This window comes from Malaciobacter halophilus (assembly GCF_002837275.1).
GTDB lineage: Bacteria > Campylobacterota > Campylobacteria > Campylobacterales > Arcobacteraceae > Malaciobacter > Malaciobacter halophilus.
In genome coordinates, this window is sequence record NZ_NXIF01000027.1 from 57,672 (window position 1) to 115,342 (window position 57,671).

Annotated in this window: 55 protein-coding genes and 2 pseudogenes (1 of these 57 only partly in view); 41 read left to right on the forward strand and 16 right to left on the reverse strand. The window is 25.8% G+C overall.

Features of this window, described 5'->3' with window-relative positions; translation table 11 throughout:
- Window positions 1-755: 755 nt before the first annotated feature.
- Window positions 756-986, forward strand: a complete 231-nt coding sequence (locus CP960_RS07285; RefSeq protein WP_101184758.1) for a helix-turn-helix domain-containing protein — start codon at window positions 756-758, stop codon at window positions 984-986.
- A 43-nt stretch (window positions 987-1,029) separates the two neighbouring features.
- Window positions 1,030-2,463: a restriction endonuclease gene (locus tag CP960_RS07290; RefSeq protein ID WP_101184759.1), complete on the forward strand. Its 1,434-nt coding sequence runs from the start codon at window positions 1,030-1,032 to the stop codon at window positions 2,461-2,463.
- Here the strand turns inward: CP960_RS07290 and dcm are convergent.
- From dcm to CP960_RS07305, 3 genes are all read right to left on the reverse strand, one after another.
- Window positions 2,409-3,548, reverse strand: a complete 1,140-nt coding sequence (dcm, locus tag CP960_RS07295) for a DNA (cytosine-5-)-methyltransferase (RefSeq protein ID WP_101184760.1) — start codon at window positions 3,546-3,548, stop codon at window positions 2,409-2,411. The genes CP960_RS07290 and dcm overlap by 55 nt on opposite strands.
- A 3-nt stretch (window positions 3,549-3,551) precedes the next feature.
- Window positions 3,552-5,276 carry an Eco57I restriction-modification methylase domain-containing protein gene (locus tag CP960_RS07300; protein WP_101184761.1) on the reverse strand — a complete coding sequence of 575 codons (1,725 nt, stop codon included), beginning with the start codon at window positions 5,274-5,276 and terminating at the stop codon, window positions 3,552-3,554.
- A gap of 634 nt (window positions 5,277-5,910) precedes the next feature.
- A complete protein-coding gene (locus CP960_RS07305) occupies window positions 5,911-6,726 on the reverse strand; it encodes a shikimate dehydrogenase (protein WP_101184762.1) in 816 nt (271 codons plus the stop codon).
- 96 nt (window positions 6,727-6,822) lie between these two features.
- Here CP960_RS07305 and pgeF point away from each other — a divergent pair, with 96 nt between their 5' ends.
- The 4 genes from pgeF (at window position 6,823) to CP960_RS07325 (ending at window position 10,282) form a co-directional block, all read left to right on the forward strand.
- On the forward strand, window positions 6,823-7,494 hold the full coding sequence (gene pgeF / locus CP960_RS07310; protein WP_228152033.1) for a peptidoglycan editing factor PgeF: 672 nt from the start codon (window positions 6,823-6,825) through the stop codon (window positions 7,492-7,494).
- 162 nt (window positions 7,495-7,656) lie between these two features.
- Window positions 7,657-8,913 (forward strand): malic enzyme-like NAD(P)-binding protein, encoded by a 1,257-nt coding sequence (locus CP960_RS07315; RefSeq protein ID WP_101184764.1) that lies wholly within the window; start codon window positions 7,657-7,659, stop codon window positions 8,911-8,913.
- Window positions 8,914-8,983: 70 nt separating this feature from the next.
- Window positions 8,984-9,817 carry a formyltetrahydrofolate deformylase gene (gene purU / locus CP960_RS07320; RefSeq protein WP_101184765.1) on the forward strand — a complete coding sequence of 278 codons (834 nt, stop codon included), beginning with the start codon at window positions 8,984-8,986 and terminating at the stop codon, window positions 9,815-9,817.
- The gene (locus tag CP960_RS07325; protein WP_101184766.1) at window positions 9,818-10,282 is read left to right on the forward strand and encodes a tRNA (cytidine(34)-2'-O)-methyltransferase; all 465 of its coding nucleotides are present in this window, start codon (window positions 9,818-9,820) and stop codon (window positions 10,280-10,282) included. It abuts the gene before it with no gap.
- Here CP960_RS07325 and CP960_RS07330 read toward each other — a convergent pair.
- Window positions 10,275-10,499 (reverse strand): hypothetical protein, encoded by a 225-nt coding sequence (locus tag CP960_RS07330; RefSeq protein ID WP_101184767.1) that lies wholly within the window; start codon window positions 10,497-10,499, stop codon window positions 10,275-10,277. The two genes, CP960_RS07325 and CP960_RS07330, sit on opposite strands and share 8 nt — an antisense overlap.
- Window positions 10,489-12,255, reverse strand: a complete 1,767-nt coding sequence (locus CP960_RS07335; protein ID WP_101184768.1) for a Na/Pi cotransporter family protein — start codon at window positions 12,253-12,255, stop codon at window positions 10,489-10,491. Before CP960_RS07335 ends, CP960_RS07330 begins: the two co-directional genes overlap by 11 nt.
- Window positions 12,256-12,360: 105 nt before the next feature.
- On the opposite strand from CP960_RS07335, the gene CP960_RS07340 reads away from it, so the two are divergent.
- From CP960_RS07340 to CP960_RS07360, 5 genes are read left to right on the forward strand one after another with little or no spacing between them, the layout of a single operon-like run.
- The gene (locus CP960_RS07340; protein WP_101184769.1) at window positions 12,361-13,020 is read left to right on the forward strand and encodes a response regulator transcription factor; all 660 of its coding nucleotides are present in this window, start codon (window positions 12,361-12,363) and stop codon (window positions 13,018-13,020) included.
- Complete coding sequence (locus CP960_RS07345; protein ID WP_101184770.1) at window positions 13,010-13,876, forward strand: sensor histidine kinase; 867 nt, start codon at window positions 13,010-13,012, stop codon at window positions 13,874-13,876. Before CP960_RS07340 ends, CP960_RS07345 begins: the two co-directional genes overlap by 11 nt.
- A gap of 60 nt (window positions 13,877-13,936) precedes the next feature.
- Window positions 13,937-14,353, forward strand: coding sequence for a TonB-system energizer ExbB (gene exbB, locus CP960_RS07350; RefSeq protein WP_191321633.1), 417 nt, complete (start codon window positions 13,937-13,939; stop codon window positions 14,351-14,353).
- Window positions 14,343-14,723, forward strand: a complete 381-nt coding sequence (gene exbD / locus CP960_RS07355) for a TonB system transport protein ExbD (RefSeq protein ID WP_101184772.1) — start codon at window positions 14,343-14,345, stop codon at window positions 14,721-14,723. The genes exbB and exbD overlap by 11 nt, the downstream gene beginning before the upstream one ends.
- Window positions 14,716-15,399 (forward strand): TonB family protein, encoded by a 684-nt coding sequence (locus tag CP960_RS07360; protein ID WP_101184773.1) that lies wholly within the window; start codon window positions 14,716-14,718, stop codon window positions 15,397-15,399. The genes exbD and CP960_RS07360 overlap by 8 nt, the downstream gene beginning before the upstream one ends.
- On the opposite strand, the pseudogene CP960_RS14105 reads toward CP960_RS07360, so the two are convergent.
- From CP960_RS14105 to CP960_RS07375, 3 genes and pseudogenes are all read right to left on the reverse strand, one after another.
- Window positions 15,400-16,248, reverse strand: a pseudogene (locus CP960_RS14105) (methyl-accepting chemotaxis protein); the annotation flags it as partial.
- A 1,724-nt stretch (window positions 16,249-17,972) separates the two neighbouring features.
- Window positions 17,973-18,227 carry a hypothetical protein gene (locus CP960_RS07370; protein WP_101184774.1) on the reverse strand — a complete coding sequence of 85 codons (255 nt, stop codon included), beginning with the start codon at window positions 18,225-18,227 and terminating at the stop codon, window positions 17,973-17,975.
- A 126-nt stretch (window positions 18,228-18,353) separates the two neighbouring features.
- Complete coding sequence (locus CP960_RS07375; protein ID WP_101184775.1) at window positions 18,354-18,977, reverse strand: HAD family hydrolase; 624 nt, start codon at window positions 18,975-18,977, stop codon at window positions 18,354-18,356.
- A 465-nt stretch (window positions 18,978-19,442) separates the two neighbouring features.
- Here CP960_RS07375 and CP960_RS07385 point away from each other — a divergent pair, with 465 nt between their 5' ends.
- The 11 genes and pseudogenes from CP960_RS07385 (at window position 19,443) to CP960_RS07435 (ending at window position 29,211) form a co-directional block, all read left to right on the forward strand.
- Window positions 19,443-20,621 carry an ABC transporter permease gene (locus CP960_RS07385; protein ID WP_101184777.1) on the forward strand — a complete coding sequence of 393 codons (1,179 nt, stop codon included), beginning with the start codon at window positions 19,443-19,445 and terminating at the stop codon, window positions 20,619-20,621.
- Window positions 20,618-21,286, forward strand: a complete 669-nt coding sequence (locus tag CP960_RS07390) for an ABC transporter ATP-binding protein (RefSeq protein WP_101184778.1) — start codon at window positions 20,618-20,620, stop codon at window positions 21,284-21,286. Before CP960_RS07385 ends, CP960_RS07390 begins: the two co-directional genes overlap by 4 nt.
- The gene (locus CP960_RS07395; protein WP_101184779.1) at window positions 21,287-22,255 is read left to right on the forward strand and encodes a hypothetical protein; all 969 of its coding nucleotides are present in this window, start codon (window positions 21,287-21,289) and stop codon (window positions 22,253-22,255) included. It begins immediately after the preceding gene.
- On the forward strand, window positions 22,255-22,758 hold the full coding sequence (locus tag CP960_RS07400) for a hypothetical protein (protein WP_101184780.1): 504 nt from the start codon (window positions 22,255-22,257) through the stop codon (window positions 22,756-22,758). Before CP960_RS07395 ends, CP960_RS07400 begins: the two co-directional genes overlap by 1 nt.
- A 2-nt stretch (window positions 22,759-22,760) precedes the next feature.
- The gene (locus CP960_RS07405; RefSeq protein WP_101184781.1) at window positions 22,761-23,471 is read left to right on the forward strand and encodes a sulfite exporter TauE/SafE family protein; all 711 of its coding nucleotides are present in this window, start codon (window positions 22,761-22,763) and stop codon (window positions 23,469-23,471) included.
- Window positions 23,472-23,829: 358 nt separating this feature from the next.
- Window positions 23,830-24,654, forward strand: coding sequence for a phosphotransferase (locus tag CP960_RS07410; RefSeq protein WP_101184782.1), 825 nt, complete (start codon window positions 23,830-23,832; stop codon window positions 24,652-24,654).
- Window positions 24,655-24,691: 37 nt separating this feature from the next.
- Window positions 24,692-24,877: a hypothetical protein gene (locus CP960_RS07415; RefSeq protein WP_101184783.1), complete on the forward strand. Its 186-nt coding sequence runs from the start codon at window positions 24,692-24,694 to the stop codon at window positions 24,875-24,877.
- A 16-nt stretch (window positions 24,878-24,893) separates the two neighbouring features.
- Window positions 24,894-26,747, forward strand: a complete 1,854-nt coding sequence (locus CP960_RS07420; protein WP_101184784.1) for a TonB-dependent receptor plug domain-containing protein — start codon at window positions 24,894-24,896, stop codon at window positions 26,745-26,747.
- Window positions 26,747-27,571: an ABC transporter substrate-binding protein gene (locus tag CP960_RS07425; RefSeq protein WP_101184785.1), complete on the forward strand. Its 825-nt coding sequence runs from the start codon at window positions 26,747-26,749 to the stop codon at window positions 27,569-27,571. The genes CP960_RS07420 and CP960_RS07425 overlap by 1 nt, the downstream gene beginning before the upstream one ends.
- Window positions 27,555-28,253 carry an ATP-binding cassette domain-containing protein gene (locus CP960_RS07430; RefSeq protein ID WP_101184786.1) on the forward strand — a complete coding sequence of 233 codons (699 nt, stop codon included), beginning with the start codon at window positions 27,555-27,557 and terminating at the stop codon, window positions 28,251-28,253. The genes CP960_RS07425 and CP960_RS07430 overlap by 17 nt, the downstream gene beginning before the upstream one ends.
- Window positions 28,250-29,211: pseudogene (locus CP960_RS07435) on the forward strand (FecCD family ABC transporter permease). Before CP960_RS07430 ends, CP960_RS07435 begins: the two are co-directional and overlap by 4 nt.
- A 1-nt stretch (window position 29,212) precedes the next feature.
- Here the strand turns inward: CP960_RS07435 and CP960_RS07440 are convergent.
- Both CP960_RS07440 and CP960_RS07445 read right to left on the reverse strand, forming a co-directional pair.
- Complete coding sequence (locus CP960_RS07440; protein WP_101184787.1) at window positions 29,213-29,827, reverse strand: acyl carrier protein phosphodiesterase; 615 nt, start codon at window positions 29,825-29,827, stop codon at window positions 29,213-29,215.
- Window positions 29,828-29,946: 119 nt separating this feature from the next.
- Complete coding sequence (locus CP960_RS07445) at window positions 29,947-30,156, reverse strand: malate dehydrogenase (RefSeq protein WP_101184788.1); 210 nt, start codon at window positions 30,154-30,156, stop codon at window positions 29,947-29,949.
- A 52-nt stretch (window positions 30,157-30,208) separates the two neighbouring features.
- Here CP960_RS07445 and CP960_RS07450 point away from each other — a divergent pair, with 52 nt between their 5' ends.
- The 10 genes from CP960_RS07450 (at window position 30,209) to CP960_RS07495 (ending at window position 42,330) form a co-directional block, all read left to right on the forward strand.
- A complete protein-coding gene (locus tag CP960_RS07450) occupies window positions 30,209-31,180 on the forward strand; it encodes an SLAC1 anion channel family protein (RefSeq protein WP_101184789.1) in 972 nt (323 codons plus the stop codon).
- A 77-nt stretch (window positions 31,181-31,257) separates the two neighbouring features.
- Window positions 31,258-32,277: an aldo/keto reductase gene (locus CP960_RS07455; RefSeq protein WP_101184790.1), complete on the forward strand. Its 1,020-nt coding sequence runs from the start codon at window positions 31,258-31,260 to the stop codon at window positions 32,275-32,277.
- A gap of 16 nt (window positions 32,278-32,293) precedes the next feature.
- Window positions 32,294-33,292 carry a hypothetical protein gene (locus CP960_RS07460; protein ID WP_101184791.1) on the forward strand — a complete coding sequence of 333 codons (999 nt, stop codon included), beginning with the start codon at window positions 32,294-32,296 and terminating at the stop codon, window positions 33,290-33,292.
- A 166-nt stretch (window positions 33,293-33,458) separates the two neighbouring features.
- Window positions 33,459-35,363, forward strand: a complete 1,905-nt coding sequence (locus CP960_RS07465) for a sensor histidine kinase (protein WP_101184792.1) — start codon at window positions 33,459-33,461, stop codon at window positions 35,361-35,363.
- A gap of 62 nt (window positions 35,364-35,425) precedes the next feature.
- Window positions 35,426-35,797, forward strand: a complete 372-nt coding sequence (locus CP960_RS07470) for a YbgC/FadM family acyl-CoA thioesterase (RefSeq protein ID WP_101184793.1) — start codon at window positions 35,426-35,428, stop codon at window positions 35,795-35,797.
- Window positions 35,790-37,967: an ATP-binding protein gene (locus CP960_RS07475; protein ID WP_101184794.1), complete on the forward strand. Its 2,178-nt coding sequence runs from the start codon at window positions 35,790-35,792 to the stop codon at window positions 37,965-37,967. The genes CP960_RS07470 and CP960_RS07475 overlap by 8 nt, the downstream gene beginning before the upstream one ends.
- Window positions 37,967-38,452 carry a phospholipase D-like domain-containing protein gene (locus CP960_RS07480; protein ID WP_101184795.1) on the forward strand — a complete coding sequence of 162 codons (486 nt, stop codon included), beginning with the start codon at window positions 37,967-37,969 and terminating at the stop codon, window positions 38,450-38,452. Before CP960_RS07475 ends, CP960_RS07480 begins: the two co-directional genes overlap by 1 nt.
- 75 nt (window positions 38,453-38,527) lie before the next feature.
- Complete coding sequence (locus tag CP960_RS07485; RefSeq protein ID WP_101184796.1) at window positions 38,528-39,784, forward strand: M48 family metallopeptidase; 1,257 nt, start codon at window positions 38,528-38,530, stop codon at window positions 39,782-39,784.
- A complete protein-coding gene (locus CP960_RS07490; RefSeq protein WP_101184797.1) occupies window positions 39,777-41,030 on the forward strand; it encodes a DNA recombination protein RmuC in 1,254 nt (417 codons plus the stop codon). Before CP960_RS07485 ends, CP960_RS07490 begins: the two co-directional genes overlap by 8 nt.
- Window positions 41,031-41,094: 64 nt before the next feature.
- Window positions 41,095-42,330, forward strand: a complete 1,236-nt coding sequence (locus CP960_RS07495; RefSeq protein WP_228152034.1) for an MFS transporter — start codon at window positions 41,095-41,097, stop codon at window positions 42,328-42,330.
- Between the two features lie 6 nt (window positions 42,331-42,336).
- On the opposite strand, the gene CP960_RS07500 is transcribed toward CP960_RS07495, so the two are convergent.
- From CP960_RS07500 to CP960_RS07515, 4 genes are all read right to left on the reverse strand, one after another.
- On the reverse strand, window positions 42,337-43,245 hold the full coding sequence (locus CP960_RS07500; protein ID WP_101184799.1) for a DMT family transporter: 909 nt from the start codon (window positions 43,243-43,245) through the stop codon (window positions 42,337-42,339).
- Window positions 43,242-44,462 (reverse strand): molybdopterin molybdotransferase MoeA, encoded by a 1,221-nt coding sequence (locus CP960_RS07505; RefSeq protein WP_101184800.1) that lies wholly within the window; start codon window positions 44,460-44,462, stop codon window positions 43,242-43,244. The genes CP960_RS07500 and CP960_RS07505 overlap by 4 nt, the downstream gene beginning before the upstream one ends.
- A 172-nt stretch (window positions 44,463-44,634) precedes the next feature.
- A complete protein-coding gene (locus CP960_RS07510; RefSeq protein ID WP_133121145.1) occupies window positions 44,635-44,952 on the reverse strand; it encodes a hypothetical protein in 318 nt (105 codons plus the stop codon).
- A 182-nt stretch (window positions 44,953-45,134) separates the two neighbouring features.
- Window positions 45,135-45,881, reverse strand: coding sequence for a response regulator transcription factor (locus tag CP960_RS07515; protein WP_101184802.1), 747 nt, complete (start codon window positions 45,879-45,881; stop codon window positions 45,135-45,137).
- A gap of 97 nt (window positions 45,882-45,978) precedes the next feature.
- Between CP960_RS07515 and CP960_RS07520 the strand changes: the two genes are divergently transcribed.
- From CP960_RS07520 to CP960_RS07560, 9 genes are all read left to right on the forward strand, one after another.
- Window positions 45,979-46,902, forward strand: coding sequence for a DMT family transporter (locus tag CP960_RS07520; RefSeq protein WP_228152035.1), 924 nt, complete (start codon window positions 45,979-45,981; stop codon window positions 46,900-46,902).
- 159 nt (window positions 46,903-47,061) lie between these two features.
- Window positions 47,062-47,295, forward strand: a complete 234-nt coding sequence (locus CP960_RS07525; RefSeq protein WP_101184803.1) for a hypothetical protein — start codon at window positions 47,062-47,064, stop codon at window positions 47,293-47,295.
- Window positions 47,295-47,954: a hypothetical protein gene (locus tag CP960_RS07530; protein ID WP_101184804.1), complete on the forward strand. Its 660-nt coding sequence runs from the start codon at window positions 47,295-47,297 to the stop codon at window positions 47,952-47,954. Before CP960_RS07525 ends, CP960_RS07530 begins: the two co-directional genes overlap by 1 nt.
- An 18-nt stretch (window positions 47,955-47,972) precedes the next feature.
- Window positions 47,973-49,100 (forward strand): branched-chain amino acid ABC transporter substrate-binding protein, encoded by a 1,128-nt coding sequence (locus CP960_RS07535; protein WP_101184805.1) that lies wholly within the window; start codon window positions 47,973-47,975, stop codon window positions 49,098-49,100.
- Window positions 49,101-49,108: 8 nt separating this feature from the next.
- On the forward strand, window positions 49,109-50,011 hold the full coding sequence (locus tag CP960_RS07540; protein WP_101184806.1) for a branched-chain amino acid ABC transporter permease: 903 nt from the start codon (window positions 49,109-49,111) through the stop codon (window positions 50,009-50,011).
- Window positions 50,011-50,976, forward strand: coding sequence for a branched-chain amino acid ABC transporter permease (locus tag CP960_RS07545; RefSeq protein WP_101184807.1), 966 nt, complete (start codon window positions 50,011-50,013; stop codon window positions 50,974-50,976). The genes CP960_RS07540 and CP960_RS07545 overlap by 1 nt, the downstream gene beginning before the upstream one ends.
- Entirely contained in the window at window positions 50,976-51,755 is a 780-nt protein-coding gene (locus tag CP960_RS07550; protein ID WP_101184808.1) for an ABC transporter ATP-binding protein, read from the forward strand. Before CP960_RS07545 ends, CP960_RS07550 begins: the two co-directional genes overlap by 1 nt.
- Window positions 51,755-52,474 (forward strand): ABC transporter ATP-binding protein, encoded by a 720-nt coding sequence (locus tag CP960_RS07555; protein ID WP_101184809.1) that lies wholly within the window; start codon window positions 51,755-51,757, stop codon window positions 52,472-52,474. Before CP960_RS07550 ends, CP960_RS07555 begins: the two co-directional genes overlap by 1 nt.
- A gap of 115 nt (window positions 52,475-52,589) precedes the next feature.
- Window positions 52,590-56,171, forward strand: coding sequence for a proline dehydrogenase family protein (locus CP960_RS07560; RefSeq protein WP_101184810.1), 3,582 nt, complete (start codon window positions 52,590-52,592; stop codon window positions 56,169-56,171).
- A 17-nt stretch (window positions 56,172-56,188) separates the two neighbouring features.
- Here the strand turns inward: CP960_RS07560 and CP960_RS07565 are convergent, their stop codons facing one another.
- Together CP960_RS07565 and CP960_RS07570 are read right to left on the reverse strand one after the other, a co-directional pair.
- Complete coding sequence (locus CP960_RS07565; RefSeq protein WP_228152036.1) at window positions 56,189-57,163, reverse strand: alpha-L-glutamate ligase-like protein; 975 nt, start codon at window positions 57,161-57,163, stop codon at window positions 56,189-56,191.
- On the reverse strand, window positions 57,129-57,671 hold the final stretch of the coding sequence (locus CP960_RS07570) for a UUP1 family membrane protein (protein WP_101184812.1). The gene runs 990 nt beyond the window's last position; 543 of the gene's 1,533 nt are visible here — the last part of the coding sequence; the start codon falls outside the window, past its right edge; the stop codon is at window positions 57,129-57,131. Before CP960_RS07570 ends, CP960_RS07565 begins: the two co-directional genes overlap by 35 nt.

Below are 57,671 nucleotides of genomic sequence, written 5' to 3' on the forward strand. Positions count from 1 at the left end.
ATATAGTCTTACTTAAATTTTAAACAGGCTGAAGATGATGAAATAATAAAATCAGCTATAAAAAATTAGAACTAAAATAGTAAATAAGGAATAGGTAGAGTTAAAGCAGATATTTTTAAAATATGAAAACTAAGGACATTTAATTCTTTAGGAATAAAGAGTTGTTTCTTCTTTTGCAAGTTTTCTAACTTTATTTATAATATCTAAATATTTATTCATACAATCCAATTTAGTCCAACTAAGTAAAGTTGAATACCTTAGTTTTGAAATAACAATCCTATTCAAAGGGCAATGGGGAGGAGTATCAATTAATCCTAAATACCAAAAATATTTTAAGTATAAATTTATTAACTTTTGATAAACTCCAATTTTTAAATACTCTCCATTTTAAATGGAAGAATATTTCTTAGACCAAATAGAAAAATTTTTAATATTTTTCATATGATTCATATGATTTTCTTCTATCATATTAGAAGCATAAAAAATAGATATATTTTCTTGAACATAAATCTTTATTTCATTTCTAAACTGACTTTTTATTTTTTCAATTTTATTAATATTCATTTTAATAAAAGAGTTTTAAAAGTAAGAATCCATGTTTCTTCATTAATAAACTTTTCTCTTAGTGCTGTTTAACATTTTATCCAGTAATTTAAATTTGATTTATATTGTATTAAAGATTATATAAAATAACACTATCAAGATGTGACATATTGTCCGTTGATTATTTGTCTACAATAATGTATTATTTTCAAATGAAAAAAGAAGAAAAACAATTATTACTAAATAATCTTGCTATCTCTATAAAAAAAAGAAGACTCCAATTAAATATTTCTCAAGAAAAATTAGCTGAAAAATGCGGTTTTGATAGAACATATATAAGTATGTTAGAAAGAGCAAAAAGAAATCCTTCTTTTATCAATTTAGTGAAAATATCTAAAGGTTTAGAAATTGAGATTAATGATTTATTATCTTTGGAAAACTAAATATATTATATTTAAATATGATTAACAATTTAAGGACTTACCTATGTCAAATAAAAATATTGCATTTAATATCTATATGGAATATATTGTTAAACACCCCAACTATGCAACACAACCTCATGCTTTCAATAAAAAAGGAGAAATTACTTGGGTAAAAGCAAGTGGGCAAGATAGAATTGACCGGGCATTATGGTGGGATAAAAAGATCATTGAATTAGGTGTGACTAATAGAGCAGATGTGGCTAGAATACTTCATCCAAAGGAATTAAAGGGAAGAAAGCCATGTAGTGAATGTGGAAAAGTATTAAGTATTTTTTATATATACCCTTCCAAAAGTTTTTTGGAATACATAAATGATGAATTTAATCAGAATTATGTTATGTATGATAAAGATATTTATTCAATCATCCAAGATTTACTATCATTAAAAGTATCAGAACAAGATATTATTAATTTTTTTGTTTATAGATTAAAAATTAAAGAAAGATTTCCATCAATAAAATTATTAGAAAACTATTTATATCATAATCACACACATGAAACACAAAAAGGGAAAATGTTTAGTCCTGGAGTAATGTCAAATCCTCCTGATAGGTTTGATGGATTCCATACATACAATGCATGTTGTAGAAAAGAAAAAGATACAGGAAGACATGATGACAATATGAAAAGTTATACAAGAGATAGAAGGGCATTTGTAAACTGGTCAGATGGAAACTTTACATTAGCCAATGCTATAATGGGAGAATATAATAAATATAAAACACTTGTAACTTGCCCTGGATGTAATACTCAGAAATTAATGACTGCAGATCATATTGGTCCAATCTCTCTAGGATTTTGTCATAGAAAAGAGTTTAATCCATTATGTAGTTCATGTAATAGTAAAAAAAATAAAAATATGTCATTAAAAGATGTTCAACAGTTAATTAATGATGAAAAAAAAGGTATTCAAGTCATTTCATGGCATTCTACTTATCTATGGGACAAATTAAAAAATAAAATTAAAACTGATACTGATGCAAAAAATGCAAGTTCAATTATGCGTGAAAATATGCACTATATATTAACTTTATTTAATATCATAAATAAAGTTCCTCATGGTCGTAATTATCTTATGACAAAACTACATCCTGAATTTGTTAAGTTTAAATATAAAATCAATAATTTCACCCCCTTAAAAGAAATTGATGATAAAGACATAATTAAAACTATTTCTGAAGCAAAAACAAAAGTGAAAAGTGAAAAAAGATATATTGAGATTTGTTTTGAATCTCTTGGTGATTATGATAAAAAAGAAAATAGAATTTATAATAATATCATTATGAAAAAATATCAAAAAGAAATACATGCCTTACACCTTAGTTTAAATCAAGGTGTAGACTTTAATGATATTGAAAATGTAGTTTGTTTAATACTAAATTATATTGCTAGAGATTTAGATATCAAGTTTAATAGTTCAGGAACATCAATTTGATTTCTTAAATACTTTTGATAATTTGATTTAAACAAATTATCATTGTATTCAACAGGAGTATCTTTACAACTTGATGGCTGAATATCATATAAATCAGAAATTGCGTCATCTACAGAAAGATAATTTATCTCATCATCAAATATTTTACTAGGATTGAATTTACATTCCATATTATATGTACCAACAATAAATACTCTTTTTCTCTTTTGAGGGACACCATAATCAGATGCAAGCAGTTTCTGGGCGGATAAACAATAACCTAGTGCTGAAAATTCACTTTTTATACTTTCAAATGTTTTCCCAGCATTACTTGATAAAATCCCAGGAACATTTTCCATTACAAAGACTTTTGGTTTTAGATTATCCACAAGAGAAACGAACTCTTTATATAAAAAGTTTCTTGGGTCATCACTTAATCTTTTTCCTGCTAAAGAGAATCCTTGACATGGAGGACCACCAATTATTATATCAATTGATTTCTTTTGAGAGCTTTCAATTATCTTATCTTTTATACTAACTTCAGTTATTGAACCTTCTATAAATTCTACATTAGGATTATTTTTTTTATAAGTTATTGCAGCTTCCTTAAAAACATCATTAGCTATAACAACATTATATCCTGCTTGTTTAAAACCATATCCCATTCCACCCGCACCAGAAAATAAATCTAAAACATTATATGAAGATAAATAATGTTTAATTTCTTTTGCTACTGCATATGCAAGCAAGGGAGGAACTGCATTTCCAATTTGTGTAGCTATATGAGATTTTGCACCATAAAAAATATAATCATCAGGGAAAGACTGCAGTCTTGCTGCTTCTCTTGGTGTGATTAATCTATCATGAATAGGGTGAATAAAAGTACCATTGCCAGGTCTTGTTATATAAGTATTAATTGTATAAGATGGTTTGTTACGATCAATTCTACCATATAAGGTTGTTCTTCCACCTGTTTTTCTTATACCTTCTAATCTTTTTGATGGAATATCAAATGGAATATCTCTCCAATTTCCTCCCTCAGGAATTGAAAGAATCATTCTCATATCTAATTCACTTACCTTGCTTATTGTATGATTATATAACATATATTACACCATACTTTCTTTTAGTAAATTAGCATATTCATCAGTATATGAATCAAGTATTTCTAGTGCATGTTTTTTTTCAATATTATATATTTTGAAAACAATTTTATTTAATTCAATTATTTTATTTAAATTACCATTTTGTATTTCTTTTGAATATTCTATTATTTCATTTATATATTTATTATCCAAATTAATAGGTAATTCATTTAATTCATAATTATTAATATGATTATTACTGCTAAATAATTTGAACCTCCAGTCCATAAGATATGAATTTAAAATAGCTAAAATATAATCTAAGTCTATATTATTTTTAACTGCAATAAAATTACATGAGTTACCAAGTACATAATTTTTATTAATTTTGCTAAATTTTAATCTTTTATTACTTGACATATTAGAAATCTGTTGGCATATTATCCTTTCTGAATAAATAAAAGATTTTTTAGGAGTAATTTTACCTTCAAAAAAGCTATTATCTACATATTTAGTGTCACCTTTAATATTCCATTCTTTAACATGTTTACCTTGTAATAATGGATATCTTGTGACTTTTTCAGATATATATTTTTTATTTAATGTTAAATCAAGTTCACCTCTTAAATTATGAATATCATCTATATCTTTTATTTTAGGAAATTTATGAATACTATTTAAAATACTGGTAGCATTACTTGTAAGTTTTATTAAATTACTATAGCTATCTATATTTCTTAAATTTTTTAGATTTATTTTAAATTCAGAATCTGTTTCTACATCAATTATTTCTACATTATCTGAAATGTCATTCTTTTTTAAACCAAAATAACACATTGATTGAGTAATAGAATTAAATTCATTAGAAGATTCATTTAGTAAATATATTTTTTTAATCTTTGAATTATTAATCATATATTGTCTTAATGAACTAGATGTATGATCAGATAATAAAGAGGATGGAATAATAACTCCAATTACAGATTCATCTGCACTAAACCGAGTATATATAAGTTCAAGAAAAACTTTGTATAAATTTATTGTACCTTGTTGTAAATATAACTCTTTTTTAATTAATTTAGACACTTGCTTACAATAACTCTGATACTCTTTATAGTCTTCTTTATTAAATTCTTTTGAAGATGCCTTTAGATTTCTATAAGGAGGGTTTGTTAAAACAATATCGAATTTAAAATTTTCACCAAATAATGATTTTACAGTGTGTACTTTATTATCATTATAAATAACATTACCTACATAAGTATTATTATTCTTTATTTTGTATTTAATTTTAAATTTAACCTCTATAAATTTTGAAATCAATTTTTTAGCTAATTTTATAGCTAAATTATCAATATCTGATATATAAATATTTGATAAGACATCTTTTATTTCTATCTCATTTAAAGAACAATGCTTATCTATGTATTCTAAGTATGCAATTACAAAAACACCTAGTCCTACACAAGGTTCTAAAAGCTTTGAATTTATTATTTCTTTATTAAAACCATCCATTGCTTCTTTTGTTATTTGGTAAGCTAACTTAAAATTTGTATAGTAAATACCGTGTTGTTTTCTTATAGATATTTTAGAATACTTTTCATATTCTTTTAAAAGTTGATAATCTAGTAAAATTTCATCTATTAACTGTATGTAGTTATTTTTATCAATTAAATTAATTTTCTCTAAAATTTCGTTAACTTTCATATCATTATAAACAGATGAATTTGAAATGATTGATTTGGTCAAAATTACCCTTTTTATTTATATAATACAATAATTTTTGCTAAATATATGAAAATATTTCATTTTGAAATATTTATTTGGATTTTATCAAATGAGTTCCTAAAGACACATAAAGTATGCTTTTACAAATTAGATTTTTAATTTAATTCTTGTGTTTTCAACCTAAATTTATATTACATATATTAGTATTTAATTTAGGAAATTAGTATTTTTTATTGTTGTTAGTAATGAAGAAAATCTAAATAAATAGTTTTTATATATTTTGCTAAACTACCTCTAACTTGTATGGTTTTATAACCTTTTTTTAGAGATATAATTTGTTCCCAAAAGTGTTCAAGAAGTAGAATTTATAGATTCTCTCAAACCCTTAAGACTTTTTGAATAACAAAAATCATTTTAAATAAGTTACTAAAATTAAACTTCTAATCAACTCTCCTTATTATTAATAATAATTATTGAAACATATGAAGAACAATTTGAGAGTTTCAAATTTAAAAAATTTAGAAGTGGCAATACTGAATACAATCTATTATTAGAAGATTACATATACTTTTTTGAAGAATATTTTGAAAAAGAAAAAGATATTTATATAAAAAAATAGATATATAGCTAGAAATAAGCTAGAAAAAGAGGAGTTTTATTCTCCTCTTAATCCTTTTCTCATTGTCTCAACTACTGAATTATCGGCTTTTGTGTTAGTGAAAAGCTCAAATGCAAGTAAGCCTTGATATAAAAGCATATCTTCTCCATCTTTTGTTTTTAAACCCTCTTTCTTTGCGAGTTTTAAAAATGCAGTTTCTTTCCCATATACACAGTCAAAAGCGTATTTAGAGTTTAAAAATACATTTTCTAATTGCGCTTTATTCATAGGAAGATTTTCATCTTTTAATCCTGCACTTGTAGAGTTTACAACTAAGTCAAAATAGTCTAATCTAAAATCTTTCCATGAAAAACATTTAATATTTTTTTGTTTAAAAAATTCTAGTTTTGAATCACTTCTATTTACAACTGTAACATCAATCTTTTTTTCTTGTAGTGCAAGAGCAATTGCTTTTGCCGTTCCACCAGCACCTAAAACAAGAACTTTATTAACATCTTTAAAGCTTTCAATAGCTTTTAAGAATCCAGGAGCATCTGTATTGTATGCTATTACTTTTTTGTCTTTTTTTATATATGTATTTACAGCTTGAATCTCATTTGCAATACCTACAACTTCATCAGCTTGTTTAAAAGCTTGTTCTTTATGAGGTACTGTAATATTTGCACCACTATATAAATTGTTTAAAAACTCTTCTTTTAGTTTTTTACCATCTTTTAAGTGGTGTTTTTTATAAACTGCATCAATATTTAAAAATTCGAAAGCACTATTATGCATTTGAGGTGACTTAGAATGTTCTACTGGATCACCAAAAATTGCATATACTTGTGTATTATTTGTTATATTTTCCGACATTATTTACCTTTATGAAGTCGTGATTTTATCTAAAATATTATAATATAAAATTAAATGAAAAAAGTTACAATATTGTAATCCTTTTAAAAGTGAGATATGATGGAAGTTTTAAAAATATTTACAAATAAAAAAGATGGTAATCTTGCATATCATGTAAACGATAAAAAATGTAATGTTGATAGAAATAGAGAAGCTTTAAAAAAATATGGATTTACAATAAACAATTTAAGATATATGAATCAGGTTCATAAAAATAGAGTTATTTGTGTTTCTAAAAACTCTTTAAAATTAATAGATGAGTGTGATGCACTTATTACATCTGAAAAAAATCTTCCTTTGATGGTTATGGTTGCAGATTGTATACCAATATTGCTTTATGATGAAGTTTCAGAAGTTATCGCAGCTATTCATGCAGGTAGAAATTCAACTTTTTTGAATATAAGTAAGATAACTGCACAAAAAATGATAAAAGAGTTCAATTGTCAGCCAAAAAACATAAAAGCAATTTTAGGGCCATCTATTCAAAAGTGTTGTTATGAAGTAAGTCAAGAATTAGCAAATATTGTAAAAACTTCTTTTGGAGAAGAGTTTGTAAACAATAGAAATATTGACTTACAAGGAATAAATAAAAAACAACTAAAAGAGCTTGGAATAACAAATATTGAAGTTTCAAATCATTGTACAAAATGTACTGATGATAAATACTTTTCATATAGGCTTATTTCTGATACTGGAAGATTTGCAGGAGTTATAGAATTAAAAGAGTAGGTTATATTTAAGATAAATGTTTATAATATGTATTAATTATGTAAAAAATATATAAAAATCGGCTTAAGTATATAAAAAATAGAGATTTTTCATAAAATATTAATAAAATTAAGTTTCGATTTGTTACAATTGCGCTTCAAATTACACTGAGAAAGGTTAGAGATGAGCGTTAAAGTTACAAAACAAGAGGCTTTAGATTATCATAAAAGTCCAAATCCAGGGAAAGTTGCAATTGCAACAACTACTGAATTAGAAACACAAAGAGATTTATCACTTGCATATTCACCAGGTGTTGCTTTTCCTTGTGAAGAGATTAAAAAAGATCCAAAATTAGCATATGAATATACTGCAAAAAGTAATCTTGTAGCAGTAGTTTCAAATGGTACAGCTGTACTAGGTTTAGGTGACATTGGGGCACTGGCATCAAAACCTGTAATGGAAGGTAAAGCTGTATTATTTAAAAAATTCGCTGCTGTTGATTCTTTTGATATTGAAGTTGATGCAACTGATGTTGATAAATTTTGTGAAGCAGTAAAAGCTATTTCTCCTACATTTGGAGGTATTAACTTAGAAGATATTAAAGCACCTGAGTGTTTTGAAATAGAAAAAAGATTAATTGAAGAGTTAAATATACCAGTTATGCATGATGACCAGCATGGAACTGCAATTATTACAACTGCTGCATTAATAAACGCAAGTGAAATGATGAATAAAGCAGTAGAAGATATGAAAGTAGTTGTTGTAGGAGCTGGTGCTTCTGCTATTGCTTGTTCTACTATGTATAAAGAGCTTGGAGTAAAAACATTAATTATGTGTGACTCAAAAGGAGTTATTCATAAAGGAAGAAAAGATTTAAATAAATATAAAAAAGATTTTGTAGTAGAAGAAGCTCTTAGTTTAGAAGAAGCATTTACAGGAGCAGATATGGTACTTGGATTATCAAGACCAGGAACTTTTACTAAAGAGCATATTGCACTTATGAATGAAGAACCAATTGTATTTACATTAGCAAATCCAACTCCAGAGTTATTCCCTGATGAAGTTAAAGAAGCTAGACCAAAAGCTATTGTCGGAACAGGAAGAAGTGATTTTCCTAACCAAGTAAATAATGTTTTAGGATTTCCTTTTATTTTTAGAGGGGCACTTGATGTTAAAACTAGAAAAATCAATATGACAATGAAAATGGCTGCGGCAAAAGCAATTGCTAATTTAGCAAGACAACCATTAACTGATGAATTAAAAGAGTCTTTTGGTGATTTAACTTATGGAAGAGAGTATATTATTCCTATCCCATTTGATAAAAGACTTATGGTAGAAGTTTCTAGTGCTGTTGCAAATGCTGCTGTTCAAACAGGTGTAGCAAGAGTAAAAGAGTTTGATTTAGAGGCTTACAGAAAAAATTTAGCTGCAATGATATAAATCAATAATTAATCAATAAAATGGTATTATTCTCATTTTAAAATTTAATGAGAATAATACTAGGATAATGATGAAAGAGTACATACTTTTAATTGATACTACAGATGATAAAGGACTTGTTTATAATATCTCAAAAGTTCTTTACGCAAATAACTTAAATATAGAACAAAACTCCGAATACGTTGATCCAGATACACTAAAATTTTTTATGAGAACAGTTATTTCTGGAGATATTAAAAAAGATATTTTATTAAAAGAGTTAAAAGAGGTTCTTCCTTCAAACTCAACTATTAAGCTAACTGAAAAACAGAATAAAGATGTGGTTATATTAGCAACTAAAGAGAGTCATGTTTTAGGTGATTTATTAATTAGATATTTTGATGGCGAATTAAATGCAAATATAAAAGCAGTTATTGCAAATCATGAACATTTAAGAGATTTAGTTGAAAAATTTGATATACCATTTTATTGTATTAGTGCTGATGGTTTAAGTAGAGAAGAGCATGAAGATAAAATGATTGAAAAAATCAATGAGTTTGAACCTGAGCTTATTGTATTAGCAAAATATATGAGAATATTGACACCAAAGTTTGTTAAAACTTATCCAAAAAAGGTTTTAAATATTCATCACTCGTTTTTACCTGCTTTTATTGGTGCAAACCCTTATAAACAAGCACATGATAGAGGTGTAAAAATTATTGGTGCAACGGCTCATTATGTTACTGATGATTTAGATGAAGGTCCAATTATTTTTCAAGATGTTGTTAGAGTTGATCATACTTACTCTTGGCAAGAGATGAGAAATGCAGGAAGAAATGTAGAGAAGATTGTTTTATATAATGCTTTTCAACTTCTACTTGATGATAAAGTTTTTGTACACAAAAATAAAACGGTAATTTTATAAATGTTTAATATAGTTTTACACGAACCAAGAATTCCTGGAAATGTTGGAACAATAGGAAGACTTGCTTTTGCATTAAATTGTAAGTTACATCTTATTAAACCTTATGGTTTTGGTGAAATCAATGAAAAACAAGTAAGACGAGCTGGACTTGATTATTGGTATGATTTAGAAGTTTATGAGTATGAAAATATAGAAGAGTTTTGGCAAAAATATCCTATGAATGATAGACATTTTTTTGCAACTACAAAGACAAATAGAGTATATTTTCAAGCAGAGTTTAAAGAGGGTGATTTTTTCTATTTTGGTAGAGAAGATGCAGGACTTCCTCAAAGTTTTTTAGAAAAAAATGAACAAGGGTGTATTACTATTCCTATGACAAATAACGCAAGAAGTTTAAATATTGCAAACTCTGTATCTATTGTAGCTTATGAGGCACTAAGACAAAACTTTGCTAATTTTAAATAAGTTTTTTACTTTTTTTAATTAGTTTTTTAACAGCTTCAAGTTTTTTTCGAAGCTGTTTTTTATCACTTTTATTTATTGCTTTTTTCTTTGCTTTTTTTAATTTGTCTTTTTTTATATACAACTCTTCAAGTATTTTTAAAACTTTTTTTGTTTTTATCTCTTCTTTGTTATTTCCCATCATCTCTTTTACTTTATTTATTAGTTTACTAAGAGGCATCGTTTTCTTCTCCTATCTCTTTTAATAGTTCATCTTCTATAAATAGAATCATTGCTATTTCAAGAAGTTTTTTTTGAATAGAGTAAACAGTTGCGCTGTCATTTATAAAAGATGTTGCCATAGAAGCTTTGATTTTTTGTGTTCTAATTAGTTCATCTATTTTTTCACTGTTTGAAATATCATTTTGTATCAATGTATTTTTAATCACTTCTATTTGTGTTATTTTATCAAGTTCAGGTGTAGTTGCGTTATTTAATACATTAATATCAATAAAAATAGTTGCTAACTCTTCTCTTAATATATTGTACTCTTTTTTTATATACTCATTTTTACTTTTTAAATAAAAGTCCATATTTTTTTGTATATCTCTTGTATCTTTTAGAACTTCTACAATTAGCTTTGCACTTCTTTTAAAGTTTCCTGCAAGTTTTTGTTGAGAACTTGTCATATGTTCTTGTGCAAATGAAGAGTATTTTATTATTTCTCCATATAGATTTTTTATATTTGTTTGATATATTTCATCGATATTTGTATTTATTTTTTTAGGCTCTTTTTCTAATTGAAGTTTTAAATCCTCTTTTGTTTTTAATTGTGTTGTATGTAAACTTAAAGCATGAAGCATAGCTTTTTGACAAATTTCATAAAGATTTATGCACTCTTTTTTTAATGAAATTAAAGAACTGTTTGGAATATCAATATTTGATTTTAATAGATATTTTGGTTTTGAACTCTTTGAAACTTTTTTTCTAATAGTTCTTTTTGCTAAATTTACAATTACATTTATAAAAGGAGCAACTAAAATAACACCTAAAAGATTAAATATTGTGTGAAACAATGCAAGTTTCATACTATAATTTTGAGCATCAATACCAAAAAATGGAGCAAGAATATCAACTAAATCTCTTAATGAATATATAAATATTACAGCTATAAATGCTGTAATTATATTAAATATAAAGTGTGCAAAAGCTAATCTTTTACCATTCTCATTTGAGGCAAGAGAACCAATAATTGCTGTAACTGTTGTCCCTATATTTGCACCAATTGCTAAAGCTAAGGCATTTACATAAATTATATTTCCTGCACTTAATGCTGTAATAATTATTGCCATAGTCGCACTACTAGATTGAATAACTATTGTAGCAATAGCACCAATTAGAATATAAAGTATAATTCCTTTTATTCCTGTCAATGCAAATTGTGCTAAATCAATTGAGTCTTTTAATGTATCAAAACCATCTTTCATATAAGAAATACCTAAAAAGATAAAACCTAAACCTAAAAGTACATTTCCTAAACCTTTGTAACCATTACTTTTAAAAAACCTAAGAATAACACCAAATATAATCATAGGCATAGCATAAGCAGAAATTTTTATTTTTAATCCTAAACTAGATACAATCCATGCAGTTGTTGTACTTCCTAAGTTTGAACCAAATACAATTCCTATCCCTTGTGCTAGTGTTAATAACTCAACAGATAAAAAAGAGATTACAATTACTGAAATTAAAGAAGAACTTTGCACAATAGAAGTAGCTAAAAAACCAGTAGTTATTGACTTAAAAAGATTATTTGTAAATCTTTGTAGCACTTTTTCCAATACTCCTCCAGAAAAGAGTTTGAATCCATTTTCCATAAAGTACATACCAATTAAGAAGATTGCAATACCACTTAAGATTATCTTTACGTTTTCTAAAGAAGATATAAAGTATGCTGCAAGTAGAAATGCCAACGCAATTGTTAAGTTTTTAACCATAAAACATCCTGTAAAATATAGTTTAATTGTACATTATAACAAGAATTTTTATTAAATAAGGCTTGTTTAGATAAAATTTTAAAGATTTTTTTAAAGAAAGTAACAATGAATAAAATATTAATATTAGAAGATGATGAACTTTTTGCACAAACTTTAGAGGATTTTTTGGAAGAAGAAGGCTTTGATGTTGATTTAGCATATAATGGAGAAGAAGCTTTAGAACTTAATTATGAAAATAATTATGATTTATATTTACTTGATATAAATGTACCTAAAATAAATGGTTTAGACTTATTAAAAGAGTTAAGAACAAGTGGAGATATGACTGCAACTATTTTTCTTACTTCTTATAAAGATAAACAAACTTTAGAAAAGGGATTTAACAATGGTTGTGACGATTATCTAAAAAAGCCAGTTGATTTAGATGAGTTACTTCTTAGAGTAAAATCTGTACTAAAAAGATGTGGAAAAAGTATTAAAGAGATTAAACTTTGTGAAGATATTATATTTAATCCTATTACAAGAAGAGTCTATAAGAATTCACAAGATTTAAATGTTCCTATTAAAATAGTATCTTTACTTGAACTTTTTTTAGAGAATAGAAATTCAATTATTTCAAAAGAGATGATTATTTCAAAACTGTGGAGTGTTAGTGAAGAGTATAGTGAAGGCTCAATTAGAGTTTACATAAATAATTTAAAAAAGATAATAGGAAAAGATAAAATTATAAATATAAAAGGAATAGGGTATAAAATTGAACTCTAAAATAAAAGACTTTTTAATCTCAATATCTATTGTTTTTACTTTTACTACCATTTTAACACTTTTTTTAAACTATATTTTAATTAGTAATTTTGGTTTAAATAAAGATAATTTTATTTTGATAGTTTTACCATTAGTTTTATTCTCTTTAACACTTTTTTTAGCATTAAGTAAATCTATTTTAGAACCTCTTTTCAAAAGTGATGCAAATTTACAAAAAACTGTAAAGCAGACTCTTCATGAGTTAAATATTCCTGTATCAACAATAATTTTAAATACACAAATGCTTGAAAGAAAAATAGAAGATGAAAAGGCATTAAAAAGATTACAACGAATAAAAAAAGCATCAAATGACTTGTTGAAATTATATGAACAGATGGAATATAGTATAAAAAAAGAGATAGATAATATTGATAAAGATGAGTTCTTTTTATATGAGGTTGTAAATAGTTCTATTGATAAATTTGAAGACATAAAAAGAAATATACAGATTAAAAATAGTATTAGTAAAAATTTGATTATAAAAACTGATAAAAATGGTTTTTGTAAAGTTATAGATAATCTTTTATCTAATGCAATTAAATATAATGATATTGATGGCTATATAAAAATAGGATTGAAAGAAAATACTATTTTGTATATAGAAAATAGTGGACATACTATTGATACAAAGCATCTTTTTGATGTATTTGATAGATTTTTTCAAGAAGATAGTTCAAAAAATGGTTTTGGGCTAGGACTTAGTATCGTAAAAGAGTTTTGTGATAAAAATAAAATTGCAATAAATATAATTCCTTTAGAAAAAGGAACAAGATTTGAATTAAATCTAAAAAGACAGCTTCAAGGTAGTTTGAATTAACATATATTTAACACAATAAAATTAAAATCTATAAAAATTTTAATTTAGGTTAAATAAATCATGAATATTGAAGTTTTAAAAAATTTAGTTGATTATGGGGTTATATCTTTACTTGTAGGGATGAGTTTTATTGCAGTTATGTTTTTTATAGAAAGAATTCTTTTTTATAAAAAACTTGATGTAAAAAAGTATGAATCTAAAAAAAGACTAGAAGTAGCCCTAACAAAAAATTTAACTTTTATAGGAACAATAGCTTCAAACTCTCCATATATTGGTTTACTAGGAACAGTTCTTGCAATCATGCTTACTTTTATGACTATGAGTGAAGGGGACATTGAAGCAACTAAGATTATGGCCTCTTTAGCTTTAGCACTTAAAGCAACAGCAATAGGGCTTGTTGTTGCAATTATATCAATGATTTTTTATAATATTTTATCAAGGTATGCAGAGGTTTTAGAAAGTAGCTATGAAGATTAAAAAGTTTGATTCAATAAATGTAATTCCTTTTATTGATGTATTGTTAGTTCTTTTAGCAATAGTTTTAATGACTTCAACTTTTATTAGTAAAGGTATGATACCTGTGAATCTTCCTAAAGCAACTAGTGCTCAAAATTTAAAACTAAATAAAGAAGTAATTATAGTAATAAAAGATGATAAGCAACTTTATTGTAATAACAATATTACAAATTTGAAAGAGATAATTAAGCATATTTTGCAGTTTAAAAAAACTACACCAGTTTATATAAAAAGTGATAAGAATATAAAGTTTGATACTTTTGTTAAAGTTCTTGATATGTTAAAAACTAATGGTTTTAACAATATATCTATCGTGACAAAAAATGAATAGATACATTAACTCTTTTTTTATTACTGTTTTTTTATATATTTTAATATTTAGTTCTTTTTATTTTCTTTTTTTTAAAAATATAGAAAAGAAAGAGCATATAAAAAATAGTAAAACAATATCTTTGTCGCATATTAAACTAGAAACTAATAAAAAAGAGTTTGCAAATAAAGTACTTAAAAAAGAGAAAATTGTTAAAAAGAAGTCTGCAAATAAAGTAGTTAAAAAAAAGAAGATTATAAAAAAAGCAGAAGAGTTAAAAAAGCCTAAAAGAAAAATCAAAAATGAAAAAAAAGAGGTTAAAAATTTTGTAAAAAAAGAGTCTATTAAGAAAAGTAAAGAGTTAACATATAGTAAAAAGATTGATAAACAAGTTAGTATAAAATCTAAAAAAGATATAAAAAAAGAGTATCTTGATAAATATCTTCATCTAATCAAAGAAGAAATTCAAAAAAATGTAATTTATTCAAAAAGAGCAAAAAGATTTAATATACAAGGTATAGTTACTGTAAAATTTAAAATAACAGTAGATAAAGAAGTTAAAATAATAAATATAGTTAAAGGACATAGACTTTTGCAAAAATCAACAATTAGTGCTATAAAAAAAGCTTCTAAGAACTTTCCAAAAGTTCCTAAAAGCTTAATACTTACTCTACCAATAGAGTATAGATTGATTTAATTAAAAACTTTCCCACGAGTCATCATCTTTAAGTGAAGATTTAAACTCTAAATCTTCTTTTTTTTCTTTTACTTTGACTTCATTTTTTATATCAATGTGAAGCTGTTTTGCTTTAACTTCACTTTTACCTTCAAACTCTTTTTCATCAGCATTTTCAACTACTTTTTTAGCAATAGTAGATGTATTTAATGCAACTTCTTGAGTTTGTGTTGCTATAAGTGCATTTTGTTGTGTTTGTTGGTCTAAATTATTAATTGCATCATTGATTTGAACAATACCACTTTCTTGTTCTTTTGCTGCATTAGAAACATCAGAAACTAAAATACTTGTTTTATTGATATCCTCTTTTAAGTGGTTATAACCTTTTATCATCTCGTTTGCAATATTTTTACCTTCATTTGCTTTAAGTGTAGCATTTTCTACTAATTCTTTTATCTCTTTAGCAGCTTGTGCACTTCTACTAGCTAAGTTTCTTACCTCTTGTGCAACAACTGCAAAGCCTTTTCCTGCCTCTCCTGCTGTTGCTGCTTCTACTGCTGCATTTAAACTTAAGATATTTGTTTGAAAAGCAATTTGGTCTATTACAGTTATTGCTTCATTTATTGAGCTTACTTGTTCATTTATATCTTCCATAGAAGAAGTTGTTTTAATAGCTAAATCTTCTCCTTTTTGCGCAGATGAAGAGACATCTTTTGTTAAAATATCAATTTCTGAAATTTTATTTGTAGTTAATTTTATATTTCCTGTTATTTGTTCAATTGCAGCAGCAGTCTCTTCTAAACTTGTTGCAGCTTCATTTGAACTTGTATTTAAAGTATCTACATTTTGTAATAAAATATTTGAACTTTCGCTAAGTGTTAATCCATTTGCTTTATTTTCTAATAGCATTTGTGTTATAGAAAGACCAAGATTATTCACACCTTTTGCAAGTTTTTCAAGATGTTTTTTTATACCATTAGTATCAATTTTCTTTAAATAGTTATATTTTGAGAACTCTTCTAAAACATCCAAAATATTATCAATATTATTTTCAAGATTTTGTCCCATACTATTTAATACATCTTTTAACTCATTAAGTGCTGGATTTGCAACATTTGTTGAAATTCTTTGACATAAGTCTCCTTGTTGAAACTCATTTAAAACAGCAACTGTTTCGTTTATAATAGCTCTATCCTCTTCAATAGATTTTTTAGTTATAGTAATGTTTTCATTTACTACTTTTGACATAACTCCAAACTCATTATTTGAATTATTTGTTAGTGGTTTTACTTCATTTGTTTCTCTATTTAAATATCTAAAGAAGTTTAATAAACCCTCTTGAAATTCATGTATTTGTGTATTAATATTTTTAGGAATATATGCCCCAAGCAACAATATAATCAAAAGAACAATAGCTGATAAGATTTCAATTGTTAATGTTAAACTTGTATTTATATTCTCTACTTGTGTTCCAATAAGTTTTTGTTCTTTTTTAATTGATAGTTTTATGTTAGCAGTTATATTTGCAATTTTAGGTCCAATAGTTCTTAATTCGCTAACTAAGGCATTTTCATTATCAATAATGAATATAAGTTTATCAACATCTTGTTTGTATGTGTCAATCAATTTTATTGCACTATTTAGTTTTTTAATATTCTCATTTGAATATAACATAGGTTTAATTTCATTTATTTGTACTCGTAAAGTATCAAATCTTTTCATTACTTCATAATTATGCTCTTTTTTATTAGATGTTACAAATTTTAATGAATAAAATCTTCCTAATAATAAAGTTCGAATAGCTTTTGCTGTTTTTAATGAGGCTTTTATATTACCTTGTTTACTAGAGTTTAACATGATTTGATTTAGTAACTGTTCTATTTTTTTACCATTAATTGTTAAATTATTTTCAACAATTCCATTATTTTGAGCCCTATAATCATTTAATTCATAAAAGTTTACTTTATAAATTTCTAATAGTTGTGATAAGGTATCTACTACTTTTTTTTCTTCTATACTTTTGGAACTTTGTTTTAATTGTTTTTCAAACTCTTTAGTTTTATTGTAATATTGTTCAAAACGCTTTAGATTAAAGTTTTCATTTTTATTAATAAAATCTTTTACCTCCATTCTTACCATAAGCATATTTTCTTGAATACTACTTGCAAGATTAGTATTCATTGTCATATTTTTATATTTATCAAAGCCTTGTGAAGATTTTGACAATCCATATATACTATATGCAGCCAATGAAATTATTAGTAAGCTTATAGTGATAAATGAGACAATTAGTTTTACTTTAATAGATAGATTCTTCATAAAATTTTTCTCCTCAAAAATAAGTGCATTATGATAGCCGTTATCACTTAAGTTTAGTTTAAAATACAACTCATTTTTTATTTAAGTTACAAATATACATATAAAAATTATTTTTAAAGGATTATTTTCTTATTTTTTTCTTTTCTTTGTTGCTATTTTGTAATTTCAATAGCCTATCGCAAAATTCAATCTTTTTACTTTTTTTGAAAAAAGTTTTTTTTATTAATATAATAAAAATTAATAATAAAATAAGAAAAAAAGTTTCCATATTATCCCTAAAATACCATAACTACAAAAAGTATTTTTAAAGATTTTTTATATAAATGGTAATGTTCTTTTATTCTTTTATACTTTTCAAAAGTAAATTTTGCATCTAAACCTTTAGTTATGTGATTTTGTGCATATTTTTTTAGAAGTAAAGAGTAGAATCTTTTGCTAGTTTTTTTATAAATACTATAAGAATATTTTTTTTCTTTATTTAAAACTTCAATTGAAACACAGAAGAATTTATTGTATTTTTTTTCTTCCATTTATAGAAAAATCCTTTAAATAATTTTATTACGTACTTTGTGTTTCAAAATTATATATAAAAAGTGTATCAAAATATTAACACTTTTTAAAATATTAAAAAATTATTTAATTATGGATAAAAATTATTATTTGAATTTTTCTATGATTTTAACTTCTAATTCTTCGACTGTTTCAATTGCATCTTCTTTATGGTCTGAAAATCCCCAGTTAACTAAAACTGAATCAACATTTGCTTTTGTTGCCGCCATAGTATCTTTTAAACTATCTCCTATGAGTTGCGCATTTGTATTTAAAATATTATGTTTATCAAGGATTTTTTGTACCATTTCTGGGTGAGGCTTGGGATTTGTAACACTATCATAGCCTAAGATTGTAGGAAATAATGAACCAATTCCCACATAATCTAGCATCTTTTTTGCATATTGAGAGTTTGCATTTGTTGCAACTGCAAGTGTAAAGTCATTTTTCAAATCATCAAGTAACGTTGCAATTCCATCATATAATTCCAAATCAGTTAAACAGTGTTCATTATAGTAGTTTTCAAATAGATGAACTTGTTCATCAGTAAACTCTTTTGTTCCATAAAAGAACTCTGCTGAATTTATTTCTGGTTTATTTATATGTTCCAAAATATAATTATCTTCTAATCTATGAAGACCTGTATTTTCTCTAACATAATTTATTGTATTTGTAATGGCTTTTGAACTATTTACTAAAGTTCCATCCATATCAAACATTATTAATCTCATTTAGTTCTCTTTATAAAAAATTTAATATATTATACGCTTTTGAGTTCAAATATTAGTTTAAGAAATAAAATTAACACTTACTTAACAAACCATAGTTATAATAATCTTACAAAACAAGAGTTAGATTTCTCCTACATATTTAATTTCTTGCGAATTTTTTATATATCAGGTTTAGCTTCACTTTTATAAAGTGAAGCTTATTTTTAATAAAGTTTAAATAAGATAATAAAATGATTTTTAAAGTTTTTTTTACAATATTTTTTACAATTTTTTTAGGATTTTGTTTTATTTTCTATTTTAACTTTTCTTATGATAAAGAGAATAAATATAATAGATTAAATAGCATGGTATTATTAACAAATAATTTCAAAATATCTTTTTCAAACTCTTATACTGAAGATAACTCACAACTGCAAAATAAGCCATTTTTATTTCATAAAAGCACTAATCATATGGATTTTATATATGTTAAATAAATCTTTTTATAGTTTTTTATTTCTTATGCTTTTTACTCATAGAAGCAAGCACTTTTCTATATTTATTATCTCAATAATTTTAGTTTTTATTTTAAGTTCTGTAATGTTTATTTCAACTTCACTATCAAAAGATATTCAATATACACTAGATTCTCAACCTGACTTTGTAGTTCAAAAAATGAAAGCAGGGGAAGTTATTGATATTGATTTATCTTTAATTGATAAAATTGAACAAGTTTATGGAGTAAAAAATGTAACTTCAAGAGTATATGGAAAATACTTTTTTAAACCATTAAAACAAAGTTTCACAATCGTTGGAGTAGATTTTTTTGAAGAGCAAAATAGTAAAAATTTAAAAAAGTTATCTAAAAAACTTGATATGTCAAAATTTTTAGAAAAAGAGTATATGATAATAGGAAGCGGAGTTAAAAAGCTTTTTGATAAGTTTAAATATGAAAAGAGTTATTTTTTTACAACACCTTTAGGAGAATCAATAGAAGTTGAAATTTATGATGTTCTTGATGATACAACCTCACTTCTTTCAAATGACATGATAATTTTACCAAAAGAGTTAGCAAAAATAGTTTTAGGTGTAGATGAGTATAAAACTTCTGATATTGCTTTAAATGTTCCAAATGAGTTAGAAAGAGCAAATGCAAAAGTAGAAATAATCTTAAAAGATGATAACTTAAGAGTTATCTCAAAAGATGATATGAAATCATACTATTTAAATCTTTTTAATTATAAAACTGGACTTTTTTTAGTGCTTTATATTGTTACTATTCTTACATTTTTACTAATACTATATCAAAGATACTCTATGATAAATTCAAGTGATAAAAAAGAGATAGCAATACTTAAAGCAGTAGGGTGGAGTATCAAAGATATATTAAAACTAAAAGTTTTCGAAAACTTTTTAGTTGCATTTTTCTCTTTTAGTATTGGAATTATTTTATCTTTTATTTATATATTTGTGGCAAAAGCACCTTTTTTAATGCAAATATTTTTAGGTTTTTCAAATTTAGATTTTAGTTATGAATTAACACCTTACATACCATTTGGTTCAATTGTAACTTTGTTTATATTTTATGTGGTACCATTTTTATGTGTAATTTTAATTCCTGTGTGGAAAATAGCTACAGTTGATGTAATAAAGAGTATAAAATGATAGAAGTTAAAAATCTTTATAAAATCTTTAATCAAAATAGAAAAAATGAGTTTACTGCACTTGAAAATGTAAGTTTATTTATTCCAAAAGAGCAAATTGTTCTTTTAAAAGGTGTAAGTGGTAGTGGAAAATCTACTTTATTATCAATAATTTCAAGTTTACAAAAACCTACAAGTGGAGATGTTATTGTAGATGGTGAACATATTGCAAAACTACCTGATTTGCATGCTTCAAAGTTTAGAAATGAAAAAATAGGGTATGTTTTTCAAGATTTCAATTTAATAAATAGTTTAGATGTATTTCATAATGTACTGACTCCTTTAATAGTTCAAAACCTTTCTAAAAAGGATATAGAAACAAAAGTTATACATGCTTTATCTTTAGCTAATATAAAACATAAAAAAGATGAATTTGTATCAAATTTAAGTGGGGGAGAAAAACAAAGAGTAGCAATAGCAAGGGCTTTAGTTTGTGATGCTAATATTTTACTTTTTGATGAACCAACGGCAAATTTAGATAAACAAAACTCTTTAAAGTTTTTATCTTTACTAGAGGATTTTAAAAAGCTTAAAAAAACAGTTGTTATAGCTACTCATGACTCTATTTTTGAACAAAGCAATGTTATATTTAAAACTATAAATATGCAAGATGGAAAAATAGTTTAAATGTTTAATGAAGTTTTATTATCAAATGAAGTGATAATCTATCTTGTATCACAAACAATACTTTTAATATTGCAAATATTTGCTTTGTTTTGGGTCTTTGATATTTTAAAAAATTGGGATTTTAATAGTACAAAACCAAAACAGTATAGATTAGAAAAAAACTCTTATTTAGTAATGCTAATAATATTTTTTGCATTAATTGTAAAAATAGCATTGATTCCATATTTTGCTTATGTTATTGATAACTTATCAAATATTGTTCCAGGTGCTATGTGTGCAGCAGGAGTGATTAGTGCAAATGATTATGGGGTAAAGCTTCTTGCTTTAAAAGTTTTTATAGTGTTTTTTAACTCTATTTGGATTATTATAAATAGTGAGGATTTAAAAGAGAAAAACTATCCATATATAAAAACAAAGCTATATTTTTTTATATTTATATTTATTTTTGTTTTAATAGAGTATATTTTAGATATTTTATATTTTACAAATATATCTTTAGATGAGATTGTACTTTGTTGTTCGGTTATATTTGGTGTACAAGGAGAAAACACTCTTCCTTTAGGCTTAGATACAACAAAGTTATTGATACTTTTTTATCTGTTTTATTTATTAAATATTATGTCAAATATTTCAAGACAAGCTTTACTTAGTTTTGTAGTAAATATAATCTTTTTATATGTTTCATATTTAAGTGTTGTTGAGTTTTTTGGAACATATATTTATGAGCTTCCAACACATAAATGTCCTTTTTGTATGTTGCAAAAAGAGTATTACTATATAGGGTATTTATTGTGGAGTATGCTGTTTTTAGGTGTATTTTACGCAATAAGTTCCTTTGTGTTAAAATTTTTGATTAAAAAAGAGTTAACTTATACATATAAATATTCAATCATATTTAATACAATTTTTGTACTAATTTGTACTTTATATGTTGGAGTTTATTATTTAAAAAATGGAGTATTTTTATAATGAAAAAACTAATACCAATATTAACTATTTTTGTTCTTATTGCAATTGTAGTTACAATATTTTTATCGATGAGCGAACAAAAAAAGATGGTAGTAATTCATAGTGGTAATCATGAAAAAAAACCTGTTGATATTACATTAAATCATTTTCAAGACACACAATGTGGTATGACTATTACAACAAAAGAAAACTCTGCTCAAGTTGTATCTGCTGATGGTAAAACATGGTTTTTTGATGATGTTGGATGTATGGCTTTATGGTTTGAAAATATTGATTTTAAAGATGAAGCAACAATTTGGGTATATTCTCATGATACAAATAGATATATAAATGGTAGAACTGCATGGTATAGTAGAGTAGCAAAAACACCTATGTCTTATGGTTTTGGTGCATATGAAAAGAAAAAAGATGGTTTTATAGATTTTAATCAGATGCTTTTATATATGTTAAGAGGTGAAAATTTAACTGACCCTTATGTAAAACAAAAATTATTAGGTAAATAGTAATGGAAACAGTAAGTATAATAACTATTATAACAATTGCTTTTTTAGGCTCTTTTGGACATTGTGTTGGAATGTGTGGTGGAATTGTGGTTGCTTATTCAAGTACAAAAGTAAAAAGTGGTTGGAGTAAGCAACTTCAAGCACTTTCTCATCTTTTGTACTCTTTTGGAAGAATAACAACTTATGTAATACTTGGCTTTATTTTTGGATATGTTGGTGGAGTAGTTACTTTTGATAATCTTACAAGTGGTATTTTACTATTAACTACAGGATTTTTGATGGTGCTAATTGGTCTTTCTTTAAGTGGTAAAATAAAGTTTCTAACAAATCTTGAGCATTCAGTTTCAAAATCACCTTTATACCAAAAAACATTTAAATCATTAATTGGCTCAGACTCTTTAACAAGTTTTTATCTTTTAGGGATGTTAAATGGCCTTTTACCATGTGGTTTTGTATATGTTTTTGCTATTACAGCTGCAAGTACAGGAAGTCCTTTATGGGGAGCATTTGTAATGTTGATTTTTGGGCTTAGTACAATACCTGCACTTTTTTCTTTAGGTTTTTTTGTATCTATATTTAAACAAACTGCACTAAGAAATACATTGATAAAAATAGCCTCTCTTGTTGTTATTGGATTTGGAATTTATATCGCATATTTAGGATATGAGTATATTGTTGATCCAAATAAATCAATACTTAGTTGTCATATCTAAGAGAAGAAAACTCTCTTAGATATATTTTTACTTCTTTTTTTATACTCTTTTAATTTATTATTTTATAAAAGCAAGTAAAAGTTTGTAAACTATTTATATGGTTTAAAGTTTTACAATACTTTAAATCAATTTTTTAAAACTAAAAACTTGTATTATATAAAACCATATTAAAACTATACAAAAGTCAAGCAACTCTTTTTATGTAAACTTTTAATACTATTTAATATATACAATAAAGAAAAATCAAGTAGTACTATTTAAAGTTAATGATTTATTTTTTATAAATAAATAAAACTATTATTTTAACTCTTTGTAAAAAAAATTAGCTAAAATTAAGTATTTATATAAAAGTGAAAATATGGGAGTAAAAACTAAGTTAAGTTTGTATGAAATAAATAGTTTTTTTGATGCTTACAATTTTGTAAGTATTAAAAATACAAAAGAAGGTATAACAGATACTGTTTACATACTAAAAGATATAAATAAAAAATCATATGTATTAAAACTTTATGAAAATAGTAGTTTTAAAAAAGTAGAAGAAGAGATAATTATTTTAAAAAGTATCAGGCATTTAAAATGTGTTCTAGTTATAGATACTTCTAAAAAATATAAAAAACCTTTAGTTCTATTTAGTTTTGAAAAAGCACAAGTAAAGAGTAAATTTACTTTTGAGCATCTTAAGCAAATATCTATTTTTTTAAGACAATTACACAATGTTGATTTTGATTATAATATAAGTGGAGATTTTGAATTAAAGTTTTACTTAGAAAACTTTGTTAAAAGTGATGAGTTTTTAAAAAGATTTGAGTTTATTAAAACATTAAAATTAGAAAAAAACTGTTTAATTCATGGAGATTTATTCCCTGATAATGTACTTTTTTATAAAAATAGTTTAAAAAGAGTAATAGACTTTTCAAACTCATGTATTGGTGATAAGCAAATTGATTTAACAACAGTAGTCTTAACTTGGTGTTATGATAATAATAGACTTGATATAAATAAAGCAAACTTTTTTTTGCAAGAGTATGATAAAAGTTTAACAATTGAATATATAAAAGATTATCTTTTGTATGTTTGCTTATATTATGCAACTAAAAGATATATAAATTTAAAGAACGGGGTTTATAAAGATGTTTCATATAAGCATTTTTTGAACATGTTTGATAATATAGTTTTAATTTAATAAACTATTTTTTAATAAAATTTTAAAGGAGGGAAGTTTGAGAAAGCAAAAAAGATACTTTACGCTGTTTACTATATTGTTAGCAACAATTGAATCAAAGCTATTAAGTTTAATGAGTCTAATTTCTACACTTAATAAATTTACTTTTGCAAGAATATATAAACTGCTTTTATTAACACAATTAAAACCAATAAAACTTTATTCGACAAATCATATAAATTAGGGAGAAAAACAACACAATGAAACAGAATAAAAAACTATCTATAAGCTTAGTAGCAAGCTTACTAATTGCTACAACAACTGCATGTGCAAAATATGATATTACACCAATTACTATTACAAGTGCTTCTAAAACAGAACAATCAATAAAAGATGTAACAGCAAATGTTGAAGTAATTACAAAAGAAGAGATTGAAGATAGACATTATACTTCAATTACAGAAGCTTTAAATAGTTTATCAGGAATCTCTTTTAGCAGAAATGGTGGAATAGGAGGAAGTACTTCATTAAATTTAAGAGGTACAAATAATAATAGAACTTTAATTTTAATTGATGGAGTAAGATTTAAAGACCAATCAAGTATAAATGGTACAGATATATCTAATTTAATGGTTACAGATATTGAAAGAATAGAAGTAATTAAAGGAGACCAATCTGGTATCTGGGGTGCGGATGCTGCAGCTGGAGTTATTAATATTATTACAAGAAGTGCAAAAAATGGTTTTCATGGTTCAGCTTTTGTCGAAGGTGGTAGCTTTGATACTAAGAAGTATGGTTCATGGCTTTCTTATAGAAATGATAAGTTCTCATTAAAAGTTGATGCACAGAAAATAGATAGTGATAGTTTTACTTCTAAAACTATTAAAAGAAAAAATATTGATTCTTTTGAAGATGATTCTTATAAGAATACTACAGTAAGTTTAAAAGGTAGTTATAATATCACTAATACATCAGAAATAAACTTTAATGTTATAGATATTGATTCTTTTAAAGAGTATGATGCATCTGACCCAGATGATACTTCTATGAAAAATGATTCGGAAACAAGAATTTATACTTTAGGATATGACCAAAAATATAAAAATCATAATTTTACATTAAAATTTGATAAGACTAGAATACAAAGAGATCAAATAGGTACTACTTGGGGAGTAAAATATACTAATAATGAAATTAAGAATTTTGAAATATTAGATAATATTTCATATAACACAAAAGATTTTTTTGTACTAGGAGCAGGAGTAACAAAAGATGAAATAGCTTATACAAAAGCTGACTCTAGTAAAGCAGATGCTTCTAATAAAGCAAAATATATATATGCAACAAATAGTAATTATTTTGATAATTTTATATTGACTCAATCATTAAGATATGATAGTTTTGATAATTTTGATAATAAATTAACAGGTAAAATAGGTGCAAGATATAGTTTTAACTCAGGAGTTATATTATCAACTAATATTGGTACTTCTTATAGTGTTCCTCAATTAATACAAAATATAAATCCATGGGGAGCTACAAATTATGATATTTCACCTGAAAAGAGTAAGTCTTATGATTTAAGCTTAGAGTATGAAGGTTTAAAAGCTACATATTTTTATCAAAAAGTTGAAGATTTGATAGATTGGTATGACCCAACACCAACAAACCACTCTAATAATGATGCAATCTATAAAAATTTAGATGGTACTTCAAAATTTAAAGGATTAGAGTTATCATATAAAAAAGATTTCTTAGATGATTTATTAGCTACATTTTCATATACAAGGCTTAGTGCAAAAAATACAGATAATGAATTTTTAGCAAAAAGAGCAAAAAATAGTTTTAAATTTGCTTTTGATTATTATGGAATAGATAGTTTTCATTTTAATATAAATGGAGAATATGTTGGTACAAGATATAATAAAGATGATAGTAAAGGTGAACAAACAGGTAGATATACACTTTTTAACTCTGTGATTAATTACTCAATCAATGATAAAACAAAACTATATTTAAAACTTGATAATATAACAGATAAATATTACCAAACAATATATGGTTATGCAACAGCTGGAAGAAGTGCTTATGTTGGTTTAAAGGTTAACTTTTGATGAGATTTTTTATTCTTATATTTTGTCTTGTTAATATAGTTTTTGCAAAACAAAGAATTGTAACCTTATCTCCTTCAATAAATGAGATAGTTTATGCCTTAAATAAAGCAGATGAAGTGGTTGCAAATACAACTTATTGCAATTACCCACAGGAGTCTAAAACAGTGACTAAAGTTGGTGGATATGCAAATGTATCATTAGAAAAAATATTAAAAATGAAGCCTACTCTTGTTTTAGCACAAGATTATAATCAAAAGTTGATAGATAATTTAAAAGCCTTGGGTATTAAAACAATGGTTTTTAAAACTGATACTTTAGATTCTATAAAATATACAATAAAAAGTTTAGGGAAGGTATTTAAAGAAGAAAAAAGAGCAAACAAGCTTATCTCTTCTATTGATACAGCTTTAAATAGTACAAAAAATATTGTAAAAAATCAAAAAATTATGATTGTTATACATCCTAGCAAAAATTTGAAAAAAAGTATATTTATTGCTGGTAATAACCTGTATTTCAATGATATTTTAGAAGCATCAGGCAATAAAAATGCCTATGCTTCTAAAAACCAAGCGCAACCTGTATTAAATGTAGAGAAAATAATAGCTTTAAATCCTGATATTATTATAATTTTAGCTGCTTTTTTTGAAAATGATAAAAAAGGACTTGATGAGGTAATTGATGTTTGGAAAAGATTACCTATAAATGCAAGTATTAATAATAATATCTATGCAATTGCTAAAGAGTATTCAGGTATTCCAAGTCATAGGATAAAATATTTTATTCAAGATTATAAAAAGATATTGATTGATGTTAAAAGTAAATAATTACAATAATTTTATTTTAAAAAATATAAGTTTTTTTATTAAAAGTAATGAAAACTTAGTAATACTTGGAGAAAATGGTGCAGGTAAAAGTACCTTAGCAAAAGTTATTTGTGGACTTATTGAAAATGATTCTGTTGAGTTATATGAAAAAAACTTACAAGATTTATCTTCTCAACAAAGAGCAAATTATATAAACTATATTCCTCCAAAACTATCAATTTTTGATGAATATATTACATTAAAAGAGTTTTTAGAGCTTTCAAGTGTAAAAAGTGTTGATGTAAAAAGATTAAAAAAAGTTATATCCTTGTTAAATCTAAAAAGATTAGAGCATAGATACTGTAATGATTTAAGTTCAGGAGAAAAACAACTATTATTATTAGCTTCAAGTTTGATGCATAATGCTAAAATAACTATTTTTGATGAATTAACTGCAAATTTAGATATTAATAGATTAAAAGAGGTTTTTGATATTTTTAAATCAACTCTTTTAAATCAAAAAATCATTATTACTCATAATCTTGATTTAGCATATGCTTTAAAATTTAAAATACTTTTTTTAAAAGAAGGAAAAATTGAATTTTTTGGAACAAATGAAGAGTTTTTTACAAATAAAAATCTAAATAAATTTTATGATAGTTCAATTTCAAAAATAGATAATCATTTGGTGGTAAATCTATGAAGAAAACTCTTTTATATTTAATTAGTATTTGTATTTTAATTATTACTCCTTTTTTAGGAGAGATAAATTTAAAACTTTCAAATATTTTATTAAGTGATACTATTGATTATAAAGTATTTTGGGATTTGAGGCTACCAAGAATGGTTTTAGCTTTTTTTGTAGGGGCTGTTTTAGCACTTAGTGGATTGATTTTTCAAACTATTTTTAAAAATCAGCTAATTACTCCATATACTTTAGGAATTGCAAGTGGAACAACTTTATTTACTGCTATTTCTATTGTTTTTTTCCCTTCCTTATTGCTTTTTATTTCTGGAGTAGTAGGAGCTATTTTTACTATTTTAATTCTTTATTTTATCTCTAAGTATATAAATAAAAATCAAATTGCTGTTTCAACAAATACAATTTTATTGATTGGAATATCTTTATCTTACTTCTATTCATCAGCTTTAATGCTTATTTTTTATATTAGTAATTTACAAGAAAACTACTCAATAGTTAGATTTACACTTGGAAGTTTAGATACGGTTGGCTTTTTTGATGCTTTGGTAGTTTTTTTCTTTTCTTTGATTTTATATTTCGTAGTTTTTAAAAATAGATTTAATATAAAACTTTTATTAGTGTCAAATGATACTGCTTTTTTGAAAGGATTAGATGTACAAAAAACCAATATAACACTTCTTATAACTATTTCTTTAAGTGTTGGAGTATCAATTAGTATTGTTGGACCTATTGGTTTTATAGGCTTAGTTGTACCTCATATAATCAAAATCATTTATAAAAAAAGTGCTGAGAAACTAATTTTTCCTGTATTCTTTTTTGGAGGAGTTTTTTAGTTTTTTGTGATTTGATTGCAAGAAATTTAAATACAGATTCTGCATTACCTATTGGAGTAGTTACAGCATTTATTGGAGCTCCTTTTTTCATATATTTATTGATTAGAAGAAATAAAAAACTATAAATTAGATTTTCCAATGTTCAATTTTTCTTGAATCAAGTTCTTTTTTTACAACTTTACATAATAAAGGGAAAAATTCTAAAAAATCTTCTTCTAAATCATCAATATTTTTACAAACATGTTCATAATAACTAATAGTTGTATCCCTTGCTAATACTCTATTTGATAATCTTAAATCAACTCTTTGAAAAGCTAATTTTAGATGTTCTAAATCTTGATATTTGTTTAGTAAATCTCTTTTTATTAAGCCTTTTATTAGTCTATTTGCTTTTAAGGGAAAATAAATAGCTCTTCTATTTGCTTTCATATAAAAATCATATGAAAATTTATCTATTGGAATATTGCAAAAGCTTTGCCAGTTTTTTGTCAATAAATAATCATATGTTAAATCTACAACAATAGCTTTTAACAAACCTTTGTTTTTTAATCTCTTCTTACTTTTTATTACTATTTCATTTGAATCAGTAAAAGAGTCTATGATTTTATGAACTCTAACACCTTGTTTTAACTCTTTACTTGCATGATTCCAAAGTCTAGTTTTAAGCGGGTCTGCTAAAAAATTACCTAATTGAAAATCTATATTTTGTTCTGATAAAAATATATGTGCTAACCAATTCATTTCTTACCTTTATTTTTTATTTTAACATATGAAAGTAAATGAAATATTTATTATTATAAGTTTAGGTTATATATAAGTAAAAATTATTTAAGAAAAATAAGGTATAATTATATTTATAGTTAGCATAAAGGGTTGAGTTTTGCTTTTAATTTCTTCGGGATATGTGCAAAAGCAATAGTGCTATTTTTGATAAATTTATCTTTTTCATAAATAGCTACTTCAATATTCATGCTATTTGGATTTATGCTTAAGAGTTTAAGTTCTTCTTTTTTATCATTTTGAAAAGATAGATTTTGTTTACTTAAATTTACCAAAGCTTTTTTTGCCATATAAACTCCTTTTTTGCTAATTATAATAAATTTATTATAAAAAGGTTTTTTAATGAGTGATGAGACAATAAAATCTATTCCCTCAAATAGGTTGCAGTTTTTTCCTGTGATGATGTTTGCAGTTATTATGGGGCTTAGTGGTTTAACTTTAGTTTATGAACGTGCCCATGAAGTTTTAGGCTTAAGTTCTATTTTTTATATAACTTTAAAACTACTTACTACTACTATTTTTATATTTGTTATAATTACTTACTTAGCTAAGTTTTTTATTTATCCAAAAGAGGTTAAAAAGGAGTTCTCTCATCCTATAAGAGTAAACTTTTTTGCTGCTATTTCAATCTCTTTCTTACTTGTATCTGTATTATATAAACATAATATAAATATTTCAAATATACTATTTTATTTTGGATTATTTTTGCATCTTTTTTTCACATTTAATACTTTAAAATTTTGGATAAATAATAATTTGGAGATGAAACATTCAAATCCTGCTTGGTTCATCCCTATTGTTGGTAATCTAATTATACCAGTAGTAGGAACAACTCATTTAGATAGTATGTATTTAATGTTTTTCTTCTCAATTGGTATCTTTTTTTGGGTAATAATGCTTTCAATTATTTTAAATAGAATAATTTTTCATAATCAGTTTGCTCCTAAATTTATGCCAACACTTTTTATCTTAATTGCACCACCCTCAGTTGGGTTAATTGCTTATTATAAAATGACTCATACTCTTGATTTCTTTGCATTGGTTTTATTTAATTTAGGTCTATTTTTTACATTTTTACTATTTTTTATGTATAAAAATTTTGTAAAAATAAAATTTTTTATTTCTTGGTGGGCATTTACCTTTCCTATGGCTACGATAGCTCTTGCATCAATTTTGATGTATGAATTAACAAGTAAAGATATATACGAGTTTTTTGCATACTTTTTTAGTTTTGTTCTAACTATGATTGTTTTAATTGTTGCTTATAATACAATTGTACATATGTTTAAAAAAGAGATATGCATAATGGAGTAAAATAATTTTTCTTATAATAGTTTATGAAACCTTTTGTTATACTCATGCTAACTTATACATAAAAGGTAATAGTTATTATGGAATTTAGATATATAGGAAATAGTGGATTAAGAGTTACTCCAATTTGTTTAGGAACTATGACATTTGGAAGTACTACTACTAAAGAAGAAGCATTTAAAATAATGGATAAAGCATATGATTTAGGAATTAACTTTTTTGATACAGCAGAGCTTTATCCTGTTCCTCCTAATGCAAAGGATGCAGGAATTACTGAAGAGATAGTAGGTCAATGGCTAAAAACAAAACCAAGAGACTCTATAATCTTAGCAACAAAAGTAGCAGGAGCTGCTTCTGGATGGTTTGTTCCTCCTATTAGACATGGACTTACAGCAATTGATTCTTTTCATATAAAAAGAGCAGTTGAAAAGAGTTTAAAAAAATTAGATACAGATTATATAGACCTTTATCAAATGCATTGGCCAGATACAGTTGTACCAATTGAAGAGTCTTTAAAAGCTTTTGATGAACTTGTAAAAGAAGGGAAGGTTAGATATATTGGTACTTCAAATGATAGTGCTTATGGACTTACAAAAGCAAATGAAATTTCAAAACATAAAAACTTAACAAGATACCAATCAATTCAAAATAATTTTTCATTATTAAATCCAAGATTTTTAGATGAGTTAGCAAATGTATGTAAAAAAGAGAATATTTCATTGCTTCCTTATTCCCCAATTGCAGGAGGAGTTTTGGCAGGAAAATATAACAGTGGACTTTTCCCTGATGATGCTAGATTTGGAATTTATATGAAAAATAAGAGTTCTAGAGTACAAGCTATGGCAAAGAGATTTGTAAATGAAAAAACAATTGAAGCCACAAAAAAATATGTAACTTTAGCTAAAGAATATGGTATTTCACCAGTAACTTTAGCAGTTTCATACTCTAAACATTTTGATTTTGTTGCTTCAACTATTATTGGAGCAAGAAAAGTTGAACAATTAGATGATTCTTTAAAAGCTTTAAACTTTAAAATTGATGATGAGTTATTTAGACAAATACAGAAGATACAAAAAGAGATTTTATATCCTATGGGATAATTAAGTAAGGAATTGGATGGAACTATTTTTTTTCTTTTTTCTTTTTGCTTTGTTAATAATGCAATACATAAGTCTTTTGACAAGATTTAGAGTATTTAGAATTTCAAGAAAGGTATTTGATAAAAAGTTGAAAATTGAACAAATAAAACTTCATTTTTCTACTTTTCCACTTTTTCCTATACCAGATGGAAATAAGTTTGTTACCTTACTTGATTTAAATGACAATGAATACTTCTCTTTTTTAGTTGAAACAAATGATGATGAACAAGAATTAGTAAAAAAGATTGCAAAATCTAGAGATAAAAAGAACATATTAGTAAAAGAGTCTAAAGAGTTTTACTCTTTACTTAATAAAAATATAAAAGATGATTTTTTTGTAAATTTAAAAGTTGCAGACTTGCCAAGAAGCTTAAATAAGGGAATAGATAAAGAGGTTATTGTATTTGTTGATGAAAATTTGCTTCAAGAAACAAAACTTTGTATTAGTTTTGAGTTTATAAAATATTTTGTTAGATATTATGATGATGTAATGTTTAAATTTTACTCAAATTCTTATAAAAAGAGTTTTGATTTTATTATCCAAAAAGGTTATCTTGGTGCATATGAAAAGATTGATTCACTTATTATGGACTCAAATGAAGTATATACAAATAAATTAAGTGAACACTTATACAGTATTAAGAACAAAAAGTATAATTACTACAATAAAATATTTGATAAAAATGAAAAATTGAGTGCTTATCAAAATTTAAGAAAAACTATTTATAACGAAAGTTTCAAGAAAAACTACTTTTTAAATGAAGAGGATATTTATTTAGAAGTAGGAGAAGATTTAAGACAAATTGTTAAAAAACAGTTTCAAGTGACTTTATTTAGGGATAAGGCATTTGAGTTAGAAACTTTTCTTACAAAAGAGAAAGATAGTTTTATTTTAGAAAGTTATATTCCAGAAGATGACTCAAAGATTAAAAGAATTACTTTTAACTTTAAACAGAAAAGTTTTAGTGTGGAATAGATTTTAAAACTATTTAATTAAACAAAAAATTAATTTTTTTGTTTAATTTTAAACTTATATTAATTATTAAAAACTATAATAAATAACAAAAAAGTAACAAAAAAATCAATAGTTTTTTTAACTTTTTTATACATACTTTCAAAATGTAATTTATTCTAGGATATTAATGACTGAAAATAAAGCTGAAAAAAAACTATTATTACTTGTAAAATATGCAATGCCTCTTGTAACAATTTTTGTTTCATTGATTTTTACAGTATTTATAATAGTAAATAATTTTGAAGAGTTCAAAAATGACTCTAAAAATTTAAAAGCAGAATATATAAAAACTCAAAAAGTGTTAATGAAAAGTGAAGTTCAAAGAGTTTATGATTGGCTGCAAAAAGCACAAAATAGTATTCGTCCAACAATTAAAAAAAATATTAAAAATAGAATATATGAAGCTTATGAAGTTGCAATTAATATCTATAATGAGAATAAACATAAAAAGAGTAATAAACAAATAATTAAACTTATAAGCGACTCATTAAGAGGAATAAAGTTTAATAATAATAGGGGCTATTACTATATTTTTGATTTAAAAGGAAACTCTATATTGTACCCTCCTAATAGAGAACTAGAGAGTAATAACTATTTAGAGTATAAAGACCCTAATGGCTTTAAAATAGTAAAAGAATCAATACAAATTGCTAAAAATAAAAAAGAGGGATATTTAGAGTTTTTATGGAAAAAACCTAATAATAAAAAACAGTATTATAAAAAACTTTCATATATTAAAGTTATTGATGAACTTGGTATATATATAGGAACAGGTGAGTATATAAAAGATTTTGAAGATACTATTAGAAAAAAAAGTATTGAGAGTTTACAAAATTTAAGATATGGTCTTAATAGTTTTGTTTTTTTAGTTTCATATGATGGAGTATATTTATCTCACTTAAAAAGTGACTATGTAGGATTAAACAGAATTGATTTAAAAGATGAAAATGGTATTTTTATAACAAAAGAGATAATAAAAACTGCAAAAAAAGGTGATGGTTTTACAAGCTATATCTCTACTATTATGCCAGAAACTAATAAACCAGCAAAGAAGACTACATATGTAAAAGGTTTTGATAAATGGCAAATAGCTATTGCTTCAGGTTTTTATAATAAAAAAATTGATGAAAAGATAGAACAAAAAGAAAAAAGTTTAAATAAAAGAAATAGTGAATATATTTTGAAAATAGTTTTTATTTCTATAATTATTACTATTTTTTTATTTGGATTATCTCTTTATGTTTCATACTATTTAGAAAAATATTTTTTAAAATATAGAAAAAAAATATTTGAAGAGATGGAGAAAAATAAGAAAAAAGATTTGCTTCTTGCTCATCAAACAAAAATGGTTGCAATGGGTGAAATGCTTGAAAATATTGCCCATCAATGGAGACAACCATTATCTATTATTACTACAAGTGCAAGTGGAATGCAGTTAAACAAAGAGATGGGGATTTTAACAGATGAAAATCAAAAAGAGTCAATAGATATTATTATTTCAAATGCTAAACACCTTTCTCAAACAATAGATGATTTTAGGGATTTTTTAAGTAGTAAGAAAAGTACAAAGCTTTTTGAGATTCAAACTGTATATGAAAAGACTTTAAAATTAATAAGTTCAAAATTAAAATCAAATGAGATTACCATAGATGCAAATATTGAAAATATTAAAATTGATGCATATGAAAATGAGTTAATACAAGTACTTATGAATCTATTTAATAATAGTTTTGATGCATTTAAAATAAAACAGATAAAAGATAGAAAAATTACATTTAATGTATTTAAAAAAGCTGAAAATGTAATCATAGAGTTTAGTGATAATGCAGGGGGAATCCCAGAAGATTTGATAAATAGGATATTTGAACCATATTTTACAACAAAACACAAATTTAATGGTACAGGAATTGGACTATATATGTGTCAGCAGATAATAAATAAACAATTTAATGGAGAAATTAAAGTAAAAAATTTAAAAGATGAAGTAAAAGTGTTAGGTGTAAAATTTATAATAAAAATACCAATTAATTAAAAATATCATAATTAAATAATTAACAAAAGTTAAGTATAATTGCTTATTATTAAGGGAATGGGATGAAAATTAGAGTCTATTATGAAGATACTGATGTAGGTGGTGTAGTATATTATGCAAACTATTTAAAGTTTTGTGAAAGAGCAAGAAGTGAGCTTTTTTTTAAAAAAGGTTTGACTCCTCACATAAGTGATATGGAATTCTTTGTTGTAAAAGAAGTAGATGCAAAATATATAAAACCTGCAAAATTTGGTGATTTACTTGACGTATCTGCAAAACTTGAATCAAAAAAAAGTGCTTCTTTAATTATGCATCAAGAAGTAAGAAGAGAAAATGAACTTCTTTTTACAGCTAGATTTAAATTAGCATATTTAAAAGAGTTTAAACCAGCAAAGATTCCACAAGAACTTTTTGAAGTATTTTTAAATGATTAAAAAACTATTATTACTTTTTTTTGTTTGTAACTCTTTTTTATATTCAAAAAATATTTTAATACTAAACTCATATCATCCATCATTTTCATGGACAAAAAAGCAAGTTGATGGAATAGTTAACACTTTAACCTCCTCAAAAAAAGATATAGATATCTATATAGAGTATATGGATACTAAAAGAAATAATCCTACATTAATGTATAAATATAAATTTTTAACTCTTTTAAAATATAAATACATAAACAAAAAGATTGATTTAGTAATCTCTACTGATGATACAGCCTTAAACTTTTTAAAAATGTTTAGAGATAAAATATTTACAGATAGTAAGATTGTTTTTAGTGGAGTAAATAATTTAAATATATTAGAGGACTACACTAAAAATGATATTACAGGTGTTTTTGAGAGAATGACACCTATTGTTAATTATGAACTTGCAAAGAAAATTAATCCTAATTTAAAAAAACTTTATTTAATAGGAGATGATTCTGTAACTTTTGAAGTGCTTAAAAAGCTTGTATTAAAAGAGTTAGACAGAACAAAAATTGATTATGAGTTTTTAAGTTATAAAAGTATTGATAAACTTACTTCACGATTAAAACAGCTTGATGATGACTCTATGGCAATGCTTATTATGACTGCTAGATATGTGGATAAAAACAATAATCCAATCTCAATGGAAAGTGCTTTAAAAAAAATTAGCGACGCTTATAAAAAACCTATAATCTCTACTGCAAAAGTTTTTAATAGGGGTGGAAAAATTATAGGTGGTTATGTAGTTGATGGAAATAGACAAGGTGTTTTAGCAGCAAAATTAGCCCTAAGAGTTCTTGAAAATCCCACTTTAAATATAAAACCTATATTAAATGGTACAAATTCATATGTTTTTGATTACAATGCATTAAGATTTTTTGGTATTGATATAAAAAAACATTTACCCTCTTTAAGTATAGATATTGCAAATAAACCAATTTCATTTTTTGAACATTTTAAACAAACTATTATCATAATTTTTATTATTGCTTTGTCTTTAATTGTAATACTTTTAATTTCATTATTTTATAACTTTAGATTAAAAAAAGTAAATAAAAGATTAGAAGAGTCTAATAAAAATATTCAAATATTTATTGATAATATTTTAGAAGGTATTATTATCTCAAAAGATAGTATTTGTATAGATTTAAATAAAGAAGCAGTAAAACTTTTAGGCTATAAGAAAAAAAATGAATTAATAAATAAAAACATATTAGAGTTTTTACCTAAAAATCAACATGATTTTTTAAATAGTGAAAATGCAGGAGAAGCGGTATTTATAAAGAAAAATAAAGAACGAATAAATGTATTAGCAATGAATAAAGAAGTTACTTTTGAAGATATGAAAGTAAATGTAACTTCTTTTGTAGATTTAACTCATTCAAAAAAGAGGGAAAAAGTACTTTTTGAACAAAGTAAATTGGCATCTATGGGAGAGATGATAGGAAATATTGCTCATCAATGGAGACAACCCTTATCTGCTATTTCAACATCTGCTTCTGGTTTAAAACTTCAATATGAAGTAAAAGTTATGGATGATGAGATGTTTCATAAGTCAATAGATAATATTTTAAAAAGTACTAACTATTTATCAAACACTATTGATGATTTTAAAAACTATATTAAAGGAGATAAGGTTGTAACAAAATTTGATGTTTCACATGCAATAGATAACAGTATTGAATTATTAAGTGCAACTTTTAAGAATCATGGAATAAATATTGTTAAAAACTTTGATAAGATTGAAATTTATAGTTGTTTTAATGAATTGATTCAAGTTTTGATAAATATTTTAAATAATTCAAAAGATGCTTTAAATAAAAATTGTAAAGATGAAAAAGTAATTTTTATTACTATAAAAGATGAAAAAGATACAGTAATTATTGAAATAACTGATAATGCACTAGGAGCAAAAGATAAAATACTCCCAAAAATATTTGAACCATATTTTACAACAAAAAGTCAATCACAAGGAACAGGTTTGGGGCTTTATATGAGCCATAATATAGTAACTGAGAGTTTAAAAGGAACTATTTTTGCATCAAACAAAGAGTTTATTTATAATTCAAAAGATGCAAAAGGTTTATGTATGCAAATTACACTGCCAAAATATATTGAAATAAAGGATGAAAATTAATGAAAAAAATAGTTTTTTGTTTAATGCTATTTTTAACGACTATTTATGCTCATGATGAGCTTTATTATTTACCTAAAGAGTCAGATAATGCTATTAAAAGAGTTGAAGAATTGATAAATAATAGTAAAAATTCTATTGATTTAGCAATGTATAATTTTACATATAAAAGATTTGCAAAACTTCTTAAAAAAAGTGCTCAAAGAGGTGTTAGAGTAACAGTAGTTTTAGATAAAAAGAAAGTTTTAAAAGAGAAAAAAACTCAATATGATTATCTGATAAAAAATGGAATAGATGTAATTTTATTGGATACAAAACTTCATATGAAAATGGCAATATTTGATAAAAAAGAGGTTGTTTTTGGAAGTGCAAACTGGAAAAAAGAGTCTTTTAAAAATGATTATGAAATTCTTTATATTTCAAGAGATAAAGAAGTATTAGAAAGATTTAACTATATATTTAAAGAACTGCTAGAAGAGTATAAGTAATTTATACTCTTTACTAATCTACAAGTACAAAAACAGTATTATTCAAAATAATTATCAATATAAAAAAGGATAGATGTGTTAGAAATATTTGTAATTGCATATTGTTTATATTTTTTAGTAAATATATATACTTCATTTATGCAAGTAGGTTTTGTAAAAAAAGCAAAAAACATGCCAGCAATAATACTTGATGATAGTAAGTATCTTGAAGCTGGAAATTATAGTATAGAAAAACAGAAGCTTTCTATACTTTCAACATTTTATGATTTTGTGATTTTTATGCTTTGGATAGGTGTTGGATTAAAACTATTAGACTCTTTAATAGTAGTTGAGCAAGGTTGGTTAAAAGCAGTACTTTTTATTGATGCTTTTATTATTATAAATTGGATACTATCTTTGCCTTTTGAATTATATACAACTTTTAAACTAGATAAAAAATATGGTTTTTCAAATATGACACCAAAACTATTTATTAAAGATACATTTAAAAGTTCAGTTCTTTTTTTAGTTTTTGGAAGTTTAATAATCGCAGCAGTTGCTTTAATTATCGAAACTCTTCCTTTATGGTGGATATGGGGATTTGTATTTATATTTGCAGTGATTATATTAATTAATATGATTTATCCTTTAGTAAGAGATAAAATGTTTGATAAGTTTGAGCCTTTAAAAGATAAAGAGCTTGAATCAAAAATTGAAAAACTTTTAGATGAAGTAGGGTTCAAAAGTAGTGGTGTTTTTTCTGTTGATGCAAGTAAAAGAGATAATAGATTAAATGCTTATTTTGGTGGGCTTGGAAGTACAAAAAGAGTGGTTTTATTTGATACATTAATTGAAAAATTAACACACAATGAACTATTAGCTGTATTAGGACATGAATTAGGACATTTTAAAAATGGAGATATTTTAAAAAATATTGGAATTATGGGTGTAGTGATGTTTTTATTTTTCGCAATTTTTGGTAATTTAAGTGAAGAGTTATTTTTAAAGCTTTCATTAAATAATGAACCATATGCAATAATAGCAGTATTTTTGCTTTTTTCTCCAATTTTATCATTTTTTCTAATGCCTTTAGTATCTTTAATCTCTAGACATAATGAGTATGCAGCAGATGAGTTTGGTTCAAACTTACAATCAAAAAGCGATTTAGTAAATGCTTTATTGAAACTTGCAAATGAGAATAAATCTTTTCCTTTATCTCATCCTTTATATATCTTTTTTTATTATTCTCATCCACCCCTTGTAGAGAGATTTAAAGAGTTGGGTTATGATGTATATAAAGTAAATAATTCAGCTCAAGCTATGAAAGATGATTTTAGAATAGATTATGAGTAATGAAATTTATATTTACTATATAATAATAGCCTTTTTTATAGGTTTTTCACTCTCTGGCATCATATTTTACTTTTTATTTAAAGTAAAATATGATGCAAAGCTTCAAAATTTGACAAATGAAGCTAATATTAAACTTCAATCAATTAATGATAAATTAATTTCTCAAAAAGAGCTTTATGAACAAAAGCTTCAAAATAAACAAAGAGAATTTGAATTAAAACAAGATAGTTTTAAAGAAAAAATAGAACTATTAGAGTCTTCAAAAGTTAAGATGAAAGAGGAGTTTGAAAATCTTGCAAATAGAGTTTTTGAACAAAATAGTAAAAAATCAAATGAGAATATAAATCAAGTTCTAACACCTTTAAAAGAGCAATTAAATAACTTTGGGAAAAGAGTAAATGATATTTATTCTGAAGAAACAAAACAAAGAAGTTATTTATTAAATGAAATTAAAAATTTAAAAGAGCTAAATAATCAAATTTCCAATGATGCAGTTAATTTAACAAAGGCTTTAAAAGGTGATAATAAAATCCAAGGGGATTGGGGTGAACTTATTTTAGAAAAAGTTTTAGAGCAAAGCGGCTTAAGAGAGGGTATAGAGTACACAACACAAAGCTCTTTTTCAAATGAAGGGAAAAGATTAAGACCTGATGTTATTGTTCATCTTCCTTTAAAAAAAGATATTGTTATAGATTCAAAAGTATCTTTAAACTCATATATTAATTATACACAAGCTGAAGATGAACAAAATAGACAAAAAGCAATTAAAGAGTTAATCTCTTCTTTAAAAGCCCATATAAAAGGTTTAAGCGTTAAAAGATATGAGGATATTAAAGAGGTTAGAACTTTAGATTTTGTATTGATGTTTATTCCTATTGAACCTGCTTTTTTATTAGCAGTTTCAAAAGATAATAATCTATTTAAACTAGCTTTTGAAAATAATATTATGTTAGTTTCTCCTTCTACATTGTATGTATCTTTAAGAACTATTGAAAATATTTGGAAGATGGAGTATCAAAATCAAAATGCAGAACTAATATCAAAAAAAGCAGCTAATTTATATGATAAGTTTGCACTGTTTGTAAAAGATATTGAAGATATAGGAACTCATATAAAAAGGACATCAAACTCTTATGAAAATGCTTTAAATAAGTTATCAAAAGGGAAAGGAAATCTTTTAACTAGAAGCCAAGAGTTTATAGATTTAGGAGTAAAGCCTAATAAACAAATCAATTTAAAACAGTAGTAATTAAAGATAAATTTATTTATGTAGTGCTATGCTTGTGAATATTATATTGCAAGGATTGCTTTTGAAACTACGTACAATAATCTTTCCTATTTCATCTTTATTTTTTTCAATAGGCTTTTTGGCTATTGGATATGGAATGATATTAACTTTTGTTGGTGTATATTTAAAAGAGTTGCATGTAAGTAATACTGTTATTGGTATTATTAATGCTGCATTTTTTTTAGGAGCAGTTAGTTCATCTATTTTTAGTCAAAAAATAATTTCAACAGTTGGTCATATAAGAAGTTTTGCTGCTTTTGCTTCAATTATGGTAGTTTCATTTTTATTACATTCAGTTTTTTTTAATGAAGTATTATGGGCAGTTTTAAGATTAATTTCTGGTTTTGCATTTTATGCACTTTTAATTATTATTGAAAGTTGGCTAAATGAAAAAAGTAGTGAAGAGGATAGGGGAAAAATTTTAGCAATTTATACTATTATTTTTTATCTTTCAACTGCCTTGGGACAACTATTTTTAAATATTGACGAGCATTTTAAACAAGCAATTTTTACTATTGGTTCAGTATTAGTTCTATTTTCTGTGGTTACTATTGCATTAACAAAGATAAAAGAGCCTAAATTAACTGCATTTGAAAAGTATAGTGTTCCTAAAATATTTTCAATTGTGCCTCTTGCTACTGTTTCTAGTTTTATTGGTGGTTTTTTTGTTGGTGGCTTTTTTACAATGGTGCCTGTATATATCTTGATGCAGAATCAGTCAATTGAAGTTGTTTCATATTTTATGTTAGTATCTTTACTTGGTGGACTAGCTTCACAATGGCCCATTGGACTTTTATCTGACAAATATGGAAGAAGAAAACTTATTGCATTTTCAGCTTTTTTTTCTTTTGTTATTTCTTCTTTGTTTGTACTATTTACACCAAGTAGTACATCTTTATATTTATTGGGATTTTTATTAGGGTTTTCGATTTTCTCAATTTATCCTTTAGCAGTTGCAAGGGCAAATGATGTAGTAGATGAAAATAAAGATATAGTTGAGATAAGTAGAGCTTTACTTTTTGCTTATGGTATTGGTTCTTTTATATCTCCTATATTAGTAGGTTTTGGATTAAGTTTTTTCCCAGAGTTTTTATTTGCTAGTTTTGCTTTTTTAGGACTATTCTTGAGTTTTTATTCTCTTTCTAAGAAAAGAGTAGCAGATGATGATTTAAGCACATTTGTTAATATTCCTGTAGCTTCAGGAGCTGAACTACCAGAACTAGACCCAAGACAAGATGAACATATGCCATCATCTTAAAGAATTTTATTTAAAAGATAAAAATAGTGATAAATAAATACCTATTGCTATAAAACAAGCACCAATTAAATGATAAAGTTCTATTTTCTCACCTAAGAACATATAAGCTAAAATAGCTCCAAATAAAGGCATTAGATGGGCAAATTGACTAGATTTTTCTGGTCCAATTTGTGCAATGGCACTATTCCAAAAATAGAATGATAATACAGAAGCAAATAAAGATACATATATTATAATTGGCCAGTTTTGTGTAATTATATAAATCTCTCTTTGTAAGTTATATCCTTGATATAAATAAACAGGTAAGAGATATATTACTCCTAAAAATACGAGTGTTGTAAATAGTTCAACATGATTTAACTCTTTTGGCTTAAATCTAAGTAATACAGAGTATAAAGCCCAAATTGAAGCACTAAGAATAATCCATAAGTCCCCTGTTTTAAAATCTAGTACTAAAAGTTTTGTAATATCTGCTTGTAAAACTAAAAATATAACTCCAAATGTAGAGAATAAAAAACCTAATAATTGAGTCTTATTTACTCTATTTTTTAAAATTAAAACTCCTAAAAAAAGTACAAGTAAAGGAGTGATAGAATTAATTAAAAGTGCATTTGTAGCTTGTGTTGTCTTTAAAGCAATATATACAATCGTATTAAATAAACTAATTCCTAAAATTGCTAAAATAGAGAGTATTAAAAACTGTTGCTTTAATATTTTTATGCATTTTTTTATATTCATATATTTTATAGAAAAAGGAATCATTAAAATCAAAGCAAGAACCCACCTAAAAAAAGCAAGTTCTAAAGGTTCAATATCATCTTTGATAAATCTTCCTAAGATAAAATTACCTGACCAAAAAAGTACACAAAGTATTAATAAAAAATATACTTTGTATACTCTATAAAGTTGTATCATTTTAATTGATTTAATAGTAGTATATCTACCATATCTCCAGCTTTAATATCTTTGCTATCATCTTCTTGTATTAATAGTGCAGGGTTTTCAAGCATATTTGTCAAGATTGCACTTGTTCCTTTTTTCTTACCATCAAAATTGATTTGATAAATACCATCTTTATACTCAACATTACAAGCAGTAAAAACAGTTTTTGGCATTCTTCTTGGAAAATCTTGATTTATTTTCGCTTTTACAATTGGCAAGCTTTGTTTTGTCTGTTTTAGTTTATAAATAAAAGGAAGAACGTATAAAATTGCGCAAACAGTTGAAGAGTAAGCAAAGCCAGGAAGAGCAATAATTAATTTACCATCTTTTATAGCCGCTAAAAGATGCATTCCAGGTTTAATAGTAACTCCATGAAATAGTACTTGTGCATTAAGTTTATCTTTAATTACATCTTGAACAAAATCATAATCACCAACACTAACACCACCTGTAGTAATTACTATATCTGCTTTATCAAGACCAGTTTTCAGTAGTTGTGTAATAGAGTTTATATCATCTTTTACAATTCCCATTTGAATAGTATTTGCTCCTGCTTTTTTACATAAAGCTTCAATTGTAAGATGATTTGAACTTCTAATTTGAGAATCATTTGTTTGCATTTGACCTAAATCTAAGATTTCACTACCTGTACTTGCTATTGCAACTGTAGGATTAACAAAAACAGGAACTTGGGCTATATTAAGCGATGCTAATACACCAACTTCTGCAAAGCCAATAACAGTTCCTTTTTTTATAAGAACTTCTCCTTTTTTATAATTTTCTGCAACATCTCTTACTGCAAAACCTGCTGTAACTTCTTTTATAATTTTAATTTCATCACCATTTACTTCAACATTTTCTATTGGAATTAATGTATCACTTCCTTTGGGCATAAGTGAACCTGTAAAAGTTTTTATACATACACCTTGAGTAACTATAGATTCTACAACACTTCCTGCTGGGTTTTTATCTATTACTTTTAATGTTTTTTTATTTAAATCTTCAGCTTTTAATGCATAGCCATCCATTCCTGAAGTTGGGAACTCTGGACTATTATGATTTGCAACAATATCTTCTGCAATAACATAACCTAAAGCTTGAGTTAAAAACATTTTTTGAACCGGAGGCGTTTTAATGTCTATTTTTTCTAAAATTTCTAAAGATTGTTTATAACTAATAAAATTTCTCATATTTATTCTCCAAAATTAATGCAAAATCTTATCAAAAACTAAGCAAATATGCAATCTTTTAAAGGCAAAAATTATGATTATTTAAAAGAAAAGTAAAAATTTAATAAATTAAAAGTTTGATTGAAAAGTAAATTTAAAATCTTATGATTAATAAAGGTAGTTGTTACCTTTATTAGTGAGCATTTCTTTGAATATACTCTTTATATTTATTTGCAGTGTTATAACTAACTTGAGCCTCTTTTGCAACACTGTAAACTGTTATTTTTTGGTTAAATAATCTCATCATATTAACTGTACTTTCAATTTTTTTTCTAGCAGTATCTTGTCTAACTTTTGTCGCTTTTTGAGTAGCTTTTGTTTTTTTTACAGTTCTACTTTTTATAGATTTATGCTCTTCATGTGAAAGTTTATTAAATAACTCTTGTTTTCCATTTTCCAAACAGAGTTTTTGTAATTCATGTAACTCTTTGTGAGTGAGGGTAATTCTCACTTTGCAAACCTTTATATTTTTTTTGGGGACGAAATTATATCAACTCTTTTTTAATATATGCTAAAAGAGTAAAAAAAGTAGTGACTACATTATAACGTATTGAAATAGCTTTTTAAATTTTGTTAATGTTTTATATTAGTTAAAAGCTATACAAGAATAGTATGTATAGCTTTATAGAGGTATTATATATCTACAAATACATCTTTATTAACTCTGTATCCTTCTCCATAAATATTTTTAATCATATCTGTAGGAATCTTTTTTCTTATTCTTTTAATAAGTGATTTTATAGAATCAATACTAAGTTCTTTATCAAATTTATCACTATAAATTGTATTATAAATATCTTCATTTGAAAATGTAATATATGGATTATTAATAAGTAAATTTAGTAGTATAGTTTCACTTGAAGATAGCTTTACTTCTTTACCTTTTTTTATTAAGGCTTTTTTCTCTTTATCCCATACAAAATTCTCTATTAAAAATACTTTTTCAGAAGCCTCTTTTGAGTTATTTATTTTTTTAGAAATTGATAATAAAGGCTCTACTAATTGATCAATTAATAAAGGTTTTTGTACAAAGTTATTAACACCTAAATTTATTAATTCAATAAGGTATTTGGAATCTTCATATGCAGAAATAACAATAACATCTTGGTCTTTATTTATTTTTAAAATATCTTTTGTTAATTCAATACCGTTTTTCTTTGGCATTTTTATGTCAGTAATTACTATATCGTAATAGAAATTTTTCTCTTCATAGAACTTTAAATACTTTTCTAAACCTTCTTCTCCATTTGTTGCTAAATCAACTTGGTTAAAAAGAGTCTTAAAAATTTTTTCACTTTGAAGTCTTAAATCTTCATCATCTTCAATAAAAAGTATATTTAAAGCACTAGATTCTTTTTGTAATTGTTTGTATTTATTCATATTTTGTCCTAATACTTTTATCTTTATAAAATTATTAGATAAATAGAGTTAAACTAATCTTAATGAAAAGCAAATAATCAACAAACTTCGTTATTTTTTGTTATTTTTTGTTAAAATTAAAGGATATATCATAAAATCAAATTCAAAAGCATATAAATTTGCATTAACTGCTATCTTCTTTTGGTCAACTGTTGCAACGGCATTTAAGCTCTCTTTAGAGTTTTTAACTCCAGAAATGTTAGTTTTTTTAGCTTCAATTGCATCTACGGTTATATTATTTATAATTCTCTTGTATGAAAAAAGATTATATTTAGTTAAAACTCATATAAAAAACAATTTTAAATTGACTCTTGCAATGGGAATACTTAATCCTTTTTTGTATTATCTTGTACTTTTTAAAGCTTATTCACTACTTCCTGCACAAGAAGCACAAGCCATTAATTATACTTGGGCATTAATGTTAGCATATTTAGCTGTTCCTTTTTTAAAACAAAAATTAACATTTCAAGATATTATTGCAGGAATTATATGTTATTTTGGAGTTTTAATAATCTCTACAAGAGGAGAGCCTTTTTCTTTAAATTTTTCAAATCTTTATGGAGTTTCTTTAGCTTTATTTAGTACAGTTTTATGGGCTATGTATTGGATATTTAATACAAAATCAAAAGCTCATCCAGAAGTTGGGCTTTTTGCTAATTTTTTAGTAGCTTTACCTTTAATAGTTTGTTATTTATATTTTACAGATGGATTTTTTGTTCCTGAAATAAAAGCTATTTTGGCTGCTTCTTATGTAGGTGTTTTTGAGATGGGAATTACTTTTATGTTTTGGTTAAAAGCTATGCAATATACTACAAGTACTTCTAAAATTGCTAATTTAATATTTATATCTCCTTTTTTATCTTTAATCTTTATATATTTTATTTTAGGAGAAAAAATTTATATCTCGACATTGTTTGGATTAACCTTGATTGTATTTGGATTAATTGTTCAGCAAAAAAGAACAAAAATAGCAAAGAAATAGCATTTTATTATTAATTTAAAAAAAACTCTAAAAATGATTAAAAATACATATTTATAACACAATTTTTAAGATTCAGTTAAGTTTTGCTGTGAAATAATGAGTAATGTTTTTTTAGTACTACTTTTAGTACTACTAAAATTTTATTAGGAATTAAAAGTAATGGCAAAGCAAAAACATAAAAGAAAAGTAATTAGAAATGTAATTGACAAACATACTAAAAATGGTAAAAAAGAGATATCACAACTTACAATTAAGATTGATAAAAAATTGGATAATGCTTTAATTGTTTTATCAAATGAAATTAATATCTCTAAAAATAGACTAATTGAAGATATATTGTATGAGAGCGGGATACTTCAAGAAGTTGATGAAAATTATGAAGGAGTAGAGTAATGAGTAGTTTTCCTTCTCAAGAAAAAATAATTAAGTGTGTTTTAGATGGAATAATTACAGCTAAAAATAACTTTACTTTTTGGACTGCTGATGAACTTTACTTATCATATGCGCCACCAAAATTTTTAACTATTCATGTATCTCAAGAAATATCAAAACTTAAAGATGCACCTGAAATATTTATTGATGCAACTATTGCAGATATACTTAGATGCTCTTTACCTTCAAGAGATGCTTTTAGAGAGTTTATGAAAAAAAGATATTTATCACAAGATGTTTTATGTTTAACATTAGATGAAAGATTTGAACATAAAAGTGATAATGATTCTATTTCTAGAGTTATAATGAGTATTAAAAATGGTGTTAGAAATGTTAAGGAGGAGTACAAATATGAGATAGAAAAAATGTGTAAAATGCTTTATAGAAATAAGTTGGATGATTCAACTTTAGATTATGCAATTTTCGCATTTTATTTAGATATTTCAAATAGTGATAGAAAGAAAAGTGAGCAAAGACTAAAAGAGATTACAGAATCTTTTGATAAAATAGTATACTCATTTGAAAACTTAGAATCAAGATTTGAAGGAGGGAAGGTAAATATCATACCAAATATTGGTGAATGGGCAGTTGGTTGCTATATAATCGAGCCTAAGTTTTAATAAATTAAAGGAGAAAAAATGGGAAAAATCACAAAAGTTGCAAAAGCTGTTGCACTTAGTGCAATAGTTGCAAGTTCAAGTCTGCTAGCAGCAGATACAGTTAAAATCGGTGTTCAAGCACCTATTACAGGAAAATATGCAAATGAAGGTCAAGGAATTGATCAGTTTGTTAGATTAATTGTAAATGAAAAAAATGCACAAGGTGGATTACTTGGTAAAAAAATCGAAGTAGTTACTTGTGATGATGAAGCTAAAGCTCAAAAAGCAGCGGTTTGTGCTAGAAAACTTGTAAATGCAGGAGTTTTTGCTGTAATTGGTTCTTATACATCAGGTGCAACAGAAGCTGCACAAACTACATATTATAGAAATAAAGTACTTCAAACTAGTGATGGTACAAGTGATTCTTTAATTAAAAGAAAGTATTGGACTTTTTTTAGAAACTCATTTCCTAACTCTGCACAAAGTGATTTTACAGCAGACTATTTTGTAAATCAAAAAAAATATGAAAGAATAGTTGTTTTATCTGATTACTCTTCATATTCAACTGGTTTAGGTGATGCAACAGAAAACTCTATTAAAAAAATAGGTGGAAATGTAATCTTTAGAGGAAAAATAAAATCAGGTACTCAAAATTTTACTGCAATGCTTACTAAAATTAAAGCTATGAATCCAGATGTTATTTATTATTCAGGGTACTATACAGATGGAGGTCTTTTAAGAGCACAACAAAAACAATTAGGAATAAATGCAGATTTTGTTGGTGGAGATTCAAATGATAATCCAGACTTCTTAAAATTAGCAGGTAGTGCAGCAGAAGGTACAGTATTAATAAACTTCCCAACACCAGATATATTACCTTATAAAGAGGCTAAAAAATATTTAAAAGCTTATGAAGATACTTATAATATGAAGCCACCTTCAATTTGGGCAGTTGTAAATGCAGATGGTTTAAGAGCTATTATGCATGGAGTTGAACAAACAAAATCTTTTGATACTAAAAAAATCTCTGATTTTTTACATAATTTAAAAGATTATCCAGGAATCACTGGACCAGTTACTTTTAGAAATGACGGTGAAAGAATTGGAGCAAAATTCATGGTTTATGAGATTCAAAAAGATGGTTCTTATAAAGTATTAGGGAAATAAGGTAAAAAATGGATATTTTTCTTCAACAGTTAATTAATGGTTTAACTATTGGAAGTCTATATGCATTGGTAGCTTTAGGTTATACAATGGTTTACGGTGTGATGAAGTTAATTAACTTCGCACACGGTGACCTTGTTGCCTTTTCTGCTTATGTGGGGCTAACAATTTTTTCTCAATTTTTTGGGGCGAGTGCTAACTCATTAATTAATGTAGTAATTATATTTTTATTAACAGCAATTGTAGTTGCATTTGTAGGTGTTCTTCTTGAGCGTCTTGCCTATAGACCTTTAAGAACGGCACCAAGATTAAGTGCTGTTGTTTCAGCACTAGGTGCCTCACTTGTAATTCAAAACGCAATTATGTTAATTTGGGGACCAAATATGAAAATCTTTCCTTCTGATTTATTACCAAATACAATTTGGCAAATTGGAGGAGTTATTTTAACATTTACTCAAGTATTAATCTTAATTTTATCAGCAGTTTTAATGACTGGACTTTATATGTTTATTAATAAAACAAAAATTGGTACTGCAATTAGGGCAACTGCAATAGATCAAGATGCAGCTAAATTAATGGGTATTAATGTAAATAGAATAATTATGATTATTTTTATAGTAGGTTCATCATTGGGTGCTATTGGTGGATTATTTATTGGGATTTATTATAGAGGTTTGACTTTTGATATGGGATGGCTTTATGGGCTAAATGCTTTTATTGCAGCTATTATTGGTGGTATTGGTAATATTCCAGGTGCTATGCTTGGTGGTTTACTTTTAGGACTATTTAATGCAATGATTGCAGGATACATCTCAACAGAATGGGCTGAAACTTTTACTTTTATACTTCTAATTGTAATCTTAATTGTTAGACCAACTGGTATTCTTGGTGAAAAAACAGCGGAGAAAGTGTAATGAATAAAACAACAATTATAGCAACACTATTTATTGCCATAATGGCAGTTTTCCCGTTTTTAGTTGATTCAGCTTGGTTAACTATTGGAATTACATTTTTAGTTTTCTCAGTTGTAGCTTTTTCTCAAGATATTATTTTGGGACGAGCAGGTGTTTTTAATATGGGGCATGCAATCTTTTTTGGTATTGGTGCTTATTCAACTGCTATATTAAATGTACATTTTGGTTTAGAGATTATTGAAACTCTACCTTTTGCAATAATCTTTCCTGTAATTATTGCTATTTTATTAGCTGGACCTATTATTCATTTAAGAGGTGATTATTTACTTGTTGCAACAATTGGATTTAATATTATTTTTGAACAAGTATTATCAAATGATCCTTTTGGTTTAACAGGTGGGCCTAATGGTATTTTTGGGATTGATGTTGTAAGAGTTTTTGGATATGAACTTTGGTCACAAACAGCAATATATTATATTGCATTTTCTTTATTGATTATTACACTTTTAATAATTAGAAATCTTGATAATTCAAAATATGGTAGAGCACTTTATTATATTAATAAAGATGAAATCGCAGCTAAGTCTATGGGTATAAATGTATCTTACTATAAACTTTTTGCTTTTGCTCTAGGAGCTGCAATTGCAGGGGCTGCTGGTTCAGTATTTGCGATTCAATATTCAGCTGTATCTCCTGAATCTTTTAATTTTATGCAATCAGTAATGTTTTTTGCTATTGTACTTGTTGGTGGTTCTGCTTCACTTCCTGGTGTAATTATTGGTACATTTGTTATGTTTGTACTTCCTGAACTATTTACAGAGTTTAAAGAGTCAAGATATTTAATATTTGGTGCTGCAATGATTTTAACAATGATTTTAAGACCAAATGGAGTTTGGCCTGCAACTTTTGGAAATATCCCAAACTATTTAAAAAGAAAAGCAGCTAAACTAAAAGGAGAAAAGTGATGAAATATGTATTAGAGATTGAAAATGTTTCAAAGCTGTTCTTTGGATTAGTTGCTATTGATAATTTGACAATAAAAGTTAAACCAGGACAAATTTATGGAATTATTGGACCAAATGGAGCTGGTAAAACAACACTATTTAATTGTGTTACTGGGATTTACAAACCAGAAAAAGGAACAATAAAATATAAAGGCGAAGATATTACAGGAATGTCTTCTTATAAAATTGCACAAAAGGGTGTATTAAGAACTTTCCAAAATATTAGACTTTTTAAAGAGATGAGTGTTGCAGAAAATATTATGGCAGGTTGCCATACAAAATCTAAACAAAAATGGTATCACTCTATTATTCATACTCCTTTTTATAAAAAAGATAATGAAGCTAGTTGGAAGACAGTTGAAGAATTAATGGAGTTTTTTAATCTTACTAAGTTTGCATTAACTCCCGTAGGAGATTTATCATATGGGAATCAAAGAAAAGTAGAAATGGCAAGAGCATTAGCTGCTAAACCTGAGCTTTTGATATTAGATGAGCCAGCTGCTGGCTTAAATGAGAATGAAACAATTGAACTTACAAATATAATCTTAAAAATCAAGGAAATGGGACTTGGGATTATGATGATTGAACATGATATGGATATGGTTATGAAATTAACAGATTATATAACTGTAATTAATTTTGGAAAAGAGATTTCTCAAGGTATTCCAAGTTTTGTTCAAGATGACCCAAGAGTAATTGAAGCATATATTGGAAGTGATGATGATGAGGATGAAGAGTAATGCAAACTGAAATTTTATTAGATGTAAGAGATTTACATGTAAGTTACGGAGCTATTGCTGCAATCAAAGGAATTTCTTTGAAAGTTCATAAAGGTGAGGTTGTTACAATTCTTGGAGCAAATGGTGCAGGTAAAACAACAACTTTAAAAACTATTTCTGGATTATTAAAATCAAAATCAGGAAATATTATATTTGATAAAAATGATATTACAAATACACCTGCACATGATATTGTAAGTTTAGGGATGTCTCACTCTCCTGAAGGAAGAAGAGTTTTTGGGACTTTAACTGTTGAAGAAAATCTCATGATGGGTGCATATACTTTAAAAGACCATGATAAGGAGACTTTGGAGTGGATTTATGATATTTTACCAAGATTAAAAGAGAGAAGAAAACAACTTGCAGGAACTTTAAGTGGAGGTGAGCAACAAATGCTTGCAATTGGTAGAGCTATTATGAGTAAACCCAAACTTCTTATATTAGATGAACCAAGTTTAGGTCTTGCTCCAATTTTAGTAAAAGCTATTTTTAAAGCAGTAAAAGAGATTGCTCAAAGTGGCGTAACAGTACTAATTGTTGAACAAAATGCAAAAGCTGCATTGAAATTAGCAAATAGAGGTTATGTTCTTGAAGTTGGAAAGATTACCCATGAAGGTACATCACAAGAGTTATTAAGCTCAGAAGCAATTCAAGAAGCATATTTAGGTAAAAAACACTAAAGTTATAAGTAGCAAGAGGGGCATACTTGGCGGTTGCTCCCCTCTGACACAGAAAATTGTGCGTGTTAAGCTACTTAAAATTTATTTAAAACTCAATTAATTTTAAGGATATAGTATGAAAAATGAACAAGAATTAATACAAAAAGCTGTAAATCTTGCGGAAAAATGGCAAAATAGAGCAACTGAACTTGTAAATGATTGGGATAAACAGTTCTCTATAAAAATGAAAAAAATGCTTGCACACCCAGAGGATAAAGCACTTTTAATAGAGTTAATGGATCAATGTTTTAGAACAAACTCTAATAAAAGAGTAGCAGACCAAATTATCTTTTTGCTTGAAAAACATGGAATGGCACATTTTTTTACTACTAAAGATAAAACACTTTTATGGCTTTTTCAAAACTTTGGTAAATATTTACCAGATTTATCAGTTCCTTTATTTGTTAATCAAATTAGAGAAGATACAAAAACAGTTGTAATTAAAGGTGAAGATGAGCCTTTTAATGAACACTTAGAAAAAAGAAAAAAAGAGGGAACTAGAATCAATATTAATCTTATTGGTGAAGTTGTTCTTGGTGAAGATGAAGCAGAAGAGAGAATTCAAAAATATTTAAAAGCTTTAGAAAATCCAAATATTGATTATATTTCTATTAAAATATCTACAATATATTCACAAATAAATTCAATGGATTTTGAAGCAACAGTTTCAACTTTAGTTAATAAACTAACAAGAATTTATGAGCAAGCAAAAAAGTACCCATATATTGCCCCAGATGGTACAAAAACAAATAAGTTTATAAACTTAGATATGGAAGAGTATAAAGATTTAACAATTACTGTAGAAGTATTTAAAAGAACACTCTCTTTGCCTCAATTTAAAGATTTTTATGCAGGAATAGTTCTTCAAGCTTATATCCCAGATTCATTTTTAGTTCAAAAAGATTTATGCCAATGGGCTAAACAAAGAGTAAATGAGGGCGGAAGTCCTATTAAATTTAGATTAGTAAAAGGTGCTAATATGGAGATGGAAGAGACAGAAGCATCTCAAAAGCACTGGCAAATGGTAACTTATACAAATAAAAGTCATAGTGATGCAAACTATAAAAGAATGGTAAAGTATGCACTTGATAAAGATAATGCTACTTATATGCATGTAGGAACAGCTTCTCATAATCTATTTGAGTTAGCATTTGCAACAGTTTTAGCTGAACATAATGCAACTACAAAGTTTCATACTTTAGAGATGTTAGAAGGAATGAGCGAATCAGCAAGACTAGCAATCAATGAAATTTCAAAAGATGTAATCTTATATGCACCAACTGCTGCAAGAGAACAGTTTACAAATGCTATTGCATATTTAGTTAGAAGATTAGATGAGAATACTGGGCCAAATAACTTTATTAGATACTCTTTTGGATTAAAAGTTGGAACAAAAGATTGGAATGACCAAAAAGCACTATTTATAAAATCTTTTGCTTTAGAAGATGAAGCTTTTATTGGAAGTTTTAGAACTCAAAATAGATTAACAGAAAAATGGGATACTTTTAATAACTCTTCATATGATACAAATGAGTATCATGCTGAAGCAGACACGGACTTTATATTATCTCAAAATCAAAAGTGGGCAAGACAAATTGTTAAAAAATGGCAATTTACAAAAGATACTACACATGAAACTAAACCAATAGTTGTAGCAGGAAAAGAGATTGTAACTGGAAGAAAAGTTTACAAAGCATTAGATAAATCACAGTTAAAAGATGAAGTTTTAGCTGGTAAGTTTGCAATGGCCAATGAAGATGATTTGAAAAGAGCTGTTGAAACTGCTAAAGCTGATGTTGATGGTTGGAGAGCTAAAACATATGAACAAAGACATGCTATTTTAAAACAAGCAGCAATTAAAGTAAGGGAAAGAAGAGGTGACTTAATAGGTATAGCAGCTGCAGAAGTTGGTAAAGTATTTACGGAAACTGATGTAGAAGTTAGTGAAGCTGTTGATTTTATCGAGTTTTATTCTCATTCATCAAGATATTTTGAGAAATATACAAACTTACAATTTAAAGGAAAAGGTGTAGGTGTGGTTATTCCTCCTTGGAATTTCCCTGTTGCAATTCCTTTAGGAGGAGTAGCAGCTACTTTAGCAGCTGGAAATACAGTAATTATTAAACCTGCAACAGTTGCAGCACTTACAGCATATGAAATGTGCAAATGTTTTTGGGATGCTGGAATATCAAAAAATGTGTTACAGTTTGTGCCTTGTCCTGGAGTATTAGCAGGTGAGCATTTAGTTGCAAATGAAGATGTTGATTATGTGATTTTAACAGGTGGAGAAGATACAGCAGCATCAATGCTTGAAACAAGACCTAATCTATTTTTAACTGCTGAAACAGGTGGAAAAGATGCAACTATTGTTACAAATATGGCAGATAGAGATCAAGCAATCAAAAATATTTGTCAAAGTGCTTTTGGTAACTCTGGTCAAAAATGTAGTGCAACTTCACTTCTTGTTTTGGAAGAAGAGGTTTATAATGATGAAAGCTTTAAAAAGGCACTTGTTGACGCTGCTAAGTCTATGAGTGTTGGTTCTGTTTGGAATTTAAAAAATAGAATAGGTACTTTAGCAAATAGTGTGTCTGGAAAATTGAAAGAAGCGATTGAAAATCTTGAAGAAGGTGAAGAGTGGGCATTAGCACCATCTTTTGCACAAGACAATGAATATATGTTAAAACCATCAATAAAATGGAATGTAAAAGAAGGAAGTTTTATTCATATGAATGAACTTTTTGGACCAGTACTTGCTGTTATGAAAGCAAGAAATTTAAAGCATGCAGTAGATATTGTAAATGCAACAGGTTACGGACTTACTTCTGGTATTGAATCTTTAGATGAAAGAGAAGTTAATTATTGGAAAGAGCATATAAAAGCTGGTAATTTATATGTAAACAGAGGAACAACAGGAGCGATTGTTTTAAGACAACCTTTTGGAGGAATGGGCAAATCTGCAATTGGTGCAGGAAGAAAAGTTGGTATTTACAACTATATAACACAATTTGTTGATTTTGAAGAAGTAGCAAAACCAGAGATAACAAAAAGTTTTCATACTGATTTAAGTAGATTTATTAGTCATTGTAAAGATAAGTATATAAATGACAAAGAAGATTTTGAAAAACTTGAAGTTGCATTGCAATCTTATTATTATAATTTAAATACAGAGTTTAATAAACAAAAAGATTATTTTAAAGTAAGAGGAGAAGATAATCATTTTAGATATATACCTTTAAATAGAGTAATTATTAGAGTTAGTGATGATGATACTTTATTTGAAGTAGTTAGTAGAGTTTTAGCTGCAAGAGTATCTAAAGTTCATTTTACTGTATCAATTAATAATAATGATAAAGTAGAAGAGTTTTTTAAAGAAGCTACTATTTTATTTTCATCAAAAGATAGATTAGTAAAACATACAGATGAGAAACTTGCAAATGTAATAGGAAGTTATGAAAGGGTAATTTATTCTGACATATCAAAAGTTCCTGATACTATTTTTAAAGCAGCCAGTAAGCATCTTGGGACATTTATTGTTAGAATGAAACCTATGATGGAAGGAAGATTAGAGCTTCTAAATTATTTTAAAGAACAAAGTATTTCTCATTCATACCATAGATATGGAAATATTGGGGCAAGAGAGTATAGTAAAAAGTAAGAGAAATCTCTTACTTTTTAAAAATTAGTTTGTGAAAAGTGTACTCTTTTTTTTGGATCAGTTTCTATATATTTTACTTCATCTATTTTTTTAAATCTTGTTTGAGCACCTATACCATTTGCAATTTGTATAGCTAAGCCTGGTCTTGCATTTAGCTCTAATACTAAAGGACCTTTATCTTTATCAATTACAATATCAGCTCCTAAGTAGCCCATATTTGTCATATCAAAACATCTTGATGCAAGAATTAAAATATCATTCCAAAAAGGAATTTTTAACTCTTTTAGAGGTTTTTTTGTATCTGGATGAATATACACAGGTCTATCAAATTGAACTGCATTTAATGCCTTTCCTGTTTTTATATCTATACCAACTCCAACAGCACCTTGATGAAGATTCGCTTTTCCATCACTATTTGAAGTGGATAACCTCATCATTGCAAGGGCAGGGTAGCCTTTATATACAACAACCCTAACATCAGGAACACCTTCATAACTAAATTCATCAAAAGCACTATCAAAATTGACTAATTTTTCAAAAATTGCAACATCATTTCTTCCTCCAAGAGAGTATAAGCCACTTAAAATATTTGAAATATGTCTTTTTATATCTGAATACTCAAGTTCAACACCATTTGGTTTGATAAATTTATCACCAACAGTTTTTACAATTACAAGGATACCTTTCCCTCCACTTCCTTGTGCTGGTTTAATAACAAAACCATTTTCATTTTTAATATAATGTTTAAAGTTATTAATCTGAACTTGATACTCTATAAATCCTAAAAGTTCAGGAACAGCAATATTATGTTTTTGTGCAATTTGTTTTGTTTTTAGTTTATTATCAACTAAGGGAAAGTTTTTTCTTTCATTTAAATTTCCTATATAGTTGATATTTCTATTATTCATACCTAAAATACCTAGTTTTTTTAGTTTAAAAGGATTTGCAAAAAACATATTAATCAACCATTGATTTAAATCTATAAAGCTCACTTAATCTATATCCACTATATCTTCCAAGAAGTATAATTAATCCAAGAACTGCTAATAATACTTCAGGAAAATTAAATGTTATAAAACTAAGTACACTATTTGTCATGGCAAAAAATGCTAAAATCGATACAAGTAAAGAACCACTTCCTTGTAAAATTACCTCTTTAGGTCCATCTTCTTCCCAAATAATTGACATTCTTTCTATTGTCCATGCTAAGATGATAATAGGAAAGAATGTAATACTTGTTGCATATTGTAATCCAAGTTTTTGTGATAAAATAGCAACAAATGCCATAATTCCAACAACAACAATTAATACAGCAGATATTCTAGCTACTAATAAAAGATTTAAATAGGATAAGTATGACCTCACAATAAGTCCAATTGTAACTACTAAAATAAACATTAAAATACCTGGAAGAAGTTGAGTTTCAATAAAGGCCATTGATAATAAAATTGGCATAAATGTACCTGATGTTTTAATTCCCACAAAAACTCTCATTATTAC

Coding starts and splice junctions, on each gene's coding strand:
- CP960_RS07285 (WP_101184758.1), top strand. CDS start 756: ATGAAAAAAGAAGAAAAACAATTATTACTAAATAATCTTGCTATCTCT.
- CP960_RS07290 (WP_101184759.1), top strand. CDS start 1,030: ATGTCAAATAAAAATATTGCATTTAATATCTATATGGAATATATTGTT.
- dcm (WP_101184760.1), bottom strand. CDS start 3,548: ATGTTATATAATCATACAATAAGCAAGGTAAGTGAATTAGATATGAGA.
- CP960_RS07305 (WP_101184762.1), bottom strand. CDS start 6,726: ATGTCGGAAAATATAACAAATAATACACAAGTATATGCAATTTTTGGT.
- pgeF (WP_228152033.1), top strand. CDS start 6,823: ATGATGGAAGTTTTAAAAATATTTACAAATAAAAAAGATGGTAATCTT.
- CP960_RS07315 (WP_101184764.1), top strand. CDS start 7,657: ATGAGCGTTAAAGTTACAAAACAAGAGGCTTTAGATTATCATAAAAGT.
- purU (WP_101184765.1), top strand. CDS start 8,984: ATGAAAGAGTACATACTTTTAATTGATACTACAGATGATAAAGGACTT.
- CP960_RS07325 (WP_101184766.1), top strand. CDS start 9,818: ATGTTTAATATAGTTTTACACGAACCAAGAATTCCTGGAAATGTTGGA.
- CP960_RS07330 (WP_101184767.1), bottom strand. CDS start 10,499: ATGCCTCTTAGTAAACTAATAAATAAAGTAAAAGAGATGATGGGAAAT.
- CP960_RS07335 (WP_101184768.1), bottom strand. CDS start 12,255: ATGGTTAAAAACTTAACAATTGCGTTGGCATTTCTACTTGCAGCATAC.
- CP960_RS07340 (WP_101184769.1), top strand. CDS start 12,361: ATGAATAAAATATTAATATTAGAAGATGATGAACTTTTTGCACAAACT.
- exbB (WP_191321633.1), top strand. CDS start 13,937: ATGAATATTGAAGTTTTAAAAAATTTAGTTGATTATGGGGTTATATCT.
- exbD (WP_101184772.1), top strand. CDS start 14,343: ATGAAGATTAAAAAGTTTGATTCAATAAATGTAATTCCTTTTATTGAT.
- CP960_RS07360 (WP_101184773.1), top strand. CDS start 14,716: ATGAATAGATACATTAACTCTTTTTTTATTACTGTTTTTTTATATATT.
- CP960_RS07370 (WP_101184774.1), bottom strand. CDS start 18,227: ATGGAAGAAAAAAAATACAATAAATTCTTCTGTGTTTCAATTGAAGTT.
- CP960_RS07375 (WP_101184775.1), bottom strand. CDS start 18,977: ATGAGATTAATAATGTTTGATATGGATGGAACTTTAGTAAATAGTTCA.
- CP960_RS07385 (WP_101184777.1), top strand. CDS start 19,443: ATGTTAAATAAATCTTTTTATAGTTTTTTATTTCTTATGCTTTTTACT.
- CP960_RS07390 (WP_101184778.1), top strand. CDS start 20,618: ATGATAGAAGTTAAAAATCTTTATAAAATCTTTAATCAAAATAGAAAA.
- CP960_RS07395 (WP_101184779.1), top strand. CDS start 21,287: ATGTTTAATGAAGTTTTATTATCAAATGAAGTGATAATCTATCTTGTA.
- CP960_RS07400 (WP_101184780.1), top strand. CDS start 22,255: ATGAAAAAACTAATACCAATATTAACTATTTTTGTTCTTATTGCAATT.
- CP960_RS07405 (WP_101184781.1), top strand. CDS start 22,761: ATGGAAACAGTAAGTATAATAACTATTATAACAATTGCTTTTTTAGGC.
- CP960_RS07410 (WP_101184782.1), top strand. CDS start 23,830: ATGGGAGTAAAAACTAAGTTAAGTTTGTATGAAATAAATAGTTTTTTT.
- CP960_RS07420 (WP_101184784.1), top strand. CDS start 24,894: ATGAAACAGAATAAAAAACTATCTATAAGCTTAGTAGCAAGCTTACTA.
- CP960_RS07425 (WP_101184785.1), top strand. CDS start 26,747: ATGAGATTTTTTATTCTTATATTTTGTCTTGTTAATATAGTTTTTGCA.
- CP960_RS07430 (WP_101184786.1), top strand. CDS start 27,555: ATGTTAAAAGTAAATAATTACAATAATTTTATTTTAAAAAATATAAGT.
- CP960_RS07440 (WP_101184787.1), bottom strand. CDS start 29,827: ATGAATTGGTTAGCACATATATTTTTATCAGAACAAAATATAGATTTT.
- CP960_RS07445 (WP_101184788.1), bottom strand. CDS start 30,156: ATGGCAAAAAAAGCTTTGGTAAATTTAAGTAAACAAAATCTATCTTTT.
- CP960_RS07450 (WP_101184789.1), top strand. CDS start 30,209: ATGAGTGATGAGACAATAAAATCTATTCCCTCAAATAGGTTGCAGTTT.
- CP960_RS07455 (WP_101184790.1), top strand. CDS start 31,258: ATGGAATTTAGATATATAGGAAATAGTGGATTAAGAGTTACTCCAATT.
- CP960_RS07460 (WP_101184791.1), top strand. CDS start 32,294: ATGGAACTATTTTTTTTCTTTTTTCTTTTTGCTTTGTTAATAATGCAA.
- CP960_RS07465 (WP_101184792.1), top strand. CDS start 33,459: ATGACTGAAAATAAAGCTGAAAAAAAACTATTATTACTTGTAAAATAT.
- CP960_RS07470 (WP_101184793.1), top strand. CDS start 35,426: ATGAAAATTAGAGTCTATTATGAAGATACTGATGTAGGTGGTGTAGTA.
- CP960_RS07475 (WP_101184794.1), top strand. CDS start 35,790: ATGATTAAAAAACTATTATTACTTTTTTTTGTTTGTAACTCTTTTTTA.
- CP960_RS07480 (WP_101184795.1), top strand. CDS start 37,967: ATGAAAAAAATAGTTTTTTGTTTAATGCTATTTTTAACGACTATTTAT.
- CP960_RS07490 (WP_101184797.1), top strand. CDS start 39,777: ATGAGTAATGAAATTTATATTTACTATATAATAATAGCCTTTTTTATA.
- CP960_RS07500 (WP_101184799.1), bottom strand. CDS start 43,245: ATGATACAACTTTATAGAGTATACAAAGTATATTTTTTATTAATACTT.
- CP960_RS07505 (WP_101184800.1), bottom strand. CDS start 44,462: ATGAGAAATTTTATTAGTTATAAACAATCTTTAGAAATTTTAGAAAAA.
- CP960_RS07515 (WP_101184802.1), bottom strand. CDS start 45,881: ATGAATAAATACAAACAATTACAAAAAGAATCTAGTGCTTTAAATATA.
- CP960_RS07525 (WP_101184803.1), top strand. CDS start 47,062: ATGGCAAAGCAAAAACATAAAAGAAAAGTAATTAGAAATGTAATTGAC.
- CP960_RS07530 (WP_101184804.1), top strand. CDS start 47,295: ATGAGTAGTTTTCCTTCTCAAGAAAAAATAATTAAGTGTGTTTTAGAT.
- CP960_RS07535 (WP_101184805.1), top strand. CDS start 47,973: ATGGGAAAAATCACAAAAGTTGCAAAAGCTGTTGCACTTAGTGCAATA.
- CP960_RS07540 (WP_101184806.1), top strand. CDS start 49,109: ATGGATATTTTTCTTCAACAGTTAATTAATGGTTTAACTATTGGAAGT.
- CP960_RS07545 (WP_101184807.1), top strand. CDS start 50,011: ATGAATAAAACAACAATTATAGCAACACTATTTATTGCCATAATGGCA.
- CP960_RS07550 (WP_101184808.1), top strand. CDS start 50,976: ATGAAATATGTATTAGAGATTGAAAATGTTTCAAAGCTGTTCTTTGGA.
- CP960_RS07555 (WP_101184809.1), top strand. CDS start 51,755: ATGCAAACTGAAATTTTATTAGATGTAAGAGATTTACATGTAAGTTAC.
- CP960_RS07560 (WP_101184810.1), top strand. CDS start 52,590: ATGAAAAATGAACAAGAATTAATACAAAAAGCTGTAAATCTTGCGGAA.